The 55,873-nt window shown below is 72.0% G+C and carries 53 protein-coding genes, 3 pseudogenes and 1 CRISPR repeat array (1 of these 57 cut by a window edge); of the genes and pseudogenes, 19 read left to right on the top strand and 37 right to left on the bottom strand.

The genetic code is table 11. From position 1 onward, the window contains the following. Positions 1-59: the start of an aldo/keto reductase gene (locus tag ACFXG1_RS00280; protein WP_384711169.1), read on the bottom strand. 946 nt of this gene lie to the left of the window's left edge; 59 of the gene's 1,005 nt are visible here — the first part of the coding sequence; its start codon is at positions 57-59; its stop codon lies beyond the left edge, outside the window. 87 nt (positions 60-146) lie between these two features. Here ACFXG1_RS00280 and ACFXG1_RS00275 point away from each other — a divergent pair, with 87 nt between their 5' ends. Both ACFXG1_RS00275 and ACFXG1_RS00270 read left to right on the top strand, forming a co-directional pair. Further along, positions 147-1,034 (top strand): AraC family transcriptional regulator N-terminal domain-containing protein, encoded by an 888-nt coding sequence (locus ACFXG1_RS00275; RefSeq protein ID WP_384711172.1) that lies wholly within the window; start codon positions 147-149, stop codon positions 1,032-1,034. 97 nt (positions 1,035-1,131) lie between these two features. Beyond that, the gene (locus ACFXG1_RS00270; protein WP_384711176.1) at positions 1,132-1,278 is read left to right on the top strand and encodes a hypothetical protein; all 147 of its coding nucleotides are present in this window, start codon (positions 1,132-1,134) and stop codon (positions 1,276-1,278) included. 32 nt (positions 1,279-1,310) lie between these two features. On the opposite strand, the gene cas2e is transcribed toward ACFXG1_RS00270, so the two are convergent. From cas2e to cas3, 8 genes are all read right to left on the bottom strand, one after another. Next, the gene (gene cas2e / locus ACFXG1_RS00265; protein ID WP_384711179.1) at positions 1,311-1,589 is read right to left on the bottom strand and encodes a type I-E CRISPR-associated endoribonuclease Cas2e; all 279 of its coding nucleotides are present in this window, start codon (positions 1,587-1,589) and stop codon (positions 1,311-1,313) included. Next, positions 1,586-2,662, bottom strand: a complete 1,077-nt coding sequence (gene cas1e, locus ACFXG1_RS00260) for a type I-E CRISPR-associated endonuclease Cas1e (protein ID WP_384711182.1) — start codon at positions 2,660-2,662, stop codon at positions 1,586-1,588. Before cas1e ends, cas2e begins: the two co-directional genes overlap by 4 nt. Before the next feature lie 3 nt (positions 2,663-2,665). Beyond that, positions 2,666-3,499 carry a type I-E CRISPR-associated protein Cas6/Cse3/CasE gene (gene cas6e, locus ACFXG1_RS00255; RefSeq protein ID WP_384711200.1) on the bottom strand — a complete coding sequence of 278 codons (834 nt, stop codon included), beginning with the start codon at positions 3,497-3,499 and terminating at the stop codon, positions 2,666-2,668. A gap of 5 nt (positions 3,500-3,504) precedes the next feature. Further along, complete coding sequence (gene cas5e, locus ACFXG1_RS00250) at positions 3,505-4,434, bottom strand: type I-E CRISPR-associated protein Cas5/CasD (RefSeq protein WP_384739918.1); 930 nt, start codon at positions 4,432-4,434, stop codon at positions 3,505-3,507. Next, on the bottom strand, positions 4,431-5,585 hold the full coding sequence (gene cas7e, locus ACFXG1_RS00245; RefSeq protein WP_384711188.1) for a type I-E CRISPR-associated protein Cas7/Cse4/CasC: 1,155 nt from the start codon (positions 5,583-5,585) through the stop codon (positions 4,431-4,433). The genes cas5e and cas7e overlap by 4 nt, the downstream gene beginning before the upstream one ends. Positions 5,586-5,740: 155 nt before the next feature. Next, positions 5,741-6,343: a type I-E CRISPR-associated protein Cse2/CasB gene (casB, locus tag ACFXG1_RS00240; RefSeq protein WP_384711191.1), complete on the bottom strand. Its 603-nt coding sequence runs from the start codon at positions 6,341-6,343 to the stop codon at positions 5,741-5,743. Positions 6,344-6,494: 151 nt separating this feature from the next. Then, positions 6,495-8,213, bottom strand: coding sequence for a type I-E CRISPR-associated protein Cse1/CasA (gene casA / locus ACFXG1_RS00235; RefSeq protein ID WP_384711194.1), 1,719 nt, complete (start codon positions 8,211-8,213; stop codon positions 6,495-6,497). Between the two features lie 264 nt (positions 8,214-8,477). After that, complete coding sequence (gene cas3, locus ACFXG1_RS00230) at positions 8,478-11,492, bottom strand: CRISPR-associated helicase Cas3' (protein WP_384711197.1); 3,015 nt, start codon at positions 11,490-11,492, stop codon at positions 8,478-8,480. A 363-nt stretch (positions 11,493-11,855) separates the two neighbouring features. Next, a CRISPR array of direct repeats spans positions 11,856-13,468; the repeat unit is 27 nt; unit sequence TCGGCCCCGCGCCTGCGGGGGTGTTCC. 51 nt (positions 13,469-13,519) lie between these two features. On the opposite strand from cas3, the gene ACFXG1_RS00225 reads away from it, so the two are divergent. Next, complete coding sequence (locus tag ACFXG1_RS00225; protein WP_384714658.1) at positions 13,520-13,993, top strand: hypothetical protein; 474 nt, start codon at positions 13,520-13,522, stop codon at positions 13,991-13,993. Between the two features lie 54 nt (positions 13,994-14,047). Here ACFXG1_RS00225 and ACFXG1_RS00220 read toward each other — a convergent pair whose 3' ends face one another. The 6 genes and pseudogenes from ACFXG1_RS00220 to ACFXG1_RS00195 form a co-directional block, all read right to left on the bottom strand. Further along, positions 14,048-14,842 carry a TSUP family transporter gene (locus tag ACFXG1_RS00220; RefSeq protein WP_384714682.1) on the bottom strand — a complete coding sequence of 265 codons (795 nt, stop codon included), beginning with the start codon at positions 14,840-14,842 and terminating at the stop codon, positions 14,048-14,050. A 177-nt stretch (positions 14,843-15,019) separates the two neighbouring features. Continuing rightward, positions 15,020-16,138, bottom strand: a complete 1,119-nt coding sequence (locus ACFXG1_RS00215) for a MerR family transcriptional regulator (protein ID WP_384714661.1) — start codon at positions 16,136-16,138, stop codon at positions 15,020-15,022. Between the two features lie 197 nt (positions 16,139-16,335). After that, on the bottom strand, positions 16,336-17,202 hold the full coding sequence (locus tag ACFXG1_RS00210; RefSeq protein ID WP_384714664.1) for an ABC transporter permease: 867 nt from the start codon (positions 17,200-17,202) through the stop codon (positions 16,336-16,338). Beyond that, a complete protein-coding gene (locus ACFXG1_RS00205) occupies positions 17,199-18,185 on the bottom strand; it encodes an ATP-binding cassette domain-containing protein (protein ID WP_384714667.1) in 987 nt (328 codons plus the stop codon). Before ACFXG1_RS00205 ends, ACFXG1_RS00210 begins: the two co-directional genes overlap by 4 nt. Positions 18,186-18,525: 340 nt before the next feature. Continuing rightward, positions 18,526-18,759: pseudogene (locus tag ACFXG1_RS00200) on the bottom strand (NADPH-dependent FMN reductase); the annotation flags it as partial. A gap of 62 nt (positions 18,760-18,821) precedes the next feature. Further along, positions 18,822-19,256 carry a hypothetical protein gene (locus tag ACFXG1_RS00195; RefSeq protein ID WP_384714673.1) on the bottom strand — a complete coding sequence of 145 codons (435 nt, stop codon included), beginning with the start codon at positions 19,254-19,256 and terminating at the stop codon, positions 18,822-18,824. Between the two features lie 143 nt (positions 19,257-19,399). On the opposite strand from ACFXG1_RS00195, the gene ACFXG1_RS00190 reads away from it, so the two are divergent. Together ACFXG1_RS00190 and ACFXG1_RS00185 are read left to right on the top strand one after the other, a co-directional pair. After that, positions 19,400-20,338 (top strand): hypothetical protein, encoded by a 939-nt coding sequence (locus ACFXG1_RS00190; RefSeq protein ID WP_384714676.1) that lies wholly within the window; start codon positions 19,400-19,402, stop codon positions 20,336-20,338. Between the two features lie 165 nt (positions 20,339-20,503). Then, entirely contained in the window at positions 20,504-21,550 is a 1,047-nt protein-coding gene (locus ACFXG1_RS00185; protein WP_384739909.1) for an endonuclease/exonuclease/phosphatase family protein, read from the top strand. Positions 21,551-21,609: 59 nt separating this feature from the next. On the opposite strand, the gene ACFXG1_RS00180 is transcribed toward ACFXG1_RS00185, so the two are convergent. Continuing rightward, entirely contained in the window at positions 21,610-22,029 is a 420-nt protein-coding gene (locus ACFXG1_RS00180; RefSeq protein WP_384709481.1) for an RNA-binding S4 domain-containing protein, read from the bottom strand. Between the two features lie 125 nt (positions 22,030-22,154). After that, the gene (locus ACFXG1_RS00175) at positions 22,155-24,233 is read right to left on the bottom strand and encodes a PhoX family protein (protein WP_384709478.1); all 2,079 of its coding nucleotides are present in this window, start codon (positions 24,231-24,233) and stop codon (positions 22,155-22,157) included. A gap of 402 nt (positions 24,234-24,635) precedes the next feature. Here ACFXG1_RS00175 and ACFXG1_RS00170 point away from each other — a divergent pair, with 402 nt between their 5' ends. Continuing rightward, positions 24,636-26,408, top strand: coding sequence for a VWA domain-containing protein (locus ACFXG1_RS00170; protein ID WP_384739904.1), 1,773 nt, complete (start codon positions 24,636-24,638; stop codon positions 26,406-26,408). A 125-nt stretch (positions 26,409-26,533) separates the two neighbouring features. Here ACFXG1_RS00170 and ACFXG1_RS00165 read toward each other — a convergent pair whose 3' ends face one another. Beyond that, complete coding sequence (locus ACFXG1_RS00165; protein WP_384709470.1) at positions 26,534-27,808, bottom strand: sensor histidine kinase; 1,275 nt, start codon at positions 27,806-27,808, stop codon at positions 26,534-26,536. 32 nt (positions 27,809-27,840) lie between these two features. Beyond that, a complete protein-coding gene (locus tag ACFXG1_RS00160) occupies positions 27,841-28,494 on the bottom strand; it encodes a response regulator transcription factor (protein WP_384709467.1) in 654 nt (217 codons plus the stop codon). A gap of 183 nt (positions 28,495-28,677) precedes the next feature. On the opposite strand from ACFXG1_RS00160, the gene metG reads away from it, so the two are divergent. Further along, complete coding sequence (gene metG, locus ACFXG1_RS00155; RefSeq protein ID WP_384709464.1) at positions 28,678-30,297, top strand: methionine--tRNA ligase; 1,620 nt, start codon at positions 28,678-28,680, stop codon at positions 30,295-30,297. A 198-nt stretch (positions 30,298-30,495) separates the two neighbouring features. Here metG and ACFXG1_RS00150 read toward each other — a convergent pair whose 3' ends face one another. From ACFXG1_RS00150 to ACFXG1_RS00115, 8 genes are all read right to left on the bottom strand, one after another. Then, entirely contained in the window at positions 30,496-31,230 is a 735-nt protein-coding gene (locus tag ACFXG1_RS00150; RefSeq protein ID WP_384709461.1) for an FMN reductase, read from the bottom strand. 47 nt (positions 31,231-31,277) lie between these two features. After that, positions 31,278-32,357, bottom strand: a complete 1,080-nt coding sequence (locus tag ACFXG1_RS00145) for an LLM class flavin-dependent oxidoreductase (RefSeq protein ID WP_384709458.1) — start codon at positions 32,355-32,357, stop codon at positions 31,278-31,280. A 160-nt stretch (positions 32,358-32,517) separates the two neighbouring features. Continuing rightward, positions 32,518-36,372 carry an SAV_2336 N-terminal domain-related protein gene (locus tag ACFXG1_RS00140; protein ID WP_384739897.1) on the bottom strand — a complete coding sequence of 1,285 codons (3,855 nt, stop codon included), beginning with the start codon at positions 36,370-36,372 and terminating at the stop codon, positions 32,518-32,520. A 21-nt stretch (positions 36,373-36,393) separates the two neighbouring features. Continuing rightward, positions 36,394-37,461 carry an AAA family ATPase gene (locus ACFXG1_RS00135; RefSeq protein WP_384709455.1) on the bottom strand — a complete coding sequence of 356 codons (1,068 nt, stop codon included), beginning with the start codon at positions 37,459-37,461 and terminating at the stop codon, positions 36,394-36,396. Continuing rightward, positions 37,458-39,776 carry a trypsin-like peptidase domain-containing protein gene (locus tag ACFXG1_RS00130; RefSeq protein WP_384709452.1) on the bottom strand — a complete coding sequence of 773 codons (2,319 nt, stop codon included), beginning with the start codon at positions 39,774-39,776 and terminating at the stop codon, positions 37,458-37,460. The genes ACFXG1_RS00135 and ACFXG1_RS00130 overlap by 4 nt, the downstream gene beginning before the upstream one ends. A 57-nt stretch (positions 39,777-39,833) precedes the next feature. After that, the gene (locus ACFXG1_RS00125) at positions 39,834-40,355 is read right to left on the bottom strand and encodes a CU044_2847 family protein (protein WP_384709449.1); all 522 of its coding nucleotides are present in this window, start codon (positions 40,353-40,355) and stop codon (positions 39,834-39,836) included. A 77-nt stretch (positions 40,356-40,432) separates the two neighbouring features. After that, on the bottom strand, positions 40,433-41,230 hold the full coding sequence (locus ACFXG1_RS00120) for a hypothetical protein (RefSeq protein WP_384739891.1): 798 nt from the start codon (positions 41,228-41,230) through the stop codon (positions 40,433-40,435). A 103-nt stretch (positions 41,231-41,333) separates the two neighbouring features. Continuing rightward, positions 41,334-41,462, bottom strand: coding sequence for a hypothetical protein (locus tag ACFXG1_RS00115; protein WP_384739888.1), 129 nt, complete (start codon positions 41,460-41,462; stop codon positions 41,334-41,336). A 178-nt stretch (positions 41,463-41,640) separates the two neighbouring features. On the opposite strand from ACFXG1_RS00115, the gene ACFXG1_RS00110 reads away from it, so the two are divergent. After that, positions 41,641-42,243 carry a hypothetical protein gene (locus ACFXG1_RS00110; RefSeq protein WP_384739885.1) on the top strand — a complete coding sequence of 201 codons (603 nt, stop codon included), beginning with the start codon at positions 41,641-41,643 and terminating at the stop codon, positions 42,241-42,243. A 190-nt stretch (positions 42,244-42,433) separates the two neighbouring features. Further along, entirely contained in the window at positions 42,434-42,649 is a 216-nt protein-coding gene (locus ACFXG1_RS00105) for a hypothetical protein (RefSeq protein ID WP_384717352.1), read from the top strand. A 59-nt stretch (positions 42,650-42,708) separates the two neighbouring features. Here the strand turns inward: ACFXG1_RS00105 and ACFXG1_RS00100 are convergent, their stop codons facing one another. After that, positions 42,709-43,797, bottom strand: a complete 1,089-nt coding sequence (locus ACFXG1_RS00100) for a magnesium and cobalt transport protein CorA (protein ID WP_384717355.1) — start codon at positions 43,795-43,797, stop codon at positions 42,709-42,711. A 269-nt stretch (positions 43,798-44,066) separates the two neighbouring features. Here ACFXG1_RS00100 and ACFXG1_RS00095 point away from each other — a divergent pair, with 269 nt between their 5' ends. Further along, complete coding sequence (locus ACFXG1_RS00095; protein ID WP_384717358.1) at positions 44,067-44,591, top strand: hypothetical protein; 525 nt, start codon at positions 44,067-44,069, stop codon at positions 44,589-44,591. A gap of 19 nt (positions 44,592-44,610) precedes the next feature. Here the strand turns inward: ACFXG1_RS00095 and ACFXG1_RS00090 are convergent, their stop codons facing one another. Continuing rightward, positions 44,611-44,964, bottom strand: a complete 354-nt coding sequence (locus ACFXG1_RS00090; RefSeq protein ID WP_384717361.1) for a hypothetical protein — start codon at positions 44,962-44,964, stop codon at positions 44,611-44,613. A 53-nt stretch (positions 44,965-45,017) separates the two neighbouring features. Beyond that, the gene (locus ACFXG1_RS00085; RefSeq protein WP_384717363.1) at positions 45,018-45,647 is read right to left on the bottom strand and encodes a hypothetical protein; all 630 of its coding nucleotides are present in this window, start codon (positions 45,645-45,647) and stop codon (positions 45,018-45,020) included. A 164-nt stretch (positions 45,648-45,811) separates the two neighbouring features. Between ACFXG1_RS00085 and ACFXG1_RS00080 the strand changes: the two genes are divergently transcribed. The 4 genes from ACFXG1_RS00080 to ACFXG1_RS00065 are packed head-to-tail and all read left to right on the top strand — an operon-like array spanning position 45,812 to position 49,859. After that, positions 45,812-46,405, top strand: a complete 594-nt coding sequence (locus ACFXG1_RS00080; RefSeq protein ID WP_384717366.1) for a hypothetical protein — start codon at positions 45,812-45,814, stop codon at positions 46,403-46,405. Positions 46,406-46,411: 6 nt separating this feature from the next. After that, the gene (locus ACFXG1_RS00075) at positions 46,412-47,917 is read left to right on the top strand and encodes a peptidoglycan-binding protein (protein WP_384717369.1); all 1,506 of its coding nucleotides are present in this window, start codon (positions 46,412-46,414) and stop codon (positions 47,915-47,917) included. Beyond that, positions 47,914-48,648, top strand: a complete 735-nt coding sequence (locus ACFXG1_RS00070; RefSeq protein WP_384739879.1) for an ABC transporter ATP-binding protein — start codon at positions 47,914-47,916, stop codon at positions 48,646-48,648. The genes ACFXG1_RS00075 and ACFXG1_RS00070 overlap by 4 nt, the downstream gene beginning before the upstream one ends. Continuing rightward, positions 48,645-49,859, top strand: coding sequence for an ABC transporter permease (locus tag ACFXG1_RS00065; protein WP_384709709.1), 1,215 nt, complete (start codon positions 48,645-48,647; stop codon positions 49,857-49,859). The genes ACFXG1_RS00070 and ACFXG1_RS00065 overlap by 4 nt, the downstream gene beginning before the upstream one ends. 35 nt (positions 49,860-49,894) lie before the next feature. Here the strand turns inward: ACFXG1_RS00065 and ACFXG1_RS00060 are convergent, their stop codons facing one another. The 6 genes and pseudogenes from ACFXG1_RS00060 to ACFXG1_RS00035 form a co-directional block, all read right to left on the bottom strand. After that, positions 49,895-50,743: a DUF1932 domain-containing protein gene (locus ACFXG1_RS00060; RefSeq protein ID WP_384709712.1), complete on the bottom strand. Its 849-nt coding sequence runs from the start codon at positions 50,741-50,743 to the stop codon at positions 49,895-49,897. A gap of 71 nt (positions 50,744-50,814) precedes the next feature. Further along, positions 50,815-51,090 (bottom strand): annotated as a pseudogene (locus ACFXG1_RS00055) (NUDIX hydrolase); the annotation flags it as partial. A 58-nt stretch (positions 51,091-51,148) separates the two neighbouring features. Then, a pseudogene (locus ACFXG1_RS00050) lies at positions 51,149-51,350 on the bottom strand (flavoprotein); the annotation flags it as partial. A 20-nt stretch (positions 51,351-51,370) separates the two neighbouring features. Next, complete coding sequence (locus ACFXG1_RS00045; RefSeq protein WP_384709715.1) at positions 51,371-51,685, bottom strand: 4a-hydroxytetrahydrobiopterin dehydratase; 315 nt, start codon at positions 51,683-51,685, stop codon at positions 51,371-51,373. After that, a complete protein-coding gene (locus ACFXG1_RS00040) occupies positions 51,667-52,155 on the bottom strand; it encodes a gamma-glutamylcyclotransferase family protein (protein WP_384709718.1) in 489 nt (162 codons plus the stop codon). Before ACFXG1_RS00040 ends, ACFXG1_RS00045 begins: the two co-directional genes overlap by 19 nt. Positions 52,156-52,282: 127 nt before the next feature. After that, entirely contained in the window at positions 52,283-52,453 is a 171-nt protein-coding gene (locus tag ACFXG1_RS00035) for a hypothetical protein (RefSeq protein ID WP_384709721.1), read from the bottom strand. Between the two features lie 78 nt (positions 52,454-52,531). Here ACFXG1_RS00035 and ACFXG1_RS00030 point away from each other — a divergent pair, with 78 nt between their 5' ends. Beyond that, positions 52,532-53,353: a fumarylacetoacetate hydrolase family protein gene (locus ACFXG1_RS00030; RefSeq protein ID WP_384709773.1), complete on the top strand. Its 822-nt coding sequence runs from the start codon at positions 52,532-52,534 to the stop codon at positions 53,351-53,353. A 287-nt stretch (positions 53,354-53,640) separates the two neighbouring features. Here ACFXG1_RS00030 and ACFXG1_RS00025 read toward each other — a convergent pair whose 3' ends face one another. Next, positions 53,641-54,366 carry a GntR family transcriptional regulator gene (locus ACFXG1_RS00025; RefSeq protein ID WP_384739871.1) on the bottom strand — a complete coding sequence of 242 codons (726 nt, stop codon included), beginning with the start codon at positions 54,364-54,366 and terminating at the stop codon, positions 53,641-53,643. Between the two features lie 432 nt (positions 54,367-54,798). Between ACFXG1_RS00025 and ACFXG1_RS00020 the strand changes: the two genes are divergently transcribed. The 4 genes from ACFXG1_RS00020 to ACFXG1_RS00005 all read left to right on the top strand — a co-directional run. Beyond that, positions 54,799-54,978, top strand: a complete 180-nt coding sequence (locus ACFXG1_RS00020; RefSeq protein ID WP_384739868.1) for a hypothetical protein — start codon at positions 54,799-54,801, stop codon at positions 54,976-54,978. A gap of 184 nt (positions 54,979-55,162) precedes the next feature. Further along, positions 55,163-55,471 (top strand): hypothetical protein, encoded by a 309-nt coding sequence (locus ACFXG1_RS00015; RefSeq protein ID WP_384739866.1) that lies wholly within the window; start codon positions 55,163-55,165, stop codon positions 55,469-55,471. After that, the gene (locus ACFXG1_RS00010) at positions 55,468-55,629 is read left to right on the top strand and encodes a hypothetical protein (protein ID WP_384721579.1); all 162 of its coding nucleotides are present in this window, start codon (positions 55,468-55,470) and stop codon (positions 55,627-55,629) included. The genes ACFXG1_RS00015 and ACFXG1_RS00010 overlap by 4 nt, the downstream gene beginning before the upstream one ends. Beyond that, positions 55,626-55,873: hypothetical protein (locus tag ACFXG1_RS00005; RefSeq protein WP_384721582.1), on the top strand; the 248-nt coding region annotated here is incomplete at its 3' end. The genes ACFXG1_RS00010 and ACFXG1_RS00005, both read left to right, overlap by 4 nt.

Genomic DNA, 55,873 nt, shown 5'->3' with positions numbered 1-55,873 from the left:
CCGACTCGCAGGCCCTGCGTGCCGAGCTCGCGGTGCGGGAGGTTCGCGTTCTGTGTCATGCCGTGAACGTTAGGTCCGCGCCCGCCCGCGGTCATGGGGCGCGAGCCGCATAGAATTGCCTGATCCTCTCAGCAAGGGAGCACCGCATGCTGGATCGGCTTTCGGCGGCCGTCGCCCGCCACGGTGTCGGGCTGTGGTCCGAGACGGCGGTCCCTCGTCTCTCCCTGGTCACGCTCGACGAGCCGAGCGCCCCCGCCGACCTGCTGTACGACCCGATGGTCTGTTTCATAGCCGATGGCGCCAAACGAGCCGTCGCGGGTGAGCGGAGCTGGACGACCGGGCGCGGTGACATGTTCCTCAATACGCTCCGGGTGCCGGTCACCGCCTCGTGCGAGCAGGTTCCGTACCGCTCGGTGGTCATGCGGCTCGACGGCAGGGCGCTCACGGAGCTGCTTCTGGAGTTCGGCGAGTCGAGCCCCCGTCCGCTGCCCGGTGACGACGGGCAGTTCACCGCGGCGATGACTCCGGAACTCGTCGACGCGGTCACCCGGTGGGTGCGGCTGCTGGACGCCCCGGAGGACATCGGACCGCTGGCGACGCGTATCGAGAGTGAGATCCTGTACCGGCTGCTCGGCAGTCCGCTCGGTCCGGCCCTGCGCCAGTTCACGCTGGCGGACTCGGGAACGGCCCGGGTGCGCGCGGCGGCGGCGTGGATCTGCGAGCACTACACCGAGCCGCTGTGCGTCGCCGAGATCGCGGCCGTCGCGCATATGAGCACCGCTACCCTGCACCGCCGTTTCAAGGCCGCCACCGGTATGAGTCCGCTCCGCTTCCAGAAGCAGCTGCGGCTCCAGGAGGCCAGGCGGCGGCTGGCGGCGGGTGAGGCCACGGCGGCGTCGATCGCGGAGGCCGTCGGTTATGTGAGCGCGACCCAGTTCAGCCGGGAGTACCGGAGCGTCTACGGCCTGCCGCCGATGCGGGACGCGGCACGGCTGCGGGGCGGGACTCCTCGTGACCATGTCACCGGGCCGTGACGGCGGTGTCCTGGATCGGAGGATCCGGGATCCCCTCGGCCGGCAGACCCCTCCTAGTGAGTGAGCCGCAGCCACCACCGATGACCCGGGGGACTTCATGTCCGACATCCGCCGCAAGGCGTTCCTCGCCCTCGCCGCCCTCGTGTGCAATGTCCTACTGATGACCGTGTACGAGGGCGGGGCCAAGGGCGCCGACGCCGTGCGGCAGAGCGTCGGCGGGGCGGGGCAGAGCCTGGGGCGGTGAACCGGTGGAACCTGGCGGCGGGGGCGAGGTGGTCAGCGGCGGTTGCGGGCCGAGAGGATCAGGCCGTCCAGGTCCACCGGGCGCCAGCGGTCGCGGCCCGCGGTGCGGACCGCCCAGCCCTGTTCGTTGGGGGCGGGTTCGACCAGGACGGCCTGGCCGTCGCCGATACGGGTGGCGAGGAGTTCCCATAGGCGGTCCCGGACGCGGCGGCTCGGATTGCCGACGAAGACACCGGCGTCGACCTCGACCATCCAGCGGGTGAGATGGCCGCGGAGGCCCTCGGGGGCGGCGATCAGGACGATGACGGTCATCCGCTCTGCTCCGGCTCCGGCTCCGGCTCGGGGTCCGTGGGGTCGGGGCCGATGACCGCGATATGGCGTTCGCCCATATCGGCCGGGGTCAGGGTCGGGGCCGGGGCCGGGTTCGCGGACGGCTCGGGGGAGTCTTGTGGAGAGGCGGCGTCCGAAGCCCAGTTGACGCCCGCGGCGACCGATCCAAGGCGTTCGTCCCAGAGCTCGCTCGTTTCCGGGGTGTCGAAGTCCGTGCCGGGCGGGTTCAGCAGGCTCTTGACATCGGTCACGATCCGGCCGAGCAGCTTCGTCCCGGCGATCTGGTCGCGGAGGCCGACCCGGGCGTCCCGTTCCTCGGTGAGTCCCCGCGCCGTGAGGTCGAAGGCGAGGGGGATCGTGTACTCGGCCTTGTAGAGGTCGGCGACGTCCAGGACGAAGGAGATCGCGGAGCCGGTGTGGACGAAGCCGAGTCCGGGGCTCGCGCCGAGTCCGACGATCACGGCATGGCAGATGCCGTACAGGGCGGCGTTGGCGGCGGAGAGCAGCCGGTTGAGGTCGTCACCCGCGGCGAACGCGTCGCCCGCCTTGTAGACGCGGCCGTCCCAGCGGACCCCGGTACGGCGGGAGTGCTCCTGGTAGAGCTTGCGGATACGGGCGCCCTCGCGCCCCCGGAGCTGCTGCATCGTGGCGCGGGACACGTCTTCGCCGGGGAACCGCATGCCGTACATGGCGCGGGCGACACCGAGTCGTTCCTTGGGCCGCGTGACCAGCCATGCCTGCCGGTGGAGCAGGCCGGAGCCGCGGCTGGGGCCGAGGCCCGCCGCGTACATCCGTACGCCCTGTTCACCGACCCAGCAGACCGCGGTACCGGAGTCCGCGAGCAGCCGGATCGCGCCGTGGGTGACGCGGGTGCCGGGGCCAAGCAGCACGACGGCGATCATGGCGGCCGGGATCCGTACCGTCTCCCGCTTGTTGATCACGACGACGGCGTTCTCGTCGCGGTCGAGATGGCTGCGTTCCACATAGACGCTGGAGACCCGGTCGACGATGCGGTGCAGATCGTGGGGGTCGGCCTTCCACCAGATGTCGGCCACGGCTCAGCCCTCCCGGCCCGGAAGAGGCGCGAGCGTGAGGAGTCCGCAGCCGTACGCCTTCGACGGGCCGATCCCGTCGAGGAGGCGGGCGGTGAACAACGCGGGGTCGGTGACGCGGAGGCGGCCTTCGAAGGTGGCGCTCTGGAAGGTGACGCCGGGACCCTTGCCGTTCTTCTTGAAGGAGTGGCGGTGGCGGGCCGTGACACGTACCTCGCGGAGCGGGTCCGGCGTACGGGATTCCCTGCCCGATTCCGATTCCGATTCCGGTTGCGGCGGGTCCGCCGGGCCGGGCTGTTCGACACCAGGGGCGGGGGGATCGGTGCGGGAGACCGGGACGTCGAAGCCCCAGCGTTCCGTACGGCTCAGGAACCAGGCGAGCTGGGCGCCGACCGTGCGATGACCGAGGCGGAAGCCCCGTACCCGCTTGTTCTCCGTATGGGAGGCGATCCGCGCGGCCTGGGCGGGGGTGGGGCGCTGCGGGGACTGGGTGTTCTGGACCGGGCTCGCGGTGAGGCGGAAGGCGAACTCTCGGCCGGTCGCGATCTGGGCGAGAAGCGGGGCGTACTCGCGGATCGCCACGTGTTCCCCCTCGGCGCCGGGCCAGCCGGCCCGTTCCACGACATGGGTCCAGTCCGGCTTGGAGCGGGTGAGGACGTACAGGTAGGGCCGGTGCGGATTGTCCGCGTCCAGCCGCCACAGGACGCGTTCGCCGACGGGACCGGGAGTGCCGTCGGGGACACCGCCCAGGACGGCGCCGTGCATGGCCCGCGGATTGGACAGCAGCTTCCGGCTCTCGGCGCGGAGGGGATTGATACGGATACGGGAGAGATACGTCATCGCGGTCACCAGCCCAGCAGGGCGAAGGGGTCGTGTCCGGCCTCGCCGGAGGCATCGGGGTCGGAGTCGGGGTCGGAGTCGGGGTTCGGGAAGCCGGTCGGGACGCTCAGCCAGCCGTGGCGGACGCGTCGGCTGGTGAAGCGGCGGGCGTACGGGTCGAACGAGACGGGTGCGTCGTGGGCGATGTCGTCGCCGTCGGGATCCTCCAGGGTGACCGAGCAGTCGATACGGGCCGGATACAGCGGGCGGCCGAGCCCTCGTTCCCGGCCGAGCCGGGACGCGTACTGTTCGCCCGCCCGCCGCGTCACCAGCCACGGCTGCTCCGTCAGCGCCTCCTCCAGGCCCGTTTCCCGCAGACCGAGGGATACCGGCTGGGTGGGCGGGCAGGAGCGGCGGCCCAGCGCGAGCGGGAACGCGGGGGCCCGGAGGGCGAGATCGAGCGCGCTCAGCAGGGCGCGCGGCCCGGCGACCGCGGCAAGGAAGACCGCGTCCTGGAGGTAGTAGCGGGTCGTCACATGTGTGTGCTTCACGGGTGACGTCGGCTTCTGCGTCCCCTTGGCGGTCACACCGGACTGGGGCAGCGGGCGCCCCCGGTAGTCACCGACCGTGTGGTAGTCCCGGAGCAGGGTGCCCGGCTGGTCGACGCGGATGCCGAGCCGTAGCTCCGGCAGTTCGCCCAGCGGGTCCTCCCGGGCGACGCCCGCGGCGGCGGCAAGCAGGCCGACGACCCCCGACTTGGTGGGCTCCGGGCTGGTCTCGCGGCGGTTGAAGGCGCTGCGTACGCCCCAGGACTGGAGTGGACCGGCGAGCCGGATGAGGAGGACCGCGTCGTCGCCGGGCGGTGGGAATTCGCCGGGCGGGGGCGGGCCGGAACCGGGGTCGGCACCGGAGTCGGCAACGGGATCGGCAACGGAGTCGGCAGCCGGGGAAGTCATCGGGCGGCCTGCTGGAGGGTGTCGGTGAGGTGGGCCCGCAGACCGCCCAGGAGCTGTGGGAAGGCGACCGGCGCGCCGAACGTCGCCGTCAGCAGTTCGGCCGTGTCACCCGACTCGGCGAAGGTGTGGCAGACGCCGGTGAACGACGGTTCGTCGCCCCAGCAGCGCGTGGCCCTGCCGTGCTCATGGGCCAGGCCGCGCGCGGACGCCTCCGCGATGCCCGACGGAACGCTGACCGGCTCCTCGAAGGCGGAGACGAGATTGACCGGCTGATCGGACCGTACGGAGACGGCGACCAGGCTCGGCAGGGTGCGGTGCGCGAAGGAGTTGCCGTAACCGGTGGGCATGGAGCGGGCGAAGGAGGTCACGAACTCCCCGACGGCGGTGACCGCCGCCTCGTCGTCCGCGAGATTGTGCCGGAGCTGGTGCAGGCCGACGGAGGCGTAGCGGTAGAGCGTGGCGGAGTTGAAGCCGATGGTGCCGATCATCCCGGCGCCGGTCTCCTCGTCCGTCTGCTCGTCGTCGACCGCGGTGAAGTAGTCGAATTCCAGCTCGACCGCGTGGGTCGACAGGGCGTGGGCCACCTGCGTCGCGGCGTCGACGTTCAGGGCGGGGATATCGGCGACCATACGTCCGAAGAGGGCGACGTCCATCGGGTGCCCGGTGCTGAACTTCTCCTGGACGGGCATCACCTTGATCTCCTCGGCGAGCCCGTCGTCGTCCAGCGCCGCGAGCTCCGCGGCCCGGTCCCGTACCAGCTCCGCGACAGCCGCGAGCTGGCGGCGACCGTAGAAGAACAGATACGCGGTGTCCCCGTCCTTCTTCCCTGCGCTGATCTTCAACCGTGCCAGCAGCGCGTTCGCGAGCCGGGCCGCCGCCTCGTCGTCGAGGCCGGTGGTGCCGGCGGCGATCTGCTCGGTGAGGGCGGTGCCGATGCGCCGGGTACGGGTCGCCAGGTCCTGCTCCGGGATCCGTTCGGCGAAGTGGGTACGGGTGGACCGCTTCCATGCCTGCGACGAGACCCGGGAACGGCGTACCCCGCCGAAGTACGCCTCCTTGGGGTTGCCCTGGTCGTCACGGTTGAGGTTGGCGGGCGGCACCGTTTGCAGGATGTGGACGTCGATGTACGTACGGGGCGCGGGCAGCGCCATGGCGGCCTCCGGTCGGTTCTGTTGGGGCTGTCGGTCCTGACAGTTCTGTCGGTCGGGGGGCGTGGTGGTTGTCGGTGGGTCGGGCGGTGCGGTGGGTCGAGCGGTGCGGTGCGTCGGCCGTCGCTCCGCCGCGGGGGCGGTTTCCGGCCGGGGAGTTACGAGTCCTCCGGCGGGGCGCCGGCGTCCGCGCGGGCGCCCCAGGCGTGGTACGCGAGCCCCCAGCGGCGCCGGACCTGCTGTCTGGCTCCCGGGGTCGTCCAGCGCTGGATGTCCAGAAGCAGCTGGTCGTAGTCCACGGGCTGTTCCACGGAGCGGAGTTGTGTGACCAGCCCGCGCAGCCGGTAGACCAGGGCGGAGACGGAGGTGGTCTGGACGGCGGCCGCCACCCGCCGGTCGACGGCCTCCTTGCCGAACCGCTCGGTGCGGTGCAGGGCGCGCAGCGCCGTGCCCATGGGGATTCCGGGCTTGTGCATGGGCCTGCTCTGACTCTGCTGATGGAGTCCGTAGAGCGCGAGGGCCGCGTGCTCGGCCTCCAGCTCGGGGGTGACCCGGCCGTCGACGGGGCTGGTGTAGAAGGGCCAGAGTTCGGGGACCGTACCGGCCGGTCGTCCCAGACCCGCACGCAGGGCGGCCAGGTCTTCGCCCGGTGCGCGCGTCTTGGCGCCGCTCAGGGGGTCGGTCCGCCAGTCGCCACGGGCATCCACGCGCCGGGTCCAGTAGCGGCGTGCGGCGGGTTCTGGCTGTGCGGTGGTGGACACGGCGGTTCCCTTCGGTCGGCTCGGCGTGAGGCCCGATGCGTTGATGGTGTGATGACGAGACCGGGCGGCAGGGGCGGCAGGGGGCCACGGCGGCTCCAAGGTCGCAACGGGCCGCCGACGGCCCGGGCTCCGGGCTCCCGGGCCCCGGAGGTCAGTTCCCGCGGCCGGCGGCGCGGCGGGGGAGGATCGTGGCGAGGCGTCGGCGGAACGCGTGCTCGGCCGTGCTGAGCCGGTAGACGTGCTCCTTGCCGTCCTTGGTCACGGTGCGGCCCGTGAACAGTCCGGGCGCGGCCGTGGAGAAGATCTGCTCCGCCACTTTCCAGGTCGCCCGCTCGGCCTTCTCCTCCCACGCTTCGAGGCCGCGCTCAGAGGCGTCGAAGTCCTCGCCGACGGAACGGAGACCGGCGAGCAGCCGTCGTACGACGGGGTCGAGCGCGTGCAGCAGGGTGTCCCCCGGGCGCTGGCCCTTGTCCCACGGGATCGGTTCGGCGCCCGCGGCCCGGCGGAGATCCCCGGAGAGGTGGTTGACGGCGGCGGCCAGGCTCTCCGCCTGGTCCACGGCTACGAGCAGGGATTCGTAGACGATGCCTTCCGGGTCGAGCGCCGTGACGGGAAGGGGGATCTCGTCGAAGAAGACGTCCTCGATGACGGCGGACTGGTTGCCGTAGACGATGCCGGTGAGTTCGACCTGGAGGGGGTACGACTCCGGCATCCGGTCGCCGACCTCGCGCAGCTTGCCGAGCAGGATGCTGGTCTGGAAGCCGGAACGGGTGGCGGTCGCCTCTTGGTCCTTGCCGGTGTTCCAGACGGCGAGCAACGCTTCGAGGCCGCGCCAGGCCGCCCGGCCCGGCTGGTGGCGGCGGGGGCGCAGGGGGCTCGCCGGTCCGGCCTTGGCGGTCTTCCTCGCCCGGGGGCCGCCGGGACGCTCCTTGATCCACGCCGTATGCGGCTCGTCCTCGGGGATCGTGGTGAGCCGGTCTCCGGCGGCGACGACGACCCTGGTGACCCGCGGCCCGGCCGGGGTGTCCTCGGGGATCAGCCGGATCCGGCGCGACTGCCAGGTCCAGAGGTCGAGCAGGCCGCGGGCGGGCCGGGACTGCCAGGCGGACAGGGCGCAGGAGAGGGTCTTCTCGATCTCGCCCTCGGTGGCGCGGCGGCGCCACTGGGGCCGGTCCTCCGAGTGGGGTTTCTGGCCGAAGGGGATGCTCAGCAGCAGTGTCTCGTAGACGGTGCGTCCCATGGGCATCGTGACGCCCAACTGACCCAGTGGCCCGGTGGGGTTGCCGGTCGTTTTGCCCGCCTTGGCCAGCGGGTCGCCGACGACGCCGGTCTTGATGGCGGCGGTGTCCCAGCAGTGTGTGTGGAGCAGCCAGCGGGCGGCTTCCGCCGGGGTCAGCTCCAGGGGATCGCCCTCGGTACGGGACGAGAACAGCGGCACATTGTTCCCGGTGGCCGCAGTGGCCACGAGAAGCGCCGACCCCTTGGTCTCGCCCTTCGCCGTACGGAGCCCGGCGACCTGCGCGAAGGGCTGGACGGGGTCGAAGAGGTCGAAGAGGTGCCCGTACTCGTCGAAGTACGCTCCCAGCCCCTGCCGCTGCTTCTCGGTGAAGGCACCGGCCCGGAACATCTCGATCCACTCGGCCGCGTCCGCCGGCCGTCCGAGCGCGTCCACGACCAGGGGGAGCAGGAGCTGGCGGTAGATCGCGGGCTTCTGCGTGGGCAGCTCGACCACGAGGTCCTGGAACCGGTCCGCGTCGAGAAGTAACTCGCGTAAGCCGACCGACTGCACTTCTTTGGCCCGTACGGCATGGTCCGCGCCGTCGCCGACCGGGCGCGCGGGCTGCCAGGACTCATCCAGCAGATTGAACAACTCGGTTCCCCCACAAAGCTTTTATGTCTCAGCGGCGCGACATCAGCGTGGCACACCCTCCCCCTTTTCGGAGGGGGAATGAGAAGATGCCCGAGGCCCCCGTGAGGTGACAGGTGTACACACCGAGGGGATGCTCCGCTTTTCTGTCTCTACGACGGATCGGCCCCGCTGTCGGCGGGGAAAGCGGGTCGGTGAGGAGCTGTTCCCGCCGTCCCGCTCCCCCGGCTCCCCCCGCTCCCCAGCTCGCTCTCGTCCCGCTCACTCTCATCTCGCGGATCGTGGCGCGCTCTCCGCGCGCTCCACCACGAGCCCCAGTTCGTCGTCGTACCGCAGTCTGTATTCGCCGAGTGCGGCATCGCGCCGAGAGTCGAGCACGAGCGCCGCGGTGTACCGCAGCCGCGGGTGCCCGAGCCAGCCGGGCAGCGGGCCCAGTTCGCGTATCGCCTCCTCCGACAGCTTCCCGGCGGGGAGCCGCACCGTACCGCCGAGCACGTCGTCCAGCAGCTCGTCCGGGACGTCGCCGTTGACCGTCAGACTTCTGCCGTGCAAGGTGCGGTACGTCATACCGTCCTGGACCACGAGAACGACCTCAGCACTGAACTCGCCGTCGCGGACGACGGCGTCCAGATCGGTGTCGCGGCCACCGCCGGGCAGCGACGCGTAGTGCAGTCCGGCGAGGGTGGCGCCTTCCTTGTCGCCGCGGCGGGTCAGCAGAAAGAGGTCGGCGCTCTCGGCCCGTTCCCGCTGCTTGGTCTCCCACGTCTGCCGCGCGGCTTCGGCGTCCTCGCGCCATGTCGACGGCAGTACGTCATCGAGGTCCCCGTAGCCCGTGGCGACCAGCTCGGGCACCTGGCCGGGGACGCTCCACTCCCCCTTGCCGTCGGCGGCCCCGGAGAGCAGGGCGGCGGTGCGCAGTAGCAGATGGCGCCCGTAGATGGCCTCGGAGGCACCGAGGAAACACGGGGGGTCGTGGTGGAACGCGGCGGTGGGCGTCCCGTGGGACCCATGGCCGTTGAATCCGGTGATCACCACCCGGGGGCGGCGGAGCCCGGCAGGACGGGGCACACCCTCATGGCGGTGCAGCCGTCCGATCCGCTGGAGCAGGAGGTCGATCGGGGCGAGGTCCGTGACGAGCAGGTCGGCGTCGACGTCGAAGGACTGCTCGGCGATCTGCGTGGCCACGACGATCAGCCGGGACCGAGGTCGGGGGCGGCCCGGGTTCGGGCTCTGCTTCGGGGCGCCGAGTCGCCGCAGCGCGTCCTGGATCCGGTCGGCACGCGGCCCCACGGCGAGCCGTCCGTGCAGCAGCAGGACCTCGCCGTCGCCGAACTCGGCGCGCAGGGTGGCGTAAAGGGCCTGAGCCCGTTGGACGGTGTTACGGATGACGAGGGCGCATCCGTCGGTCGCGAGTTCCGTACGGAGCAGGGCGGCGACCGAGGCGTCGGCCTCCTCCCGCGCCCGCTCCGTCAGTTCCCGTGGTGAACGCGGGGCGGGCACCGTCTCCGGCAGGAACTCCAGGGCGACGGGCAGTGACGGCCGCCAGGACGCGCACGACGTCACATCGAAACGGTGGCCGGAGCCGTCCGGCGCCCGCCAGGCCGCGGTCACCGACGGATATCCGTCCGGCTCGGGAAGGCCGTCGGCCGTGTACTCCTCCCGGGCGGCGGCACCGGCCAGATACGCGTCGACCAGGTCGCGACGCTGTTGCGGCGGAAGCGTCGCGGAGAGCAGCACCACGGGTGTCCCGGCCTGGCCGAGCCAGCGCAGTCCCTCCTGGAGGAACTGCGACATATAGACGTCCGCGGCATGCACCTCGTCAAGCACCACGACCTTGCCCGCCAGGCCCGCCATCCGGAGCATCACATGTTTCGTACGAGTCGCCGCGAACAGCAACTGGTCGATCGTGCCGACCACGAAGGGGCAGAGCAGTCCGCGTTTGGCACCGAGGAACCATTCGGCGGGGCCGCGGGACACCGGCTGCGCGGACGCCCGGTGAAAGGCGGCGACCCCGGGTCCGTACAGGTCGTCGTCATCGCAGTCGCCGTACTCGTCGATCCCGCCGAACCGGGCTTCCGGGTCATACCCGCTGGCCCCGGCCCCGTGCCCGGTCGGGATCTCGCCGATCAGGTCACGCCACTCCTTGTTGAACATGCGCTTGCCATGCAGCAGCGCGACCTGCTCGGAAAGCTCCTCGCCAATACCGCCGACCCACGACCTGACCTGGCCGAACATCGGGTCGCTCGTGGACTGGGTCGGCATCCCCACGAAGACACCGTCCGCGCCGAACCTGGCGGCCAGGATCTCGGCCGCCATCAACGCGGCTTTGGTCTTGCCTTCACCCATCGGCGCCTCGACCACCAGGAGCCCGGGGGCCTCCATACGGCGCGCGGCGTCCATGACAAGCACCTGCGACGAACGAGGCCCGTGCCCGAACCGGTCACCGAACACCTCGGGACCCGGCTCGGCCAGCCGCCCCCACCCACCGCGCAGACGCAGCCCCTCCCAGGCAATGGCGGCCCGGCCCCGCGCCCCGTCGAGACTCACCTTCGCGAGTTCGTCCACGCCCTTGAAGTGCTTCTCGTCGCTGGCGATCCAGTCCGTCATGACGACGAGCCCGCTCAGATGCAACTGCGCTGCGCGGGAGGGGATTCGTACGGGCTCGACCGCCGCGACGCCCTCGAACCCGAGCTCAGCGGTGAAGCGCTCCACCAGGGCGAGCTGTACACGTCGCCACGGCGCTCCACCGGCGTTCTGCCCCCGGCTGCCCCGAGGCTCCAACGTGGCGCTCTCCTCGGGAAACGCGCCATGATGCCCGGCCACCAGGGGCCACACCCAGCCGACCTGCTCATCGCGCCACGCGGCACCCCGGAGAACCGTACGCAAGACATACGCACCGGCCCTGTCGTGGCGCCACTTCAGCTTCCGGTTGGCGAGGGTGGGCTCATGCCACACCAACCCGGCATCGCGTACAGCCTGTGCACCCTTGGCCCACAGACGCTGAAAGGCGGGGGTAGCCTTCCCGCAGTCATGGATCCCGCACAGCCACGCGAAGAACCGTCGGCCTCTGCCCGGACCACCGGCGATGTCATCCATCATGCGCTTGGTGGAGGGCGCCAGATAGCCGTCCCAGACGCACTCGGCGACGGCCGCGGTGTCGAGGAGATGCGACAGCAGCAGATTCGTCGTGCCGCCGGCCTTCTCCTCGGACTTGCCCCACAACACGCCGAGCGCCTCGTCGCCGACGCTGCCGGACCGGGGCTGTAAATGATCTCCAGCCATACCGTCTCACTCCTTTGTGGGCTGCCCCGGCAGCCTAAACGGCACCACTGACAACGCCGGTCCACTGTCCCTTTCTGACCGATCCCGTTCATTTCTGCCCGCAGGGGCGGGGACGGGCTCCCGAGGTCCGTGGTGTGCTGGACGGGGACGGGCGGGATCAGGAACGATGCTGAAGCTGTTCGATCTTTGCGCGACGAGGGGTAGTTGAGTGCTTCGTGCCTTTCTCCGGAGGCGGTTCGGCAGTCATGACGGCGGTGAGACCTGTCTCTGGTCCGGCGGGGTCGACCGCCGGCTGTCGTGGCCTCGCGTTCCAACTAAATGAAATGCACGTTGATCGCCGAAAAACCCCCAGGTCAACAAGTGTCGGCCCCGCGCCTGCGGGGGTGTTCCCCTCCAACGCGTGATGTGACATTCAGTAGTTGCGTCGGCCCCGCGCCTGCGGGGGTGTTCCGACGTCGATCTGGCCGATCTCGCCTGTCGTGGTGTCGGCCCCGCGCCTGCGGGGGTGTTCCGTAGTGGCGGCCGGGGAACGGAGGCGGGGCCGCGTCGGCCCCGCGCCTGCGGGGGTGTTCCTTTCCGCGCCGTGCCGGAGAGCGGGCACGCGGGGTCGGCCCCGCGCCTGCGGGGGTGTTCCGGTGCGGTAGCGAGTGGACATCGGGGCCTCCTGGTCGGCCCCGCGCCTGCGGGGGTGTTCCGCCTCCTGGTCCGTTTCGCCGGTGAGTGCGAGCGTCGGCCCCGCGCCTGCGGGGGTGTTCCGCGGGTTGACGACGCGGAGGGTTTCCTCCTTGAGTCGGCCCCGCGCCTGCGGGGGTGTTCCGGTGCAGGACCGCGACCCGGAGAAGCCCGAGGGGTCGGCCCCGCGCCTGCGGGGGTGTTCCCCCTGCGCCGGAGACTGCATGCGGGGGTGTACCGTCGGCCCCGCGCCTGCGGGGGTGTTCCTGAGCTTCGCGAGTTCCTTCGTCTTGATGAACCGTCGACCCCGCGCCTGCGGGGGTGTTCCGGCACTGGAGGTGGCTCTGGAGCTGGCGGCCCTGTCGGCCCCGCGCCTGCGGGGGTGTTCCCTCCTGATCGACGATCTGGCCCTGACGCGCGACGTCGGCCCCGCGCCTGCGGGGGTGTTCCCCTGGTTGACCCATGTTGGCTACTTCCGACGCTGTCGGCCCCGCGCCTGCGGGGGTGTTCCGTCCGCCAGCGTGATCCCCGGCCCCGTCACGCCATCGGCCCCGCGCCTGCGGGGGTGTTCCCCGGATTGCAGCCTTCTTACAGGTGTGTCCGCTATCGGCCCCGCGCCTGCGGGGGTGTTCCGCGGGAGGCCGTCCCCGGCCGTGCGCGGCAGTAATCGGCCCCGCGCCTGCGGGGGTGTTCCGCATCTCTGCCTCGACCACGGGCACGTCGTCCGATCGGCCCCGCGCCTGCGGGGGTGTTCCGAAGGGGGCCCCGTCGCCGTACGGTGCCGAGGAATCGGCCCCGCGCCTGCGGGGGTGTTCCTCGTCCCGTTGCGTGCTGCTCCGCTTCGCCCGTGTCGGCCCCGCGCCTGCGGGGGTGTTCCGGCACTCGCCGCAGAGGGGCTGATCCGGTCCACGTCGACCCCGCGCCTGCGGGGGTGTTCCCGAGCCCACGTTCGGGCAGGTGTCGCTGGACGCATCGGCCCCGCGCCTGCGGGGGTGTTCCGATGGGGACCGGGCTCGGACAGTTCAAGCTGGCATCGGCCCCGCGCCTGCGGGGGTGTTCCACCTGTGCCGGTGATGCGTGAGCTGGTGCAGATGTCGGCCCCGCGCCTGCGGGGGTGTTTCGGATGGTCTTTCTGGCCAGATAACCCGCGCGCTATCGGCCCCGCGCCTGCGGGGGTGTTCCTTGGAGGGGTGCGCCGCATATGCCGTGGGTGGTATCGGCCCCGCGCCTGCGGGGGTGTTCCGAAGGCCGTCGAGGAGCGGTGGCACACCCCGGAGTCGGCCCCGCGCATACGGGGTGGGGTGTGGGGGCGGAAATGGGGTGAAGGTGGAGAGGGTGGTCATTAGCCTCGGAGTGTGAGCGGTGACGAGCGGGTATTGGCCTACTCCCGGGTGCATGTCGTGGGGGCGGTGGTGTCGTTGGCCAGTCCGTCGTGGCAGCGGGATGTGTGGCTGGATCCGTCGGAGTTCGAGAACATCGATCAGATCTTTCACGTGCTCTTCGACGACTTCTGCGACGCCGACGATCCCGAGCGGTATCTCGGGCTCAGTCTGAGGACCGCGGAAGAGGTCGTCCTCATGCGTCGGCTGGGGGCGGCGCTCGGGGCCGCCGAGCGGGAGGTGGTGGTGGATACCGACGCGGAGTATTTGCGGTCTTCGGCGTGGCCCGAAGTTGTGACCATTGCCGGGCGGCTTGTTCAGGTCATGGTCGACAACGATCTGATGGTGCTGGTGAGGATGTGCGAGAAGGCTGATCCTCCGGCGTCGAAGGCGTGGGGTGCCTCGGTGCGTGGGGTGTTCGAGAAGGTGTTCCGGGCGCGGGGTGCTTAGCCGGGCGGCTGGTGGGCGGGATGGGCTCGTACTCGTGCGGATGCTCGGGGGCTGCTACCCGGCCGTGAGGAGGGACTGGGCGGCGTAGAGGGCGCCGAGGGTCGTGGCCAGGGTGCCGAGGAGGAGGCGGAGGGTTTTGTCGGGGGCGTGCGGCTGGAGGCGGGTGCCCAGGTAGCCGCCGATCAGGCCGCCTGTGCCGCAGGCGAGGCCGAGCCACCAGTCGGGGGCCACGTCGCCGGTGCTGAAGAGGGAGAGCAGGGCGTAGGACGCCGCGCCCACGACGGAGGTGGCGAAGGTGGTGGCGAGCGCGGCCGGGGCGACGCGGGCGACGGGGAGGCCGCGGCCCGCGAGGATCGGGCCGAGGAGGGAGCCGCCGCCGATGCCGTAGATGCCGCCGACCGTGCCGACCGCGAGGGCGAGGGCGGTGAGGGCGCGGGGGGACGGTTCGGCCGGGGGCGCGGCGGGGCGGGACGCGGGGCGGAGCGTACGGGCGCAGAGCCACAGGCCGAGCGGTAGCAGCAGGGCCGCTATCAGCAGGCGGAACACCGTCGGGCCCGGGACGACGAAGACCCGGAGCGTCGCGCCCGCCACGACACCGGGCAGGGTGCCGCGGACGAGGCGTCCGACGAGTTCGTCGCGGAGCGCGCCGGTGCGGTGGTGGCGCCACAGCGCGCCGGGGCCGGCGACGACGTTGTACAGCAGGTTCGTCGGGGTGACGGCGGGGTTGGGGACGTCCAGGACGCTGAGCTGGACCGGGAGGAGGAAGACGGCTCCGGAGACGCCGACCGGTGAGGTCACCAGGGCGATCACCAGGCCCACCGCGATGCCGCCGGGTATCGCCCAGTCCACGTCCACCGTCGCTCCCCCGCCGTCGGCCGCCCCGTGGAGATCGATTATTCGCCGGATCCGGTGGGGCCGGTGGGGGAAGTGGGGTGTCGTCACGGGATGTTCATCGCCGTGAGCGACCGGATGGGGAAGCCCCGAGCACGCTGGAGGGCGCGGGGGGGCGGTAGGCGCTCCGGTGCGTCAGTCGGCCGGGATCACGTCCGCGACCACGCACGAGACATTGTCCGGCGCGCCGCCTTCCAGGGCGTGGGCGATCAGGGCCGTGACCGCCGACTCCGGGTCCGGGGCCCGGGTCAGGGCCGTACGGATCGCGTCGTCCGGGACCACCGTCGAGAGGCCGTCGGAGGAGAGGAGGTAGCGGTCGCCGGCGCGGGCCTCGTGGAGGCGGGCGTCGGGCCGGGCGGTGGGGCCGTCGAGTGCCTTCAGGAGCAGGGCTCGGCGGGGGTGGGACGCGGCTTCCGGTTCCGTGAGGGTGCCGTCGTCGATCATCGACTGGACGAGGGTGTGGTCGTGGGTGATGCGGAAGAGCCGTCCTTCGCGCAGGAGATGGGCCCGGCTGTCGCCGATGTGGACAAGGGCCAAGTGGGAGCCCGCCAGGGCCATCGCGGTGAGGGTCGTACCGGAGTCCGCGTCGTCGAGCGCGTCCACCGCCGTTCCTGCCCGGCGGAAGGCGTCCTCCAGGGCGTTGAGCACTTCCCCGGCGCTGCCGTCCGCCGCCGTCTCCAGGCCGTGCAGGCCGTCCAGGCCGCGCAGGGCGCGGATCGCGGCGGTGCTCGCGTGGGCGCCCCCGGTGCCGTAGCCGTCGGCGACGGCGATCAGATGCGGGGTGGCGTACACCGCGTCCTTGTTGGCCGTACGGACCGGGCCCTGTTCGGTGGCCGCCGCGTGGCGGATGGTGAGGGGGGTGCGGGACCCCGCGGGCTCCGCGGGCTCGACGCCCGCCCTGCGGTCCAGTTCACCGGCGAGGAAGAGCGCCAGATCGCGGCGGGCCCCGGTCTCCGCCTCCACCCGCGCCCAGTGGGCCCGTACGGCTCGCGCGGCGGCGGCCGGGTCGGCGGCGTACAGCGTGCACACCTCGTGGATACGGGGCAGCGGCATCCCGATCCGGCGCAGCCAGGCCACCAGCCGGGCCGCTTCCACCTGGGCGGGGGTGTAGTAGCGGTAGCCGGTGTACGGGTCGACGCGGGCGGGCTGGAGCAGTCCCAGTTCGTCGTAGCGGCGGAGTGCCTTCGGGGAGAGCCGGGTCGCGCGGGCGAAAGCGCCGATCGTCAGTTCGTCCGGAGTTCCGGTCGCCGTCATGGGTGACTCCCCTCGTCGCGCCGGGTCGTCGGTCCGGCGCCGGCTCCGGTGTCCTTTCCGTCGATGGTGGGGGTTCCCCCGGGAGGAAGGTCAACCCGCCGATTTCCGGGGGCGGGCATGAGGAAGCGGTGGGGCGCCCTCGTCCCCCGCGCGAGGACGCCCCACCGCTTTGTTTCGGAATGGTCCGCGACCGCGGCCTACTTGCGGTTGTACAGCCGCATCGTGGCCGTTCCGAAGACCACGATCAGTCCCGCGGCCCACCCCAGCGACCACGCGATGTCCGCCGCGGGCCACTCGCCCGCCATCAGCTCGCGTACCGCCGTGGCCACATGGGTCACCGGACTGTTGTTGACGAACGCCTGGAGCCAGCCCGGCATCGTCTTCGGATCGACAAAGACATTGCTGAGGAAGGTCAGCGGGAAGATCACCATCATGCTGACGCCCATCACGGACTTCTCCGTGCGCAGCATCAGGCCGAACATCGTCCAGACCCACGAGAAGGCGAACGCGAAGACCATCAGCAGGACGACCCCGAGGATCACACCGACGAACCCGCCGTCCGGCCGGTAGCCGATGATCATGCCGACGGCCAGCATCACCGCGGAACCGAGGACGTAGCGGACCATGTCGCCGAGGAGATAGCCGACCATCGGGGCGGGCCGCCAGATCGGCAGCGTACGGAAGCGGTCGAAGACGCCCTTGGAGATGTCGGTGTTCACCGCGACGCCCGTGTACATCGTGATCATCACGATGCTCATGGTCAGGATGCCCGGCAGCAGGAACTGGATGTACTCCTGGGTGGAACCGGCCAGCGCCCCTCCGAAGAGGTACGTGTACATCAGCACCATCATGATCGGGAACGCCGTCACGTCGAACAGCTGCTCCGGCACATGTTTGATCTTGAGCATGGCCCGCCAGCCGAAGGTGACGGACGCGGATAGCGCGCTCGGTCGCGGTGGGCGTTCGCGGCCCACCAGCAGCGCCGCCAGGTCTTCCGCCTTGGGGGTGTCGAGGACCAGGTCGTCGAGGTCCTTGGTGTCGGTCTTCGCCGTCGCGGTGGTCACGCCGCCGCCCCCTTCGCGCTGGTGGAGTTCTTGTCGGTGAGGGCGAGGAAGACCTCGTCCAGGCTGGGCTGTCCCAGGGAGAAGTTGTCGACGGTGATCCCGGCCCGGGACAGCTCGGCCAGGGCGCGCCCGGCGAGCTCGGCGGCGTCGCCGTCCTCGTCGAGGGAGCCCACCCGGGCGGTCAGGGCGACCGGGTCGGATTCGAGCTGGACCTCGCCGCCGAGCGCGACGGCGAGCACCTTCTCGGCCTCGGGCCGCTGGTCGGCGTGGCGCAGTCGCAGATGGACGGTGCCCGAGCCGACGGACGCCTTCAGCTCGCCCTTGGTGCCCTCGGCGATCACCTTGCCGTGGTCGATGACGGCGATACGGGACGCCAGCTGATCGGCCTCGTCCAGATACTGCGTCGTCAGCAGAACCGTGGTGCCCTGGGCGACGACCGCGCGCACGATGTCCCAGACCTGGCTCCGGCTGCGCGGGTCGAGTCCGGTGGTGGGCTCGTCGAGGAAGAGCAGGTCGGGGGTGTTGAGGATGGACGCGGCGATATCGATACGGCGCCGCATACCGCCCGAGTAGTTCTTGATCTGGCGGTTCGCGGCCTCGGAGAGACCGAAGGCGGCCAGGAGCTGGTCGGCGCGTTCGCGCGCGGCGGGCTTGGAGTGGCCGAGCAGCCGGGCCAGCAGAAGGAGGTTCTCCGTACCGGTGAGGTCCTCGTCGACCGACGCGTACTGCCCGGTGAGGCTGACCCGGCTGCGGACCGTGTCGGCGTCCTTGACGACGTCCCTACCGAAGATCCGCGCCTCGCCGTCGTCGGGGCGAAGCAGGGTGGCCAGCATCTTGACCGTGGTGGTCTTGCCGGCGCCGTTGGGTCCGAGGACGCCGTAGACCGTGCCCGCGGGCACGGTGAGATCCACGCCGTCGACGGCACGGTTCTCACCGAAGACCTTCACCAGGCCCCGGGTCTCGATTGCCAGTTCTGTACTCATTCGTCAGTCCTTGTGGTCCTTGATGAATCGAAAATTTCTTCGGTCTTCGTGGAGGGTTCGACTCATCCGGTCGCGAAAACTCATCGCCTGCGGGTCGCTCATCCGTCCGACCCCCCGCTATCGCGCAGGGGCGAACCGGTTAAAAACGGTATCAAAGCAGGTAAAGATCAAGCGATGGATCGGTGTGCCGGTGGATCGGTCGAGCGTGCCGGAGTGTATGGGCGGGCACTGACAGTCGACAGTGATTTACGGGGGCGTGGACCCACCGGCCGCGCACACCCGGGGCACGGGGTTCGGGTGGTGCGAATGAGGCGGGATAGTTGTGTGGGGCGGGTGGGTCTCAGGAGACGTACGGTCGCGCCTCGCGCGCGTTCCGCAGCGCCGTCCCCCACCAGCCGAGCCGGTCCGGCATCAGGGCGGCGATGGAGCGGTCCCGGCCGGCCGGCGGCTCGTCGAGGAGATTGATCGCCACCCCGTTGCGCAGTGTCACGGTGTGCAGCTCCGTGAAGACGGAGCGCAGATGCTCCACGGCGCGCGGCAGCCCGCCGGACCCGTACCCGTAGCCGACGAACGCTCGGTGAACCAGCGCGCGCGGTCGCCGGATCGGAGCCGGCGACCGCGCGAGATGCGGGGCGGTCAGGGTTCCCGGGTGTGGAAGATGTAGAAGGACGACACTCCTACCGCAAAGCCCACGATCAGTCCGATACCGGTGGAATTCAGAACACTGTCGCCCGTCAGACTGTGCAGAAATCCAACGGCGGCACCGGCCAGGGCTCCGTACGAGATGGCGCGTACCTCCTGGATCATCGCGCCCTGGATCCGGCCGAGGCCGTAGACCAGCCCGGCGAAGACGATCCCCGCGACGACGCCGAAGAGGACGTCCCACCAGTTCACGGCCGTTCCGGTACGGCGCAGAAAGCCGGCGTAGAAGCCGAAGAACGCGCCCAGGAAGAGGGGAACCGCCCAGGTGAGGACCGGTTGCGCCCCTCGTACCCCGTGGTGTCCGTGACGCCCGTGACGCATGTGACCGCCGCGTTGGTGGCGGCCGGGCGTTGCTGCTGGTGCGGCCATGGTGGGCGCTCCTTCCCACGCGTGGCGCGCGGTACGTCGTACCGCGCGGTCCTCCTCCCAGGTCACACCAGCGACCCGGGCCCGGCAACTCGTACGGCCCGGGTCCGGTCGCGCCCGTGCCCCGGGGCGCTTTCCCTGGAAGGGTGCGGAGCCTCCTGTCGACCGTCCTGATCGCCCTCGTCGCCGTGCTGACCCCGCTGAGCGCGCTCGCCGTGTGGGCCGACCGGGAGATCGGCGACACCGACGGCTATGTCACCGCGATGGCCCCGCTGGCGACCGACCACGATGTGGGGGACGCGGTCGCGGACCGGATCGCGGACGCGGTGCTGGCCCGGCTCGGCGGAAGGGTCGACGACTCAGGTTCCGGTTCCGGTTCCGGGGGCGAGGGCGCGGGCACCGGCACGGGCTCCGGGGACGCGGGGGAGGCGGGGGACGCGGAGCTGTGGGCGCTGGTCCACGACGCCGTGCTGTCCTTCGCGACGACGGACGCCTACCGGACGGCGTGGAACTCGGTGAACCAGGCCGCGCACACCGCCGTCGAGAAGGCGCTGACCGGCTATGACGGCAGTACGGCGAGTATCGACCTGGCGCCGGTGACCGAGGAGTTGAAAGCCCGGCTGAGCAAGGACGGAGTCCCGTACGCGGAGCGGATCCCGGTGGACGACACCCGGGTCGTGGTGCTGGAGTCGGAGCGGCTCGGGGTGGCGCGCGAGCTGTTCGACGGCCTGCAGAGCGCCGGTGTGGCGCTGCCGCTGCTGACCCTGCTGCTGGCGGTGTCCGCCCTGGTGGCGACGCCGCGCCGGGTGCCCGAGCTGGCGGTGGCCCTGGCCGTGGGAGGGGCGCTGCTGCTGGCCGTCGTCGCCTTGGCGCGCCAGTTGGCGCTGGACGATTCGGCGATACGGCTCTACCGGCCGGCCGCCGGCGCCGCCTTCGACGCGCTGACCGCGTCGCTGCGGGTCACGGCGTGGTCCCTGGTGGGAGGTGGGGCGCTGGTGGTGACGACGGTTCTCCGAAGCCGGCGGAAGAGGCGCGAGCGGGCGGGTCGGGAAGCGGAGGAGAAGGCTACGGAAGCGCCGAGTTGACGCCGGGGGCGACCACGCGGGCACGATGTCGCGGAGACTGGAGTTCGGTACGGATGAGGGGGCGGCGCCGGAAGCGGCGCCGGGTGCCGTGTGTGCGTCCGTTCCTTCTCCAGTGATGACGAGAGCGACGCCGGTCAGCGGCTTCGCGTACGACCGGAGGCCGTAATGGACAGCGCCATCTCGACGGCGGCGGAGGACGCCGGGGACCGGGCGGACCCGCCCCTCGACGACCAGGAGCGGCCCAGGGGCGGTGGCTCGGGCCGCCGGGCCGCCGTCTGGTCCGCGGCGCTGCTGCTGGTGGTACCGACGGTGGTCGTCGCCTGCCGGGCCCTCGACACGGACGCCACGACCCCCATCCCGCAGCTCCTCGCCTTCCTGCCGTGGCTGCTGGTGCCCGCCGGGGCGGCCCTGCTGCTGATGGTGCTCGCCCGCTGGGTGCCGGGGATGGTCTGGGCCGTCGTCGTACTCGCCGTCACCGGCTGGTTCGTCCGGCCGTACGACACCGGGCTCGCCGACAGGCCCTCGGGGAAGGTCATAGCCAAGGTCGAGGTCCTCACGGCGAATGTGGAGTTCGGCAACGGGACGAAGGACCTGCTGGCCCTGATCGAACGGGAGCAGCCCGACCTGGTCTTTGTGACGGAGTGCGCCGAGGCGTGCTCGCGGGGGCTGGCGACCGAGATCCCGGCGGCCGACTATCCGTATCGGAACGTGGTCGAGGGCAAGCTCGCCTTCGGCTCGGCGATCCTCAGCAAGTACCCGCTGCGCAAGGGGCCCGGGATCGAGGCGACCCTGGCGATGCCGGGCTCCGTCGCCACGATCGCGGGCCATGAGGTCAATGTGCAGCTCGCGCACCCGATGCCGCCGGTCCCGAGCGGTCTCGACGACTGGCGGCGGGAGCTGAGCCGGATGCGGGAGTACGCGGCGGGCGCGAAGGACGTCCCGGGGATCTTCGCCGGCGACTTCAACGCCGGTCAGGACCATGCCGCCTTCCGCCGCATACTCGACGCGGGCCGGCTGCGGTCGGCCGCCGCGCTCGGGGGCGCTTCCCGCACCCCGTCGTGGCCGACGATGGTCAGCAGCCCGCTGGGCACACAGATCGACCATGTGCTGATCAGCAAGGAGTTCTCGGTGCGCAAGGCCCGCTTCGTGGAGCTGGCGGACACCGACCACCGGGCCCTGGTGACGCAGCTGGAACTCCACGAGGCGCGGTAGGCGGCGCGGGCGCCCGGCGCACCCGGTCGGTCAGGTGCCGGAGCCGGGGTCGAACCCCGTCAGGTGCCGGAGCCGGGGTGGCGTTGCGAAAGGCGCTCCATCTCGCGGCGGTCCCGCTTGGTGGGGCGCCCCGCGCCCCGGTCGCGGACGGCGACCGGCGCCGTGAATTCCTTCGGCGGGGGCGGCGGGCTGTTGTCCTCGTAGCACTGGACGGCGACGGGCGCGCCCACCCGCTTGCGGATGATCTTCGAGATGACGACCAGCCGCTCCCGGCCCTCGTGGAAGAGCCGGATCCGGTCACCGGGCTTGACGGTGTGGGCGGGCTTGACCCGATCGCCGTTGACCCGGACGTGACCGGCCTTGCAGGCCGCGGCGGCCTGGGAGCGGGTCTTGGTGAGACGGACGGACCAGATCCAGGCGTCGACGCGGACGGACTCGCCGGACGGCGGTGGTGTGGTGCTCGGGCCCTGGGATGCCATGCCCCGACCCTACGCCCGGGGGCGGGCCGGAGGCCGGTGAGTTTTCCACGCGGAAGCCCCACCGGCCCCGGCTCGTCCACCGGCCCCGGCGTGCCCGGGGTGCCCGGCATGCCCGGGGTTTCGGTTCAGACGCCGATGTCGCGGCCGTCCTTGCGCCAGACGGCGACGACCGCCGGGCGGACGATACGGCCGGGACCGTCCGGCCAGACGCTCGCGGGGCGCTCGACGGACGCGCCGTCGAGCTCGCCTGGGTGCTGGACCGCGACGAGTACCCGGCGTTCCTGGATCACCGGGCCGCAGGTCTCCGCGCCCTTCGGCACCGTGAGGAACTGCTTCAGCTCACCGCGCCGTTCGCCGTGCGTCGCGACGCCGTACAGACCGTCGTGGGAGCCCAGTTTGTTGCCGTCCGTGGAGATCCACAGATTGCCGTGCGGGTCGAAGGCGACATTGTCCGGGCAGGAGATCGGGCTGACCCGGTCCTTCGGGAAGCCCGCGAAGTAGGTGGCCGGGTCCTTGGGGTCGCCCGCCACCAGGAAGAGCCGCCAGGCGAAGCCGTCGCTCGCCGGGTCGTCCCAGTTCTCGGCCAGTTCGAGGATCTGGCCGTGCTTGTTGAGGTTGCGCGGGTTGGCCTCGTCCGCGCCAGGCATGCCCGCCTTGCCGCGGTCGGTGTTGTTGGTCAGGGCGAGGTACACCCGGCCGCTGCGCGGCGAGGGCTCGACGTCCTCGGGCCGGTCCATCTTGGTGGCGCCGACCTTGTCACCGGCGACGCGGGTGAAGACGTACACCTCCTCGGCGGTCATCCCCGGCACATGGGAGGTCTTGCCGGTGGCCAGGGGGATCCAGACGCCCGAGCCGTCGAACTCGCCGTCGTTCGGAAGCCGGCCCGAGCCGTCGACCTCGGCCGCCGGGCTGTCACCGGAGAGCTTGGCGACGTACAGCGTGCCCTCGTCGAGGAGGGTGCGGTTGTGCTCGCGGGCGGCCCGCGACGTACCGCGCATCATCCGCTTCGACGAGACGAACTTGTAGAAGTAGTCGAACCGCTCGTCGTCGCCCATGTAGACCACGGGACGGCCGTCGTCCGTCAGCCGCGGCGCCGCCGCCTCGTGCTTGAAGCGGCCGAGGGCGGTCCGCTTGCGGGGGGTGAAGTCGGGGTCGTACGGGTCCAGCTCCACGACCCAGCCGAAGCGGTGGGACTCGTTGGGCTCCTGCTTCACGTCGAACCGCTTGTCGAACCGCTCCCACTTTCGTTCGGAGGGTCCGGAACCGATGCCGTACCGCTTGTCGGTGGCGCTGGAGCCGTTGGCGAAATACTGGTTGAAGTTCTCCTCGCCGTGGAGCGTCGTCCCCCAGGGCGTCTCGCCGCCCGCGCAGTTGTTGAGCGTGCCCAGCACCCGCCGCCCGGTCCGGTCCGCCGACGTCCGCAGCAGCGCGCCGCCCGCCGCCGGGCCCGTGACCTCGAAGCGGCTCGTCGCGGTCAGCCGCCGGTTGAGGTGGTGCCGGGTCACCGGGGTCAGCCGCCCCGACCCGCGCTCCTCCTCGACCACGACCACCGAGAGGCCGTGCGCGGCCCAGGCGATCTCCACCTGCTCACGGGTGGGGTTCTCCGGGTCGTACCCCCGGAACATCAGCACCTCGTCCGTGTACTCGTGGTTGGCCACCAGCACCTGACGGCCCCGCTCGCCCGGCAGCGGCAGCAGGGACAGGAAGTCGTTGTTGTAGCCGAACTGGCCGGCCTGCGCCTTCGCGCTCTGCCGCGACGCGTCGAACTTCGGCGCGCCCCGGAGGATCGGGTCGCCCCAGCGGATCACGAGGCCCTGGGTGTAGCCGGAGGGGACGGTCACCTTGTCGTCCGTGTTGGGCGCGACGGGCGCGAAGCGCAGACCGCGCGCGCCGTCGCCCGGTTTCCCGCCGTGGCCGTGGCCGTGGCCCCGGTGTCCGGCCGGGGCGGCGACCGCCGCGGCGCCCCCGCCGCCCGGACCCGCCACGGTCGCGGCACCGGCCGCCGCGGCGACGGTCACCACGGCAGCGGCGCGCACCATGGAGCGGCGCGACAGGGCGCTCGCGATGATGTCACCGGCGTACTCGTTGTCGCTGGTGTTCGGCACCTCCTGGAAGCAGGCGTCACCGCAGCGGTAGCGGCAGGTCAGGGCCGAACGGCCACCGGCATGGGGTGCGGCACTCAACAGGGGCAGCAGCTTGCGCACTTAGTCCTCCTCCGGCGCACACCCGCGCCGACAGCGTGTCGGAATCTCTCCGGGCGTGACGTTATGGGGGAACACGTGCAAATCGGCGGACGTCGGGTGAACAGGGGATGAATCCGTGACGTGGGTGGGGGGTGGGTGTGTCGGGAAACGTGCCGGACGGGGTGGTGGAGGAGGGGTCGGAGAGGGTGGTGGAGGGGGTACGTCTCCGGTGCCTCTCGGCCATTCGGGCGGAGCACGCGAAGGGCGGCGCGGGCCGTACCGTACGGGGAAGACCGCCGGGACCGGGCGGTGTCGGAAGCGGCGGCTAACCTTACGTGTCCGCCCTGACCAGGACACGACTGGGACAGCCTGGCCCAAGCGTGGACAATCATCGCACTCAACTCATGCGAAAGGGCTCGCTACATGGGCATTCGGAGTTTGCTGCGCAAGGTGTTCGGCCGTGACCGCTCGGAGCCCAGCGGGTCGGCGGCCACGGTTCCGGCACAGTCCGGGCGGGGCGATCAGGCCACCTCGGAGGCGGCACCCGCGGAGACGACCGGGTCGGTGCCGGAGACGGCGTCGGTGACCGTTTCCGCGACCGCCGAGACGGAACGGGCGGCGGAGGCCCCGCCGGCCGCGTCGAAGCCGGAGACGGCGTCGGCGTCGGCGTCGGCGTCGGAACAGAAGGCGGAGCCCGAGGCTGTGCCGGAGACCGCGTCGGCGACGGCCACGGTGACGGCGACGGCTTCGAAGGCCGGGGACGCTTCGGGCGCCGACGCCGGCGCCGAGTCCCCGGAGGGGCGGGCCGAGGATCTGGTGTCGGCCGCGTTCGACAATCCGCGCCCGTCGACGGTCGCGGTACCCGCGCAGACCCGTACGGAGCCGGAGCCGGAGCCCGAGCCTGTGGCTCCGGTCGTGGAGCCGGCGCCTGTCGAGGCCGTTGAGGCCGTTGAGCCGGAGAAGCCGTCCGCCGGAGAGCCCGAGGCGTCGGTGGACGTCCCGGTCGAGGCCACCGCCGACGTGGTGGCGGTGGAGGAGAAGGCCGAATCCGACGACCGGGCCGCCGACGTGGAGCCCGTACCGGCTGAGGAACCTTCCGCGGCGCCGGTCACCGACGAGGCCCTCCCGTCCGAGGCCCCGGCGGTGGAGGAACCCGCGCCCGGAGAAGAGCCCGCGCCTGCGGAGGAACCCGCGCCCGCGAAGGCCGAGGCTGTCGAAGAGCCCGCGCCCGCGGAAGCCGAGGCTGTCGAGGAGCCTGCGGCCGTGGCGACCGAGGTCGCCGAAGAACCCGCGCCTGCGGAAGCCGAGACCGTCAAGGAACCCGCAGCCGTAGTGGAGCCCGAGATCGTCGCCGAGCCGGTCACGGAGCCGACCGTCGCGCACGAGGCCGTCGAGGAGCCCGCGCCCGCGAAGGCCGAGGCCGTCGAGGAACCTGCGGTCGTCGTGGCCGAGGTCGCCGAGGAGCCGACGGCCGTGGAGCCCAAGATCGTCGCCGAGCCGGTCGTGGAGCCCGAAGCCGCCGAGGAACCCGCACCTGCGGAAACTGCGGCCGTCGCGGCTGCCGAAGTCACCCCGCGTAACGTCGCCGTCGCGGCCGCCGTCGCGCGGGCCGGTCTTGAGGGGGTACAGGCCTCCGTCTATCTGGTACTGGACCGGTCGGGTTCCATGCGCGGGTACTTCAAGGACGGCAGTGCCCAGCGGCTCGGCGAGCAGACGCTGGCGCTGGCCGAGCGGCTCGGGCGGGCCCGGGTCGGGGTCGTGTTCTTCTCCACCGAGATCGACGGCGTCGGGGAGCTGACCGGCGAGTCGTACGAGAACCGCATCGACGAGCTGCACGGGTCCCTCGGGCGGATGGGCCGGACCAACTACCACCTCGCCGTGGAGGAGGTCCTCGCCCTGCACGCCAAGAGCGACACCCCCGCAGCCCCCGCCCTCGTCGTCTTCCAGACCGACGGCGCGCCCGAGTCGCGTACCGCCGCGACCGCCGCGCTCGTGGCCGCCGCCGACAAGCCGGTGTTCTGGCAGTTCGTGGCCTTCGGCGAGTACGAGGCCAAGGCGTTCGACTACCTGCGCAAGCTGACCGCGGAGGGCGGCGACGGGCCGGCGAACATCGGGTTCTTCCACGCGGGGCCGACGCCGAAGGAACTGCCGGAGGCGGAGCTGTACGACGGGCTGCTGTCGGCCTGGCGGCGCTGAGCCCGGGCTCCGGCTCGGGCCCACTCGTCGCGGGCAGCGCCGCCACCAGGACCACTCCTGGTGGCGGCGTCCCGCTGTGTTGGCCGACGCGGATTCCTCGCGCCCCTCGCGCCCCTCGCGCCCGCCTAAACCCCCGACCCGCTGACCAGGGGAAGGGTGATCGTGACCGTGAGGCCGCCCTCGGGGCCGGGGCGGGCGGTGGCCCGGCCGCCGTGGGCATCGGCTATGGAGCGGACGATGGAGAGGCCGAGGCCCGCGCCCGGGCCCATCCGGTCGCGGCCCTCGCCCCGCCGGAACGGTTCGAACAGCGCCGGCACGTCCGCCGCCGCGATCACCGGGCCCGTGTTCTCCACGGTCAGGACGCCCCCGGCGACGACCACGGTCACCGTCCCGCCCGGCACGTTGTACGCCACCGCGTTCGTCACCAGGTTGCGGACGAGCTGGGCCAGCAGCGGCCGGTTGCCCCGGACCACCGGAGGGCGCCGGACCGTACGGCCCCGGGCCCGTACCGTCCGGATCTCGGCCCGGATGTCGTGCCGGGCCGCCTCCTCCGTGACGACCTCCACCCAGTCGACGTCGTCGGCGTCCTCCAGGCCGCGCTCCCCGCGCGCCAGCATCAGCAGCCCCTCGATCAGCCGCTCACTGCGCCGGTTGCTCTCCAGCAGCACCTCCTTCGTCGCCGTCAGCTCCTCCGGCGACGCCGCCGCGTCGAGGCCCACCTGGATCGCGGTGCGCTGCGTCGCCAGGGGGGTCCGCAGTTCGTGGGAGGCGTTGGCGATGAAACGGCGCTGGCCGTCGAACGCCTTCTCCAGCCGTCCGAGCAGCGCGTCCAGCGTGTCGCCGAGCTCCTTCAGCTCGTCGTCGGGGCCGCTGTCGGGGCCGATGCGTTCATGGAGCGTACGGGCGGACAGCCGCCGCGCCTTCGCCGTCATCGCGTGCACAGGGCGCAGGACCCGCCCCGCCGTCCACCAGCCGACGGCCACCGCGCACAACGCCGTGACCAGCAGGGCGGCGACCGACCAGTAGAGCATCTGCTGCGACGCGACATCGCTGACGTTGTCCGTGAGCCGGTCCGCGAGAACCAGATCCAGCTCCATCGCGGGGGCCGCGTCCTGCCCCGTGCCGCCGCCGCTCTCCCGCGACTCCCGGTACTCCTTGAAGACGGCGGGCAGATACTTCGACCGCTCCGCGATCGCCGCCGCCTCCGTCTGCGTACCGGCGCTGGACAGCAGGTTCACCACGGTCAGCAGCACACCGCCGAGAACCAGGAAGACCGCGCCGAAGACCAGGGCGATCCGGGTACGGGCCGACAGCGCCTGGATCCGCCGGGCGATCCACCGCCACCAGCGGGGGCGGGAGCGGGCGGGCCGGATGTCGTCCCCGTTCACAGGACCGTTCATAGGACCGTCCACAGGGCCGTTCACGGGACCGTTCACAGGGCGTACCCCACACCCTGCACGTTACGGATCACCATCGGCTCCCCCAGCTTCGACCGCAGCTTGCTCATACACACCCGGACCGCGCCCGTGAACGGGTCCGTATGCGCGTCCCAGGCCCGTTCCAGCAGCTCCTCGGCGGAGACCAGCGCCCCGTCCGCCTCCAGCAGGATCTGGAGCACGGCGAACTCCTTCGGCGACAGGTCCAGCTCCCGCCCGTCGCGGTCGGCGGTCCTGCGGACCGTGTCCAGCCGGATGCCGTGCCGCTCCAGCCGGGGCGGGACCAGCCGGGCGCTGCGGCGGCGCAGCGCCCTGACCCGCGACACCAGCTCGGGGAAGTCGAAGGGCTTCCCCAGATAGTCGTCGGCGCCCAGGTCGAGACCCGCCACCCGGTCCTCGGCGGACGAGGACGCCGTCAGCATCAGGATGCGGGTACGCGCCCCGGAGGCGACCAGCTCGCGGGCGACCTGGTCCCCGTGGACCCGGGGGAGGTCGCGGTCGAGGACGACGACGTCGTAGTCGTGGAGGCCGAGATAGGCGAGGGCCGCGTCACCGCTGTAGACGGTGTCCACGGCGAAGCCCGCCCGCCGCAGCCCCGTGGCGACGAGTTCGGCCAGAACCTGCTCGTCCTCCGCGACGAGTATCCGCATGACACTGTCCCCATCCGTTCCTGTTTGCGGCAATGTCTCCCCCCAGGATGCGTGTTTTCTACGCCCGACCGTGTTTCGCCGATGTTTCGCACCCTCCGCGGCCGCCGGGTCACGCCCGGTCCCGGCCGGTCCCGGCCCTTTTACCGGGCGGAAGGGGCGCTCCGGGGTCGGTAGGATTCGGTCATGGCGGCCACTGGATCCGAGAAGCAGGGGGCGAAGGCGTACTACGTCTCGACCCCCATCTACTACGTCAACGACGCTCCTCACCTGGGCCACGCCTATACGACCGTCGCAGGCGACGTGCTCACCCGCTGGCACCGCCAGCGCGGCGAGAAGGTGTGGTACCTCACCGGCACGGACGAGCACGGTCAGAAGATCATGCGCACCGCCGAGGCGAACGGCGTCACCCCGCAGGAGTGGTGCGACAAGCTCGTCGAGGAGGCGTGGAAGCCCCTCTGGGAGCACCTGGAGATCGCGAACGACGACTTCATCCGGACGACGGAGAAGCGGCACACCGACCGGGTGCAGGAGTTCGTCCAGGACCTGTACGACAAGGGCGAGATCTACCAGGGCGGCTACGAGGGCCCGTACTGCGTGGGCTGTGAGGAGTACAAGCTCCCCGGCGATCTGATCGACGGCGAGGGCGAGTACGCGGGGCAGAAGCTCTGCCCCATCCACAAGAAGCCCGTCGAGCTGCTGAAGGAGGAGAACTACTTCTTCAAGCTGAGCGAGTACGGTCCCGAGCTGCTGGAGTTCTACGAGGCCAACCCGGGCTTCATCCAGCCGGAGTCCGCCCGCAACGAGGTCGTGAACTTCGTCAAGCAGGGCCTTCAGGACCTGTCGATCTCGCGGTCCACGTTCGACTGGGGCATCAAGGTCCCGTGGGACGAGAAGCACGTCATCTACGTCTGGATCGACGCGCTGCTGAACTACGCCACGGCGGTCGGCTACAACGAGAACCCCGAGAAGTTCGCGGCGACGTTCCCGGCGAACGTGCATCTCGTCGGCAAGGACATCCTGCGCTTCCACGCGATCATCTGGCCCGCGATGCTGATGGCGAACGGGCTGCCGGTACCGGGGCGGGTCGCCGCGAACGGCTGGCTGATGGTCGGCGGCGAGAAGATGTCGAAGTCCAACCTCACCGGCATCAAGCCGCAGGACCTGACCTCGCACTTCGGCGTGGACGCGTACCGCTGGTACTTCCTGCGCGCCATCGCCTTCGGCCAGGACGGCTCCTTCTCCTGGGAGGACTTCACCGCGCGCTACACGAGCGAGCTGGCCAACGACTACGGCAACCTGGCGTCCCGCGTCGCCGCGATGATCGGCAAGTACTTCGGCGGGGAGCTGCCGGAGGCCACCGCGCCGGGCGAGGCGGAGCAGGCCGTACGGGACGGTCTCGCGCGGGCCGTCGCCGACGCGGACCGGAAGATCGGCGAGGAGCTGGACTTCCAGGGCGGCATCCTGGCGATCTTCGACTTCGTCAAGCAGGTCAACGGCTACCTCACGGAGCAGGAGCCGTGGAAGGTCGCCAAGGACACCTCCGAAGCGGGGCAGGCCCGGCTCGCGACGATCCTCTACACGGCGGCGGAGTCGCTGCGCGGGGTCGCCGTCCTGCTGAACCCGGTGATGCCGCGGACGTCGCAGGCGCTGTGGGACTCCCTCGGCGCGGAGCCGACGCTCGGCGCGCTCGCGGACCAGCGGGTCGGCGAGGCGGGCGACTGGGGCCGGCTGCGGGTCGGCTCGACGGTGACGAAGGGGGCGGTCCTCTTCCCGCGCCTGGAGGAGCCGAGCGCCTCCCGCTGAGGGTGACGCGGGGGTTTCGGGGGGTGCCGTGGGTGGCCCTCGCGTGAACGGGCGCGGCCCGGTGAGTGGCCGGGCGAGCGGTTCCTCACGCAGCGCGCGGACCGCGCGCGGACTCCGTGCGCGGACTCCGCGCGACGGCTCCGCTTACGCGAAAGGGAGTCCGGGGCGCTCGGCCCCGGACTCCCTTCGCCTTCCCGGTCAGTTCAGCGGCAGCGCCGCCGGGGCGGCCGCCGGTCCGGCCCCCGAACCGTCCCCGCCGGGCTCCGCCGTCGCGGGCTCCCGGCGCGGCGCTCCCAGCGCGGCGGCCATGTCGAAGCCGCCGAGCCCCAGCCCGGGCGCCTCGTCGGCGGCGGCGTCCGCCACCGGCGCCGGACGCGCGGGGCGTCCTCCCGTCATCGCCCGGGCCAGCTGCCCGCCGGCCCGTTCGATCCGCTCGGGCAGGGTGTCGGTCAGCGGGTCACCGCTGCCGCCCCAGTCCTCGGACGCCGCGTAGACGCCCGTCGGTACGGGTTCGGCCCGCAGATACGCGAACAGCGGGCGCATCGCGTGTTCGAGGACCAGCGAGTGCCGGGCCGTGCCGCCGGTCGCGCCGATCAGGACCGGCTTGCCGGTGAGCGCGCCGGGCTCGATCAGATCGAAGAACGACTTGAACAGACCGCTGTACGAGGCCGAGAACACCGGGGTCACCACGATCAGCCCGTCCGCCGCCGTGACCGCTTCGACCGCCTCCGCGAGAGGGGCCGGGGGAAACCCGGTGACCAGGTTGTTCGCGATCGGTACGGCGAGTTCGCGCAGTTCGACGATCTCGACGTCGGCCGCCCGCCCGGCCCCGGCAAGGGACCGGTTGACCGACTCGGTGAGCCGGTCCGCGAGCAGCCGGGTCGACGACGGCACGCTCAGTCCGGCCGAGACGACAACCAGCCTCATGGTCATGATCCTTTCCTTTGAGCTTGTCGAACTGTCCGCCGGGAGCCCGGTGGTCAGTCCCGGTTCGGGGTGGCGACCGCCGGGTGGAGCGGCGCGGTCTCGGGAACGCCCTCGGGGCGCAGCCGGGCGAATTCCTTGCGCAGCACCGGGACGACCTCCTCGCCGAGGATGTCCAGCTGCTCCAGCACGGTCTTCAGGGGCAGTCCGGCGTGGTCCATCAGGAACAACTGCCGCTGGTAGTCCCCGACCGCGTCACGGAACGACAGGGTCCGCTCGATCACCTGCTGCGGCGATCCCACGGTCAGCGGCGTCTGCGCGCTGAAGTCCTCCAGCGACGGGCCGTGGCCGTACACCGGCGCGTTGTCGAAGTACGGACGGAACTCCCGGACCGCGTCCTGCGAGTTCTTCCGCATGAACACCTGTCCGCCGAGCCCCACGATGGCCTGCTCGGGCGTGCCGTGCCCGTAGTGCGCGTACCGCTTGCGGTACAGCTCGACCATCTGCTTGGTGTGGGACATGGGCCAGAAGATGTTGTTGTGGAAGAAGCCGTCGCCGTAGTACGCGGCCTGCTCCGCGATCTCCGGGGAGCGGATGGAGCCGTGCCAGACGAACGGCGGTACGCCGTCGAGCGGGCGCGGGGTCGAGGTGAACGACTGGAGCGGGCTGCGGAACTTGCCCTCCCAGTCGACCACGTCCTCCCTCCACAGCTTGTGGAGAAGCGCGTAGTTCTCGATCGCCAGCGGGATGCCCTGCCGGATGTCCTGTCCGAACCAGGGATAGACGGGGCCGGTGTTGCCGCGCCCCATCATCAGGTCCACCCGGCCCTCGGCCAGGTGCTGGAGATAGGCGTAGTCCTCGGCGATCTTCACCGGGTCGTTGGTGGTGATCAGGGTCGTCGAGGTGGACAGGATCAGCTTCTCGGTCCGGGCCGCGACATAGCCGAGCAGGGTCGTCGGCGACGACGGCACGAAGGGCGGGTTGTGGTGCTCGCCGGTGGCGAAGACGTCCAGGCCGACCTCCTCCACCTTCTGCGCGATGGCTACGGTCGCCTTGATCCGCTCGTGCTCGGTCGGCGTGCTGCCGTTGGTGGGGTCGGTCGTGACATCACCGACGGTGAAGATGCCGAACTGCATGTCGCTCGCCTCCCGGCTGGCTCTCCGGGCCGGAGCCCGGTTGCTCGAAACGTTTGGTTGAATGTTGAACTAACCGTACCAACGGGTACCCCCCTCCGTCTATTCCAGCCTGAACCCGAAGCGGCCCCGATCGCCCGCCGAGCCTCCGGAACCGTATCGCTCAGAAGTCGCTGACCAGGGCTTTCGCCACCGACAGCAGTCCGCGCACGGTCGGTGCCGGCAGCCTGGAAAGATCCCAGAAGCGGTACGGCGCCTGCGGCTCGTACGGCACCACCGCGACCTGCTCCGGCGATATCCGGGCCCCCTCGGCGACCCGCGCGGGATCCGTGGCGCCGGCCCCCGACCCCAGCGGCTCCATCACCACCAGCACCACCCGGTCCGCCAGCGCCTCCCGGCCCGTCCGCCGCAGCCAGGTCAGGGTGTGGTCCGCGTCCACCCGCGCGCCCCGGTGGCAGAACAGCACCAGCCGGTCCGTGTGGTTCAGCACCACCACGGAGCTCTTGTCCAGCTCACCGGTCCAGTCCGTCAGGACGAAGGAGTAGTACGGGGCGGTCAGCGCCAGCACCCGCATGTACTCCTGGGCATGGCTCGGATTCACCCGGAACGTCCTGGCGTGGTGGTGCGCGACCACCTCCAGACCGGACGGCAGTACCGTCGTACGGTCCCTGACCTCGTCGTACGACGCCCCGTCCGGCAGCCCCGCGAACTCCTTCCACGACGCCGGATTCCGCCCGTCCACCAGGCACTGCTCCAGCACCCCGCCCTCCGGGGAGCCGTCGAGCGCCAGCACCGGCTCGCCGCGTACGGCGGTGATCAGCGACCCGAGCGCGGCCGTGAACGCGGCCCGGCCGTCGTACAGCCGCCCGCCCGTCAAGGTCAGCCGCACACTGTACGGAACCGGGGTCCGCAGGGACTCCAGCAGCGCCCGGTCCTCCGCTCTGCGCGGCCCCCCGCGCCCCTGGAACCGGCCCAGCCGGATCAGCTCGTGCCGGGGTTCGGCCCGCGGCGGGACCGGCCGGGGCCGCTCGACGCCCGTGCCGCCGCGGACGGCGGCCGGCCGGGTCGGGCCCGTCCCGCCCACGTCCCGCACCTGGTGCATGGCGAGATAGCGGGAGAGCAGATCGGCCAGCTCACCCGCCGTCGGCCGGTTCGCCGGGTCCGGGTCGAGACAGCGCAGCACGGTCGAGCGCAGCAGATCCCAGGTGCCGCCCTGCCACCGCTGCATGCCCTCCGGCATCTCCGGGACGGCCGCGCCCACCCGGGTACTGATCGTCTGGAGCAGCTCGCCCAGGGCGAGCATCGTGTCGGCGGGCGCCGGCACCGGTCCCGCACCCGCGTACTCGCCGTCGATCGCGCAGTCCGACAGATCGCCCAGCACGATCGAGCGGCGCAGCACGAACACGCTGTCCGCCGACAGCACCGCCGGGACCAGGCCGTTCACATGGCAGACGTCGACGGCGCTGGCGAGCTGCCAGGCCGCGAAGAGGCCCGGCAGCGTGTCGAAGGGGGCCCGGCCGTCGTACGCCGCCGCGTCCACCAGGTCGCTGATCCGGGGCGGCTGGGCCGCCGGGTCGTCGTCCTCGGCGATCGGGGTCATCGCCAGCCAGGGCGTGCTGCCCTCGGTGCCGCGGTCCAGCAGGACGGGGGCGTACCGGCCGTCGAGCCGGGTCAGGGCCTCCGCCTCGGTGTCGATCAGCCGGGCGGTGGCGGCGGGCAGATCGGGGCGGGGCACCCGCAGGACCGCCTTGCGGCCGGTCCCGGTCTCGCCCCGGTAGACGATCGTCCGCCGCCCCCGGCGCCGGCCCGAGAGCCGGTACGGGCCGAGCTGCTCGGGATCGTCCGGGCGCAGGGGGCGCCAGCCGCCGGGCGCGTACGGACCCTCCTGGTCCGTCCCCGGGTCCCGGCCGCGGGACGGGGGCGCGAGGTGCCGCGCCGACGGGTCGACCGGCACTCCGAACCGGCTCAGCAGCCGCCGCTCCACATGGGTGAAGGGCCGTCGGCTCGCGGGCAGGTCCGCGATGCCCGACGGATGCGCCAGCCAGGCGGGGAAGTCCGGGGAGCGGCCCGCGAGCCGTTCCAGCTGCCGTCCGATCCGGCGGCCCGTCCGCAACAGCTCGGACTGCGGTACCGCGTCCAGCAGCGCCGTCTTCGACTCCTCCGTGAAGTCGAAGATCCGGTGCTTGGCGGGGAGCGGCTCACCGGCCGGGACGGGCGCGGGATGCGGCCGGATCAGCCCGCCCAGGAACACCTCCGCCAGATGCGCCGTCTCCGCCCGCCACGGCACCGCCTCCTGCACCAGCCGCATCACCGGTACCGACAGCGGGGCGACGGCCGCCAGATGCGCGGCGAGACGGTACGCCTCCGGGGTCGCCGCGTCCCGGAAGTGCTGGGCGCTGCCGAGGGAGACGGCCGAGGCGACCGGGGCGCGTCTGCTGGGCCGGGCCAGCAGCGGCAGATCGACCGTGGTGCCCGGCGACACCAGCAGCCGGGACCAGGTGGCGAGGGAGTGCGGGGTGGATTCCAGGACCGGTACGGGCACCCCGTCGAAGTCGGCGAGGTCGAGCGGCAGGATCGGGTCGGCGATCTCCCACGACGTGTTGGCGCCGCCGGACGCCCGGGTCGTCACCCGCCAGCGGTCCGCGTGGATCCCGGACGCCTCCCACATCTCCGGCGGCAGGGTGTGGACGACCGCGACCGGGCCGCGGGCCGACCAGGAACGCAGCAGCTCGTGCATGGCGCCGGTACGCCACGCCGTCCCCATGCCGTCGCTGACGACCAGGACCAGGGTGCGGCCCGAGGGGTCGTTGACGCCGGTCAGCGGCAGCTCGGAGCTGTCCTCGCGGAACGGGCGGGCGCGGAGCCGGGGCCCGCCGCGGGCCCGGGTGTCGAGGCCGTGGACCCGTAACGACGCGAAAGCGCCGAGCCGTACCAGCAGTCCCCGCAGTTCGGCGCCGAGCCGGTGCCACAGCAGCATCGACAGACCGTCGTCGACGAGGAGCGCGAGCCGCAGCCAGCGCTCCCGCACGGGCCGCTGGACGACGTCGGGGACCCGGGTCTCGGCGAACATCGCGACCGTCGCCTCGACATCGATCTCCATCCGGTCCCGGCTGGACCTGCGGTGGCGCAGCGGACGGAGCGCGCGGCCCAGTTCGAGCTGGTCGGTGAGGGCCTTGCTCTCCGGCACCAGCACCGGCAGGGCGGACCTCGGCCTCTTGTCGGGCGGCCGCAGCTCCGGATCGGACGGGGCGCGCGGTACGGGCCGCTGCCGGGCCGACGCGTAGAGCGCGGGCGGCGTGAACCCGGGCGGCAGCCGGTCCTCGTTCTCGGCGGCCGGGTCCTTGATGTCCCCGAGCCCGGGCCGCTCGGGCGCGGCGGGCGCGGGCGGCGGCGGTTCGGTCCGGGTGGCCATCGGCGCGCTGTCGGCGCCGGTGGGCAGCAGGCGGGCCAGCCACAGCACGTCCAGCGTCTGCTCGGCGTCGAGCTTCTGCCCGGCGCCGCGCAGGACGGCGAGCAACTCCCCGATCCGCGCGCCGGGCTCGGGGCCGGGGCCGGGGACGGGGACGGGGACGGGGGCGTCCAGCCCGGGTACGGGTGCGGGTGCGGGCGGTGGTGGCTCATCGGTGCGAGGGGAGACCAACGGCGCGTCGGGATCAGGGGGTTCCGGAGGGTCCGGGGGCTCCGGGGGCTCCGGCGGCTCGTCGTCGAGGAGGGCCTTCAGAAGGTCGTCCCAGTCGTCGCCGGACGCCCGACGCCATTCGCGTTCGGAGACGTGCCACTCCCCGGCCTCGCCGTCCCCCTGCCATTCGTCGCGTTCCTCCAACTGTCCGGGGTCGTAGACGATTCCGGTGTAACCCACCCCCCCGTACATCACGACACCGTCCGCCGGGAACGGGCGGTCCGGGCCGTCCGCGGCATCGTCCGATTCGACGTGTTCCGAGGGCTCGCCCGCCCCCTCCGGGCCGTACGGGTCCCGCTCGCCGCCCTCCCCGTCTCCCGGGCCGTCCGGCCACGTCATCGCCGCCCCCCGCCCCGCCGCCTACATCGATCCGGTCAGCTGGTGGAGCACCGCGTCCAACAGACCGTCCGCGTCCAGGTCTACCCCGTTCACCCGCAGGAATACCGCATTCAGCAGTTGGTCGGTGGCCAGCTCCCCCGGCGCGCGGCGGCGCAGGAACGTCTCGATCAGATCATCCGCGTCCCGGAGCTCCGATTCACCGAGGTGGGCGGCGACGATGGCCCTCAGCCGTTCCTCGCCCGGTACCGGGAGGTTCAGCCGGACGCAGCGGCGCAGGAACGCGGGCGGGAAGTCGCGTTCACCGTTGCTGGTGATGACGACGACCGGGAACTCCCGGCACTGGACGACGCCCCGGCGCACCCGTACGGGTTCGGCCCGGTCGGCGGTCTCCACGTCGATGTACGACAGCTCCTCCGGCAGCCGGGTCAGCTCCGGGATGTCGAAGACGCCCTCCTCGAAGACGGTCAGCAGATCATTGGGAAGATCGACGTCCCCTTTATCCATTTCGTCCACGAGCAGCGCACGGGGTTTGGGCGACGGCACGAGGGCCGTCCCGAGCGGGCCGAGCCGGATGAAGGTTCCGATGGACGGCTCGGCCTCGCCCCGGTCCCGCTGGAGGGTCGTCTCGCGCAGCCGTCCGATGGCGTCGTACTGGTAGAGCGCGTCCCGGACCGTGGAGCGGCTGTTGACCGGCCACCGCAGCAGTTCGCCGAGTTGCAGCTCGTACGCGATCGCCCGCGCCAGGGACGACTTGCCGGTCCCGGCCGGTCCTGTGACCAGCAGGGGGCGGCGCAGATGGAGCGCCGCGTTCACCACGTCCGCGTGGCGCGGCTCGATCAGATAGGGGAGGTTCGACCGGGATTTCGCCCCGGCCTTCGGGTCAGGGCGGCCGTCGCGGTCGACCGGGGTGAAACGGCGCCACGGCGGGGCCTTCGGGAAGCGGACGGGCCGGGAGGTGCCGTCACCCCGGAACAGCCGCCAGTCCCCGCCGGGGGAAGCCCCGGGCTCCGGCTCGGGCACTTCCGAAGGTCCCGGCTCGGGCACTTCCGAAGGTCCCGGCTCGGGCATTTCCGGAGGTCGTGTGCTCATGCGCTCTCCACGGGCTCGGACAGATGAAGTCTCGGTACGGTCCGGTCCGCGTCGGCCCAGGCCAGTACCGGTCGCCCCGGGTACTCCCGGGGCTGCTGCATGGTCTTGGCCCGGTAGGACCGGACCCCGTCGGGCAGTTCCCGGGTGGCGACCCCGTCCATCTCGCCCACCGCGTGGGAGGCGTCGCCGCGTTCCCGGTCCCACACCACCACCGGTACGCCGATGGCCAGACAGCCCTGCACGATCGTGTCCCGCAGCTCGGCGGGTACGTCCACCAGGACCCGGACCGCGTCGAGCTGGGCCATCAGCGTGGCGTAGATCCCCCGGATCCCCTGATGGATATCGGAGATGACGACCGTCTCCCCCGACTTGAGCTGCTGCCAACGGCGGCGCTCGGAGATGACGACTTTCGTCCCCGAGTCGAGCTGCTGCCAGCGGCGGCGCCATTCGGGCTGAAAGCGCTCGTGCCGCCGCAGGAGTTCGGGGCAGTGGACGACGAGCGGGAACTCCACGCCGAGCACACCGGGCACGATCTCCCCGGGGCTCATGCCGTCCCATTCGTCGATGGGCAGATTCAGCCCCGACGGATCGACCAGCACCTCCACCAGCGGGCGTTGCTCGGCGACGGCCGCCGGGTCGAGGGATTCGAGGACCCGCAGCAGCTCGCGGGCCGCCTCGGAGGCGAGATACGTGGTCGTGGACGTGGTCGACACCTGGCGCGGGCCGTTGCCCTCGTCGCACCAGATCCGCAGCTGGTGCAGATCGCGCCCTTCCTCGTCCCGGCCCTGCGGGGTCACCTGGACGAGGACCCGGACCCGGCCCGTACGGGCGCGCAGTATCCGCTGCCACTCCTTGGCGTCACCGCGCCGCTCGTTCAGGGCCGACCGGGGGATGCCGAGCCGGGACGCCACACCGTCCGACCACATCCGGAACTGGGCGCACTGCGGCGGCGCGCACAGGACGGCCAGATACTCCACGACCCGCAGCAGCGCCGGGACCCGGGCCCCCTCCTCGTCCGCACGGCTGTCGCCGTGGAGGGTCTCCAGATGGTCGATCAGCTCGTCGAGTGTCGGTGTCCAGCCCGCCGAGCCGCCGTCCCGACCGTCGCCCCGTCCTCCGCCCCGGTTGTCCGGATCTTCACCGGGGCCGGCCGCGCACCCGTCCGCGCCGACCCCGGCCCCGGACTCTCCGGGGTCCGCCCCGGGCCGCCGGCCGCCCCTGATCGGTGCCGCCATGGGCAGTGCGGCACGGGCCGCCTCCGCGAAGCGGGCCCGTACGGACCGGTCGGTGTCGTGCAGCAACTTGTGCAGCCTGCGGTGCTCGGCCGGCGACAGCAGCCTCGGTACGGGGGAGAGCGCCCCCGCCGCCAGGATGTCGTCCGTCAACGTCGAGTCCAGCCCCCGGGACGACTCGGTGAACAGGGCGAGCGCCCTCGGCTCCCGCAGCAGCACCTGGGCGAACTCCTCGGCCGACGGCGCGGAGATCTCGCTCGCCCCCTGCCGGCCCATCTCCCGCGCCATCCGCCGGCCGTAGTCGAGCCGACTGCTGGTCGACGGCATCAGGTTGCGCAGCGCCTCGGTGAGCAGCACATGGGCGGGGTCGTCCTTCTCGACCCGGGGCGGCTTCTCCGGGGGCAACGCGCCCACCGCCCGCAGTTCGGTCTCGATCCGCTGCCAGGGCACCCCCCAGCTGCGCCGGATCAGGTGCTGGTAGCTCGCGGCCAACGGGCGTCCTTCGGCATCCGTGGGCGGCATGAAGTGGGCGACGACGATCCCGACGACGGCCTCGTCGTCCATCGACCACATCGGGCCGCCGCTGTAGCCGCTGTCGACGGGCATCCCGGTGGGGGTGCCGTCGATATAACCGATGTACGGGCGGACGTCGCCGACGGTCGCGTCCGCGAAGGTGCCCGCGTTGCCGCTGCCGTGCCAGACCCGGACCTGTTGTCGGACCTCCATGTCCGTACGTTCCACGATCCGCTGCCCGGTCGCCGCCCGCCCGCCGTCCGCGGTCGGCGCGGGGAACCGCAGCACGGCCAGGTCGCCCCGCCATTCCCGGGCGCCCGGCCGGACCGGCCCTTCGCCCTTAGCGGGCCGGGGCGGGATCCAGTGCGCGATCCGGGCGGAGCACTCCACCCGGCCCCCGGCGCCGGTGAGGACGACGGGAATCTCGTACGCCCCCGGCAGTCGGGTGTCGAACATCTGTCGGCCCAAGGCGTCATTGACGACATGGGCGCAGGTCAGAACCGTGTCGGGGGCGAGGAGCAGCCCGGCGCCCGCCGATTTGCCGTCGATGGTGCTCCGTACGCTCACCACGCATGTGAGCGGCTCCTTCGTCGCTTCCGACGCCCCCGGGAGGAACCAGCCCATATGTCACTCCATTCCGGTTACCGCGCCGTTCGCCGACGGGCCCGGCAGCGCGCCGTTCCCGGCGCCGGGGCCCAGGGGCTGCCAGTTGGCGGTGACGGTGAGATGGGCCAGGGCCGTACCGCCGACGATGCCCAGCTTGAGGTCTTCCCCGATCTGGACGCCGAAACTGACACTGATGTCCGTCGGCGGCACCGGGGCCTCCGACACCGCGTGGTGGACCTCCTCCAGCAGGGCGCCCAGCGGGCGGAGCGCGCCGCGCAGGGCACCCGCGGTGAAGGAGGCGACCGTGGGGCGGGAGCCGGGGCCCCGGTGGCCGCGGGCGACCGGCACGGCCGGGCCCATGCCCGCCGGGAGGTCGTCGTCGGGTTCGGCGTAGATACCGGCGGCGGAACCGCCGCCCGTGGTGCCGGTCCCCTTCCCGGGCTCCTCCCCGGGGCCCGGCGGTTCGGCGGTCGCGGGACCGGGGCCGAGCAGGAAGCGGACGGGCGTACCGTCCTCGAATGTCAACTCCGCGGAATCAGCCACGTACACATTGTGCCGATCGGTGCGACTCCGTACGCCCCCATTGAGTCAACTCTTTGTTCCGGATGCGGAGATGGCCGTCATGTTCCGGAGCCGGCCGCCCCGGGGAAGAGGGCGCGGAAGACGTCCGCCGAATCCGTGCCCGAGCGCCCGAAGGGCGCGTCGAAGTCCCAGACCAGGAAGAGCAGGAAGGCGATGAGCGCGCTGAAGAAGCCCGCGAGCAGCAACTCCTGGTAGCTGCGCCCGATATTCATGGTGAAGATCAGCCCCACCGTCACCAGGGCGCCGGCGATCAGACCGAACCAGACGACGCCCGGCAGGGTCGCTCCGGCGCTCTGGACGCGGGAGTTGCGGGCTTCGTCGGCGATCGCGATCCGGTCGAGCATGGGCTGGTAGGCATGGGCCTGGAGTTCACCGCGAGGGACGTGGGGAGCGACGTCCGAGCGGATCTCGGCCAGGAGTTCGTCACCGCGGCCGTCGACCTTGTCGCCGTCGACCATCCGGGGCCATTCGCGGTGGACGACGTGGGAGACGTAGGCGTCGACGTCGTTGGAGAGCCGGGCGCGGTAGTCGGCGGGGAAGACCTCGGCGCGCTGGACCAGTTCGTGGAGCGCCTGGGCCTCGCGGCGGGCGTCGTCCTGGGCGGCGCTCCTGGCCTCCCAGACGCCCGCGATGGCGAGACCGAGGACGATCGCGTAGACGACGCCGACCATCATGGTCATGTATTCGAGGACGTCCGGGGTCTCCACGGCGCCCGCGTCCGGGTCCTCGCCCCGGGCGGCCTTGAGGTTCCGTCTGCGCTGGTTGAGCAGGGTGACGGCGACGACGACCGCGATGGCCGAGGCCATGGCGATTCCGAGGACCAGCCATTCGGACATGGGTCTGTGTCTCCAGTTCCAGAGTTCCGGGGTTCCGGGCGGGGCGGTTTCCGGGCGAGGCGCGGCGGCTGCCGGGCGGGCGAGGGGCGTACGTACGGCCGGGTCAGCGGCCCCGGCGCGGCTTGAGCAGCGCGGCGGCGAGGACCGCCGGGGTGGTGGTGACCAGAACCAGGACCACGAGGGGCATGCCCTCGTGGTCGCGCCCGGCGGGGGGCGGCCGGTAGGCGGGCATCTCCTGCGCGGCGCGGACCGGCCGCAGAGGCGTCCCGCTGGGCGCGGGGGCCGGGCCGGGCCGGGGCGCGGGGGTCCGCCGGACGACGGGCGGCGCGGGCGGCGGAGCGGCGATCCGCTCCGGGGCCGGCGCCGGGGGCCGCTCAGGGGTCGGGCTCGGCGGAGGTGCCGGGGTCGGTGTGGGGGTGGGGGTGGGGGACGGCGTCGGGCTCGGCGACGGGCTCGGCGTGGGGGTGGGGGTGGGGGTGGGCGACGGAGTGGGAGTCGGGGTCGGGGTGGGTGTCGGAGTCGGCGTGGGGGTGGGCGTGGGGGTCGGGGTCGGGGTCGGGGTCGGGGTGGGCTTCGGGCAGTCGGTGAGCACATCGACCCGGATCCCCACGGACACCTGGACCGGGAAGGGCCCGGAGGCGGCGGCACCGGCGCAGACACAGACGACGCCCGGGATGTCGACCCTGACCTTCGTCCCGGTGGAGAACTCGGCTCCGGATAACGCCGAGGCCCCCGAGGCCCCCAAAGAAACTGAGGGCGCCGAGGACGCCCTGATCTCCGAGTACGAGGGGCGTGCTCCGGGGGATGTCGTACGGTCCCGTTCGCCCCGGGCGCGGATCGGCTCATCGGCTGCCGGGGTCGCGGCCGGCTCGGCCACGGCTCCGGATCCGTACTCGCTCCCCCGGCTCCCGCCCGCGTCCCCGCTCGCGGCGATGGCCGTACCGCCCGCCTGCGTACCGAGAAGAACCGCCGCGATCGCCAATCCGCTCCACTGCTCCCAACGGGCCACATAAGCACGTTAGGGGCGCAGGACAGGACACAGGTAGCACTATCAGCTCGACTGATGAATCAGACATTTGTCGGACTGTTCACCCACAGGCGTAACACCGCTGGTCGGGGCGGCGACTCGCCGCCGCCCCTGTCTGCATGCCGGACGGAGCACTCCGGGATGCGGGCACCGGTGGTGCGTGAGACCTTCGCCGGGTGAGGGAATCACTGATCGACGCGGTACGGTCCGGCGCCGGGTACACGGTCGCCGGACTCACCTTCGTCGCACTGCTGCTGATGGCCGTCTCCGCGCTCCGGCTCTCCAGCTCCGGGCGGACCGAACCGTCCGACGAGGCCGGGTCGCTCCGGCTCGCGCTCTACGGCGCCGTACTCGCCGTGGTGTCGCTCGGCCTCTTCGTCACGGTGATATAGCCACTTGTCGGACCCGGACCCGGGCGCCAGGCGCCCGGACCGGCCGGGACCGGTCCGGCTCAGAGCCAGCCGTTGCGGCGGAAGCTGCGGTGGAGCACCACGCAGATGGCGGCCATCAGCCCGACGACGAGCGGATAGCCGTACCGCCACTTCAGCTCCGGCATGTGCTCGAAGTTCATACCGTACATCCCGCACACCATCGTCGGTACGGCGATGATCGCGGCCCAGGCGGTGATCTTGCGCATATCGGAGTTCTGGACGACGGTCACCTGGGCGAGATGGGCCTGCAGGATGGAGTCCAGCAGGCTCTCGTATCCGGCGAGCTGCTCGTTGAGCCGGGCCAGATGGTCCACCACGTCACGGAAGTAGGGCTGTATGTCCGGCCCGACGGGCGGTTCGGGCCGGGTGGCGAGCCCGATCATGGGCCGCTCCAGCGGCCCGGCCGCGCGCCGCAGTTCGAGCAGTTCTCGTTTGAGCTGGTAGATCCGGCCGGAGTCGCCGCGCTGCGCCCGCTCGCTGAAGACGACGTTCTCGACGGCGTCGACGTCGTCCTGGATGGCGTCGGCGACCGCGAGGTACTCGTCCACGACGTAGTCGGCGATGGCGTGCAGTACGGCGGCCGGGCCCTTGGCGAGCCGGTCGGGTTCGGCTTCGAGCGCCTCCCGCAGCGGGCCGAGCGACCCGTGGCTGCCGTGCCGGACGGTGATCACGAAGTCGGGTCCGGTGAAGACCATCAGTTCACCGGTGTCCACGATCTCGCTCGTCGGCGTGACCTCGTCGTGGGGGACGTAGACACAGGTCTTGAGGGCCGTGAACAGGGTGTCCCCGTACCGCTCGACCTTGGGTCGCTGATGGGCCTGTACGGCGTCCTCGACGGCGAGCGGATGCAGCCCGAACACCTCGGCGTAGCGGGCGAACTCGATCTCGGTGGGCTCGTGGAGGCCGATCCAGACGAAGCCGCGCCCCTTCTTGCGGACGCGGCGCAGCGCGTCGGCCGCGCCGCCGTCGGAGGGCCTGCGCCGTCCGTCCTCGTACACGACGCAGTTGACGACCGTGCTGCCGAGCGGGGAGCGCCGCGGGTGGGAGAGGTCGACCTTGCGGCGTACGGCACTGCGTACGACACGGCGCAGTCGGCGGATGACGGGCACTTCGGGCTCCTTCGAGGGCCGGGACGGGACCGGCAGGGTACGGCGCGGGGAGGCTGGTTGTCCGGGCGCGGCTCCGGTAAGGGCCGCGTCACGGGGTTTCAGTGCCCCGGACCCGCCCGGATATGCCGGGCCGACCCGGAGGGGGACCGTCCGCGTGCCGCGCACCCGGAGTGCCGTATTCGCCCTCCCCACCTTCGGTGGAGCTGGCTAGACTCCGCGCCTGACCGAGCACACCGCAGACGTCGCCGACGAGCCCCGGGGGGCAGCTCGTGCCGTGGACCGTACCGGACCGGATCAAGCTGACCATGCTCCACCAACTGGAGATGAGGGAGGAGGTCGGCGGCGTCGTCAGGATCCGCAAGCGGGAGACGACGTGCGTGGTGCGCAGGCCCGAGCGGGGCGAGGCCAGGATGGCACTGGAGTGCGGCCACTGCGGCCGGGAGGGCGTGTTCGTCGTCCAGGACCGCGCGACGACGAAGCGGCTGCGGCGGCGCGGGGTGGTGGGGTCCCTGATCACCTCCGCCGTTCTGGTGGCGGTGGTGGTGGTCCTGGCGGTGCTCGGATTCGGCGGGGACGACGTCCTGTTCCAGGTACTGCTGATCCCCGGCGCCCTGATCCTGCTGCCGTTCGCGGGGATGCTGGCCGTCGACCCCAGCGGCAATATCGGGGTCGAGGCGCCGGAGTTCGTCTCCTTCGCGAGCGACACCCGCCGTCAGGGGCTGTCCTATGTCACCCGGGGCGAGCAGCGGCGTCTCGGCGTGAGCTGTAGCGGGCACGCGGCGGCCGCGCCCTGACGGGTCCGGCAGCCGGAACTCAGCGGTCGTTGAGGACCAGGGGCTCCGAGACGGCGGTGCCCCCGGCCGCGTACGCGACCTCGTAGTGGACCCGCGTCGCCGACGCGGAGATCCGCGCGTTGCCGATCGGGACCACGACGGCGCCGCCGACCCACGACCCGTGGACGCGTAGCGGCTCCTTGTGGAGGGCGTCCCAGGTGCGCCAGTGGACCGTGACGACGTCATTGGCGGCCATACCGGGGTACGGGGGGATCCGTACCGTGAGCCGGAACGTCTCCTCGTAGTCGTAGCAGCCGTCCGGGGCCTCGGGCACGAAGGGCGCCGGGAGCGGTGAGTGCCCGGGCGGCCGGGGCTGCGCGTCGTCGGGATCCACGGGGGTTTCCTGCCCCCGGGACCACCCGTCCCAACCCCCCTACCGAGCGGCCCTCAGGGCCGCAGAGGGCTGTCCGGGCGCCACTCCAGCGGGCCGCCCGTCGCCTTGGGATGCCCGTCGGGAATGGTGCGGCACGGCGATTCGACGTCGACCAGGAGCCCGTTGCGGTACGGCACCCACTGGATCGCCACCCGGTAGCCGGTGTCGGGGTGCTTGTACCGGGCGCCCATCCCGCCCCGCGAGTTCGTCTTCTCGTCGTACGCGTACTCCTCCTTCCACCGGTCGTCCCGCAGCCGCCGCCCGGCCTGGTCGATCGCCGTCCGCGCGGCGGCCCGGTCGACCCCGTCCAGCTCCCACACGTGCCGCACCCCCACCGCCGAGCGGTCCGTCTTCTCGACCCTGATCTCCGCCCGCACCAGACAGCGGCTGGAGCGGAGGGTGTTGAAGACGGGCGCTCGGTCGGGGCGGGCGCCGAGGTCGGTGTGGATCCGCCGGGACTCGTCCCGTACCCGGTCGGCGGCCGTGTCGGGATCGGCCGTCGGATAGGGGATCCCCCGCCACAGCCGGTCGCCCGGCGGGCCCGCGACGACGAAGACGACCGCCGCCGTCACGAGGACCAGGGCGGAGAAGCAGGACAGGAACAGGAACCGGATGTGCCGACGCCGTTCGTAGCCGGTGCGCATGGCACGAAGGTAAGGGCGGTCTCGTGGCGCGCGCCTGAGTAGCGGTACTCAGCCCGTACGCCCGTACTCGCTCCAATGGTTCTTGACGGCAACTTCATCGGTCCTTCAAAGGTGCGGCTCTACCGTCCTCGCATCCCGTGAAACCTCGTCGAGGAGTGGTCGTGATGAACGGACGTCGTGGTCGAAGCGCCGGACGGACGGTGGCCGGAGCCGCCGCCGTCGCGCTGTCGGTCCTGCTGACGGGCTGCGGCGGGGACGGGGGCGACGGATCGAAGGACGAGGTCGCCGCCGTCGACGAGAAGAAGGCGGCCGAGAACCAGAAGAAGAAGATCGAGTCCGAGCTGTCGGTCTATATCGACGCACAGCGGAAGTACGTGGGCTGTATGCGGGAGAACGGCGTCGACGTCTCGGACCCGGACGCCAAGGGGAGGGTGACGTACGGAGGTGCCAACAAGGAGCTGAAGAGCGATCCGGAGTTCATCAAGGCGGGCGAGGTGTGCGCGAAGTTCAACACGATCGTCCCGGACTCTCTGGAACGGGAGATGAACCCCAAGCCGACGGAGAAGGAGATCGGGAACCGCAAGCGGTACTCCATCTGCATGCAGGAGAACGGCGCCCCCGACTTCCCCGACGCCCGTGACGACGGCTCCTACGAGGAGGTCCCGTGGGACTCGGCCGCCGCTGGCGCCCGGCGGGCGGGCCGGAAGTGCGAGCCCATCCTCGGCCCGGTGCCCAAGAACGTCACGCCGAAGGGCTGACCCGGAGTGGAAGCGGACGAGAACACGGTGCCCGAGGTCCTGACACCGGCGGACACGTCGACTCATGAGCCGTACGAGCCGCACGAGGCCGCCGAACCGATTCCGGACATACGGCGCCGGGGGCGCGGCACCCGCCCCCGCCGGGGCCGGCGGGCGGCCCTGTTGACCGGTGCCGGTGTCGTCCTCGTCGGCGCGGTGAGCGCGGTCGCCGCGCTCGGGCTCGGCGGCGACGGCACGGACGACGGCCCCGGCGCGCCGGACCGGGCCGGCGGGACCGTCCCGGTCACCCGCACCACCCTGGTCGACAAGGCCGAGCTGGACGGGCGCCTGGGGCACGGCCCCGAGGTGCCGTTCGCGATCAGGGCCCGGGGGACGGTGACCTGGCTGCCCGCCGAGGGGACGACCCTGCGGCGGGGCGGTGAGGTGCTGCGCGTGGACGACCGGCCGGTGACGCTGCTGTACGGCGCCCTGCCGATGTACCGGGACCTGGGTCTCGGCGAGACCGCCGACGCGCGGAACGGAGGAGGTATCGGTGGCGGAACGAGCAGCGGGGGTGGCACGGGTGACGGATCCGGGGTGGGGGCTACGGCCACCGGCGGCACGGTCAGCGGCGGTACCGGTACCGGGATCGGCACCGGCAAGGGCTCGGGGGGCGGTGGCTCTTCCGGCGCGGGCGGCGGCGGCCAGGCCGGTGGTCCCGGGGGCGTACCGGCGACGGAGCGCGCCCCCGCGCCCCTGCGCGGCCAGGACGTCCAGCAGTTCGAACGCAACCTCGCCGCCCTCGGCTACGGCGGTTTCACCGTCGACGACACCTTCACCGCGCTGACGGAGGCGGCCGTCGAGCGCTGGCAGAAGGACCTCGGTGTCCCGCGCACCGGCCGGGTCGCCGCCGGGGACGTCGTCTACGCCCCGGGACCGGTCCGGATCGCGGGCGTCGACGCCCGGCCCGGCGCGGAGGCCGGGGGCGAGGCGGTGACGTACACCAGTACGTCCCGGATGGTCACCGTCGACGCGAAGGCGTCCGAGCTGACGTGGGCGAGCCGGGGCCGGACCGTGGACGTCGACCTCCCCGACGGCCGTACGGTCTCCGGCCGGGTCGCGAGCGTCGGTACGGAGGCGACGGCCGCGCCTCCCGGCGGGGACGGCGGGGACGGCGGCGAGGGCGGGGGCGGGCCCGGTGATCCGACGGTCTCCGTGACCGTCGCCCTCGCCGACCCCGACGCCGTGGGCCGGGTCGACAGCGGCCCCGTCACGGTCCGCTACACCTCCCGCGAGCGGAAGGACGTCCTCGCCGTACCGGTCGCGGCGCTGATCGCCCTCGCCGAAGGCGGCCACGGTCTGGAGCTCGCCGACGACACCGACGACGACGGCGACGCCGACGACGGCGACCGCGCCCCGAACGACGGCTCGGGCCGCTTCACGGCCGTCACCACAGGTCTCTTCGCCGACGGACGGGTCGAGGTCCGGGGCGACGGCGTACACGAGGGCACGAAGGTGAGGATCCCCAAATGACGGCATCCGTGGTCGAACTCCGCGATGTGTCCAAGACGTACCCGGGCCGGGTCACCGCCGTGGACGGGGTGAACCTGTCCGTCGGGTACGGCGAACTCGTGGCCGTGGTCGGCCAGTCCGGCTCCGGCAAGTCGACGCTGCTCCATCTCATGGGGACCCTCGACCGGCCGTCGACGGGCCGTATCACCGTCGACGGATACGACGTGGCCGCCCTGTCCGACCGTGAACTGTCCGCCCTGCGGGCGCAGCGCGTCGGCTTCGTCTTCCAGCAGTTCCATCTCGCGGTCGGCGTCCCCGTGCTGGACGCGGTCGCGGACGGCCTGCTGTACGCGGGGGTCCCGCGCCGCGAGCGCCGCCGCCGGGCGGCATCGGCGCTCGGCCGGGTGGGGCTCGACCACCGTACGGACCATCTGCCGCACCAGCTCTCGGGCGGTGAGCGCCAGCGGGTGGCGGTGGCCCGCGCGGTCGTCGGCGAACCGGCGCTCCTCCTCGCCGACGAGCCGACCGGCAACCTCGACTCGGCGTCGGGGGCGGCGGTCCTGGCGCTGTTGCGGCGACTGCACGGCGCGGGGACGACGGTGGTCGTCATCACCCATGACCGGGGGCTGGCGGCGGAGCTGGACCGGCGGGTGGAGCTGCGGGACGGCCGGGTCGTCACGGACACAGGGGTCTGCGGTGGCGGGTGGGAACCGGGCGTGACCGGCCGTGCGGTGTCCGGGAGCCCGGTGTGAAGGGAGCCCGGCGGCCCGCCCTTCGCCCGGCCCGTCTGAGCCTCCCCGACCTGGTCCGGCTCGGCGGCACCGGGCTCCGTACCCGCCCCCTCCGGGTCTTCCTCTCCGCGCTCGGTATCGCCATCGGCGTCGCCGCGATGACGGCCGTGATCGGTATCTCCAGCTCCAGCCGGGCCGAGGTCGACCAGCTCCTCGACCGGCTCGGCACCAATATGCTGAAGATCGCGCCCGGGGAGACCACGACCGGCGAGCAGTCGAAGCTGCCGCGCGAGACGGTCTCCATGGTCCGGCGGATCGGCCCGGTCCAGCAGGTCGCGTCGGTCGGCGCGGTCGACGGCGCGGCGGTCTACCGCAATGAGCACATCCCCTCGGGACGTACCGGCAGCGTCGGGGTGGCAGCCGCCGGGCCCGGGCTCCTCCCGACGATCGGCGCGGATGTCCGTATCGGCCGGTGGCTGGGCGCGGGCGCCGCGACGGAGCGGTATCCGGCGGTGGTCCTGGGCGCGAAGGCGGCCCAGCGCCTCGACGCGTACACCCCCGGCATCCGGCTGCGGCTCGGCGGCGAGTGGTTCGCCCTCGTCGGGGTGCTGCACCCGGTACCGCTCGCGCCCGAGATCGACAACACGGCGCTCGTGGGCCGGGCGGCGGCGCGCACGTATCTCGGCTTCGACGGCCATCCGTCGACGGTGTACGTCCGGGCCCGCGACGACCGGGTGAAGCCGGTGTGGAACGTCCTCCCGGCGACCGCGAACCCCGGCGCCCCGGGCGCGGTCCTGGTCTCCCGCCCCTCCGACGCGCTGGCCGCCCGCGAGGCCACCGAGTCCGCCCTCACGGGCCTGCTGCTGGGCCTGGGCGGGGTGGCGCTCCTGGTCGGCGGTGTGGGCGTCGGCAACACCATGGTGATCTCGGTCCTCGAACGCCGCCCGGAAATCGGCCTCCGCCGCGCCCTGGGCGCCACGAGCGGCCAGATCAGGGGCCAGTTCGTCGCCGAGTCCCTGCTCCTGTCGGTGCTCGGCGGCCTCGGCGGCACCCTCCTCGGCACCCTGATCACGGCCGGCTACGCCACGGCCCGCGGCTGGCCCACGGAGGTCCCCCCATGGGCGTCGGCGGTCGCCGTCACCACCACCCTCCTGATCGGCGCCCTGGCGGGCCTCTACCCCGCCATCCGCGCCGGCCGCCTCCCCCCGACCGAGGCCCTCACCTCGTCCTGAAACCCCCGACGGCGGGGCCCGAAGCGTGGCCCGGGCTACGGGTTGTCGTGAAGTTGTTGGTCGTGGAGGTGGTCGAGGAGTTGGCCGAGTGGTGGGGTCTGGTCTTTGAACCGTGCCCAGTGTGTGTAGATGTGTGCGGCGGCTTCGGCCAGTTCGGGCGGGAGGTCGGCGGCTCGGAGGGTGTCCGCGACTTCTTCCATCTCCGGTCCCCATCGCCAGGCGCGGGCGGCGACGCTGGGCAGGTAGGAGGGGTCGTCGAGGATGTCCTTGTTCATCTGCTCGGCCTCGGCCTGGAGCAGGTCGGCGACGCCGTGGTCGGTGGCGAGCGCGTAGGCGACTCCGGCGAGTACACGGGAGATCTTCTGGTAGCCGGTGATGGCGAGTTTCAGGGCGGAGGCGGATCCGATGTCGCCTTCCGTGGCCCGTACCAACACCTGCGTACCGGCGAAGACGCTCTCGACCGCCTTGCGGGCGTGGGGGTCGCCCGCCAGGTAGAACCGGACGGGGCGGGTGCCGTTCGGGGGAGCGCCGCTGAGCATGCCGTCGAGCACGGTGCACGCGGAGGGCATCCGGTCGGCGACGGCCCGCACGCGCTGGGGGCTGATCGCGTTGGCCTCGACGTACACACCGTCGTACCCGTGCCCGGCGACGACCTCCGCGACGTCCTCGGCGGCCTGCGGCGGGCATACGGACAGCACGATGTCGCTCTCGGCCAGGGCAGCACCGAGCGACGCACCCCCGGTGAGACCTGCGGCATCCGCCCGCCGCCGCGTCGCCGCGCTCCGCCCATCGGGCACCCACAGCACACGATGCCCGGCGGCCGCTGCCTGCCGGGCGACGGCGGCGCCCATGGCGCCGGGGTGAAGAACGGTCAAGGTCGTCATACCAACCCTCCGGGCGGAAGTTCGGGCGCGGGCCTTTGTATCCCCCGGCCCGGGTCTCGGGTGGGGGCGCGTTACCGATTCTGGCTTTCTGGTCGGAGGTGGTGGAGCAGGAGGAGGGCGGCGATGGTGTTGGCGGATCGGATGCGGCCGTCGGTGACGAGTTCGGGTACGCGGGCGAGGGGCACCCATTCGCGGCGGGCGGATTCGAAGGCGTCGCGGGGTACGCCGACTCGTCGGGCCTGGTCGGTCCAGTAGACGCGGTGGTGGGACGTGGAGATGCCGGGCATCGGATCGACGGCCAGCAGCAGCCGCATGGGTCCCGGCCGCCAGCCGGTCTCCTCCTCGAACTCGCGGGCGGCGGCGTGCGCCGGATCCTCGCCGTCGGCGGTGCCGCCGGAGGGGAGTTTGGGAGTTTGTACCGGGACCGCACGGGGTGGCCGGTCAGGTCGGTGAGTTCACCGAGGCGTTCCTGCCACCAGCCGGCTGCCGAGGGGGTCAGGATCAGGCATACGTCCCAGCCCGCGTCCCGGGCGGCGCGGACGCCGTGGTCGATGTACTGGGTGGGACCGGCGGCGCAGGCGATGAGGTAGAGCACGGGGCGCGTCATCGGCGTGGTCCGTTGGGTGGTCATTGGTCGGCGGGGCGGGCTCCGTGGTCGGTGGCGAGGCCGGTGAGGCGGGTGGCCATGGTGGTGTCGAGGGCCGTGATGGCGCCTCCGGCGTCGTGGGTGTTGAGGGCGAAGCCGATGGTCCCGTAGAGGATGGTGACTTCCGCATGGTGGTTCGCCTCGTCCTCGGCGGCTGCCACGGCCGTGTAGAGGGCGGGGACGGCGCTTCGGCCGATGGCGAACGACGCGGCCAGTTTGCCGTTCTCAACGGTCCACCCGGGCAGTCGGCTCAGGGCTTGGCCGAGTTCGGCGTCGGTCAGGGGGACGGCGGCCATGGAGTGCTCCTCGGGTCGGGTTGCGGGTGGCTTAGGCGTACTTCGGGGGCGGAGGCCGTGGAAGGGGTAACAGAGTTTTTCGAGAGCGTCGGCGCGATGCGTCGGCACCGGGTGGCGTACTCCAGGAGGTGGCGGCCCTCGAAGAGGTCCTTGTCCCAGTTGGCCGGGAGGACGTCGTCGCCGGGCCAGATGTACGCCCATGCACGCTGACCGGATGCGAGGGCCACGGGCCGCAGGTCGTACCGCTCGTCCTCGAAGGCGTTGAGGATGGCCCACTCCCGACGGCTGAGGTCGGTCAGCAACAGGCCGGGGGCCGTCGAGCCGGGTGCCGGGACCAAGCCGGGGTACACCCTCTTCGCGAGGGCTGCGGCCCGCCATCCGGGTGCGTCTACGGGGACACCGGAGGGTATTCGTCCGAGCAGGGCCTCCAGGACGGCGTCGAACCGCAGGGTGCCGTAGCAGAACAGCACATCGGGATCGTGCTCGATTCGTGCCCGGCGATCGAGACGTGCCGGAGTTACGGCGTGGGGGGATGGCGTTGTGGCATGTGTCCTCCTGTTATCGGCCAACGATTCGTTCCCTCCCGCTCGTGGGTGGTCAGGGGTAGGGGATGACGTAGACGCGTGCGAAGTGGGTTCCGATGCGGGCATCGTGGAGGTGTTCGGCGATGGCCCGGTTGCCTTCGACACCCATGACGGCGTGGATGTGGGCGAATCCGTTGCGGATCTCTCCGGTGCCGGTCATTTCGGCGGGCAGGTCGGTGGTCATGGGTTGGCGGGGCGGGCTCCGTGCCCTCCTGCGATCCTGTCGTCCGGCGGTGTGACGGTGGCGATCGACGGGATGGTCATGGTGGAGCAACGACGGTACATCAGGTTCGAGTACGGGAACCGGGTGCGGTTCGGCCGGATCGCCCAGGTGGTGGACGATCACGCCCCGGTGGAGCTTCTCACCGGCGACCCGATGCGTACGGACGCCGTGGGCACGGGTGAACTGATCCCCATGGAGGCGGTGCGGATGCTGGCCCCGGTGATCCCGGGGAAGATCGTGGCGGTGGGCAGGAATTACGCGGACCACATCGCGGAAATGGGCATGGGCGCGCCGCCGGTGCCGCGGTTGTTCTTCAAGCCCCCGTCCGCCGTCATCGGTCCGGACGCTGACATCCGGTACCCGCGCCAGTCGCGCCGGGTGGAGTACGAGGCCGAACTCGCCGTCGTCATGGGCCGAACCGCCCGGGGCGTGAGGGCGGCGGACGCCCAGGAGTACGTCTTCGGCTACACCTGCGCCAACGACGTCACCGCCCGCGACATCCAGGAGACCGACGGCCAGCCGTCCTGGGCCAAGGCGTTCGACACCTTCTGTCCTCTGGGTCCCTGGGTCGTCACCGGTATCGACCCGGGGAATCTCGGCATCAGCTCCATGGTCAACGGCGAGTACCGCCAGCGGTCGCATACGAGTCACCTGCTGACCCCGGTCCCCGATCTCATCGAGTACATCACCGCCGCGATCACCCTCGACCCCGGCGACGTCATCCTCACCGGCACGCCCGCCGGAGTGGGCCCCCTGCAACCCGGCGACGGGGTCTCCGTCGCCGTCGACCAGATCGGCACGCTCAGGAACACCGTCGTCTCAGGCGCGGATCAGCTCGGCGAACTGCCGCCCGGCCGGTAGCTCCGGCCGGCCCGCGACCGCCGCGAAGTCGGCGGCGTAGCGCATGACCATGCCGGTGCGGTGCCCGACGGGCAGGGATGTGATCGCATCGCCCGCGATCCGGTACGCCTCTTCCTCTTCCCCGGCACGGGCGAGGGCGACTGAGCCGGCCGAACATGTCCTCCGCCTCGGGCCCGGCGACCGGTTGTGGTGGCCGGGCCCGGGGTGGGGGTGTGGTTGCGCCGTGCGGGTCCAGGTCGGCCCACCCGTGGCCTGGGGGTCCTTCGGCGCTGTTGAGGGGTGGTCGGTTACTGGTCGTGGAGGGTGGTGGTCCAGCGTAGGACGGTGGAGCCGCCGGTGACTTTGACGGCGACTTCGACGACGCGGCCGTCGGCGAGGTGGACGGTGCGGACGACCTGGGTGACGACGACGTCGCCGGCGGTCAGTCCGAGTGCTTTCTTCTCGGTGGTGGTGGGGTGTCTGGACGTGACCTCTTCGAGGACGTGGTCCTGTTCGACTCCGAGTCGTTCGGCGGCGAGTTCGCGTGAGCCTCCGGTGGAGACCGGTTCGGCGAGTTCGGGTGCGGCGGCGATGACGTAGGCGGGGTAGTAGCTGCTGCTGATGTGGACGGGTGCGCCGTCGCGGCTGACGATGCGGCGGCGGACGTGGACCGGGGTTCCCGGGGTGACGTCGAGGCGTGGTGCGACCAGTTCGTCCGCGCCGATGGTGCCGGTCTCCAGGATGCGGGAGGTTTCCCCGCCGCCGAGTGCGGCGCCGGTGTGCCGGTGGAGGCGGACCCGGGCCGGGATGTTGTTGCTGATCGGTCCGGCGACGACGGTTCCGATGCCGGGTTTGGGAAGGGTGAGCCCTTCCATCTTGAGGAGGCGGTAGGCGCGGTTCGCCGTCGTGTTGGCGACGTTGAACTGTTCGCACACCTCCCGCAGTGACGGCAGCGCGTCGCCCGGTGCGAGGGCTCCGTCCTGGATCTGCCGACGGTAGTGATCCGCGATGGCCACGTATCCCACCTGGGCCATTCCTCTCTCCTTTCCGTTGCGTGCCGCACCGGCCATGTCCCGGTGTGGCACTACACGTTAGAGGCTATTCGATGTAGATAGGTAGCGCTACTAGTAGCGATGATGATAGCTACTGGTATGCACCGGCGGGAGAGTCTTCATGGAGCCGGCGCCGGTTCGCCCGTTCCGACCAGCAGCCCACTCCTGGTCGGGACGGGTCCCGAGCACGCAGAAGCCCCCACGGCCTGGCGGGGCCCGGGGGCGTGGACGACTGATTTGGAGTCGACGGCATGCACCCTACCGATCAAAGACGCCGGGGAAACCCGGCCGTGTGCACACCGATTGAACCCGTACTCGTGACGAGCACCTGGCCGCCGTGCGTCTGCGGCGGCCCGATCTGCCCGGACCGAACTCCCGACTCCCACCCGGCAAACGAACACACCCAAGGGGGCGATGGTGACCAATAACCCCACTCCCGAGCCCGGTTCGCCGCCGGAGTACTGCGTGTACTGCGAGCGGCTCGTGGAGCGGTCGGAGGAGAACCTGTTGATGCTCGGGTTCTCCGCGTCCGGGGCGCGTCCGTCGTTGTACGCGCATCCGGAGTGTCCGCAGCCGCGCAGGGTCCGGCGCTGACCAGGCTCCCGTGTGCGGTGGCCCCACGCCCCGTGCACGGGTGACCGGTCCCGGCCCCGTAAACCACCCCCGGCGCGGGGCCGGGACCACCCAACCCACAGAAACCAAGACGCCCCGAGGAACCGCTCGCAACGGGTCCGTCGGGGCTCGACCAACCAGCAATCACCTGGAGCTGATTCGTCGTATGAACGACTTTATCGCCGACCTCGTCACCCGGTTACGGACTTTCCTCAAACTGCCGCGCCGCCGAACCACCGTGATCGTCGTCATCCACCCCCCGCCCCGAGTCGATCCGTGGACCCGGCCGTGGACCAGCCCTTCCCAGGCGGAGGCGCGGGAGATCCTGCGGCAGCGGGCCACCGCCACCACCACCGGGACCACCGCACCACCCGGAGCGCGCAGGCTGATCATCGCCCGCAACGGGCTCCGGTTCGAACAGCCCGTCGCGGTACGGGCGTCCCGGCCCGGACCGGCGTGGACGTGGATCCGGTGACCCGCGACGGGCTCCTCGCCCCCACACCCCAACCCTCCACCGCCGAGTGCACCGTCTGCGGACGGGACACCACCGCCCCGGTCGAAGTCCACCCCGGACAGCTCACGTGCCCCGAGCACATCCTCGACGCCCTCACCCGCCAAGGAGCCCCGGCGTGATCCTCGCCCAGGTCTTTCCCCGCTCGACCACCGACGTCACCACCTGCGAAGCCTGCTGGCGCGCACCGGTGACCACCGCACGCATCACCCCCACCACCCGCGACCTCCTCTGCACCCCCTGCGCACACGACCACACCCCACCCCGCACCACCCTCTTCCCACCCCTCGGCATCTACCGCCTCACCCACCGCACACTCGACATGGGCAAACACGGAAAGCCCCGACCCCAGCTCCCTCCGGACCC

It is taken from the genome of Streptomyces sp. NPDC059248 (assembly GCF_042753905.1).
Lineage (GTDB): Bacteria > Actinomycetota > Actinomycetes > Streptomycetales > Streptomycetaceae > Streptomyces.
This window is presented reverse-complemented; position numbering and strand designations above follow the sequence as displayed.

Excerpts from the sequence above, each read along its gene's own strand:
- cas2e (WP_384711179.1), bottom strand. The coding sequence starts at position 1,589 with ATGACCGTCATCGTCCTGATCGCCGCCCCCGAGGGCCTCCGCGGCCAT.
- ACFXG1_RS00025 (WP_384739871.1), bottom strand. The coding sequence starts at position 54,366 with ATGGCCCAGGTGGGATACGTGGCCATCGCGGATCACTACCGTCGGCAG.
- ACFXG1_RS00135 (WP_384709455.1), bottom strand. The coding sequence starts at position 37,461 with ATGAGCACACGACCTCCGGAAATGCCCGAGCCGGGACCTTCGGAAGTG.
- ACFXG1_RS00170 (WP_384739904.1), top strand. The coding sequence starts at position 24,636 with ATGGGCATTCGGAGTTTGCTGCGCAAGGTGTTCGGCCGTGACCGCTCG.
- ACFXG1_RS00060 (WP_384709712.1), bottom strand. The coding sequence starts at position 50,743 with ATGACGACCTTGACCGTTCTTCACCCCGGCGCCATGGGCGCCGCCGTC.
- cas6e (WP_384711200.1), bottom strand. The coding sequence starts at position 3,499 with ATGACGTATCTCTCCCGTATCCGTATCAATCCCCTCCGCGCCGAGAGC.
- cas3 (WP_384711197.1), bottom strand. The coding sequence starts at position 11,492 with ATGGCTGGAGATCATTTACAGCCCCGGTCCGGCAGCGTCGGCGACGAG.
- ACFXG1_RS00275 (WP_384711172.1), top strand. The coding sequence starts at position 147 with ATGCTGGATCGGCTTTCGGCGGCCGTCGCCCGCCACGGTGTCGGGCTG.
- ACFXG1_RS00070 (WP_384739879.1), top strand. The coding sequence starts at position 47,914 with ATGACGGCATCCGTGGTCGAACTCCGCGATGTGTCCAAGACGTACCCG.
- ACFXG1_RS00080 (WP_384717366.1), top strand. The coding sequence starts at position 45,812 with ATGAACGGACGTCGTGGTCGAAGCGCCGGACGGACGGTGGCCGGAGCC.
- ACFXG1_RS00215 (WP_384714661.1), bottom strand. The coding sequence starts at position 16,138 with ATGACGGCGACCGGAACTCCGGACGAACTGACGATCGGCGCTTTCGCC.
- ACFXG1_RS00150 (WP_384709461.1), bottom strand. The coding sequence starts at position 31,230 with ATGACCATGAGGCTGGTTGTCGTCTCGGCCGGACTGAGCGTGCCGTCG.
- ACFXG1_RS00140 (WP_384739897.1), bottom strand. The coding sequence starts at position 36,372 with ATGACGTGGCCGGACGGCCCGGGAGACGGGGAGGGCGGCGAGCGGGAC.
- cas5e (WP_384739918.1), bottom strand. The coding sequence starts at position 4,434 with ATGACTTCCCCGGCTGCCGACTCCGTTGCCGATCCCGTTGCCGACTCC.
- ACFXG1_RS00115 (WP_384739888.1), bottom strand. The coding sequence starts at position 41,462 with ATGCCCGCCTACCGGCCGCCCCCCGCCGGGCGCGACCACGAGGGCATG.
- ACFXG1_RS00015 (WP_384739866.1), top strand. The coding sequence starts at position 55,163 with ATGAACGACTTTATCGCCGACCTCGTCACCCGGTTACGGACTTTCCTC.
- ACFXG1_RS00185 (WP_384739909.1), top strand. The coding sequence starts at position 20,504 with ATGGACAGCGCCATCTCGACGGCGGCGGAGGACGCCGGGGACCGGGCG.
- cas7e (WP_384711188.1), bottom strand. The coding sequence starts at position 5,585 with ATGGCGCTGCCCGCGCCCCGTACGTACATCGACGTCCACATCCTGCAA.
- ACFXG1_RS00165 (WP_384709470.1), bottom strand. The coding sequence starts at position 27,808 with ATGAACGGTCCTGTGAACGGGGACGACATCCGGCCCGCCCGCTCCCGC.
- ACFXG1_RS00020 (WP_384739868.1), top strand. The coding sequence starts at position 54,799 with ATGGTGACCAATAACCCCACTCCCGAGCCCGGTTCGCCGCCGGAGTAC.
- ACFXG1_RS00120 (WP_384739891.1), bottom strand. The coding sequence starts at position 41,230 with ATGTCCGAATGGCTGGTCCTCGGAATCGCCATGGCCTCGGCCATCGCG.
- ACFXG1_RS00180 (WP_384709481.1), bottom strand. The coding sequence starts at position 22,029 with ATGGCATCCCAGGGCCCGAGCACCACACCACCGCCGTCCGGCGAGTCC.
- ACFXG1_RS00035 (WP_384709721.1), bottom strand. The coding sequence starts at position 52,453 with ATGACCACCGACCTGCCCGCCGAAATGACCGGCACCGGAGAGATCCGC.
- ACFXG1_RS00085 (WP_384717363.1), bottom strand. The coding sequence starts at position 45,647 with ATGCGCACCGGCTACGAACGGCGTCGGCACATCCGGTTCCTGTTCCTG.
- ACFXG1_RS00270 (WP_384711176.1), top strand. The coding sequence starts at position 1,132 with ATGTCCGACATCCGCCGCAAGGCGTTCCTCGCCCTCGCCGCCCTCGTG.
- ACFXG1_RS00030 (WP_384709773.1), top strand. The coding sequence starts at position 52,532 with ATGGTGGAGCAACGACGGTACATCAGGTTCGAGTACGGGAACCGGGTG.
- ACFXG1_RS00195 (WP_384714673.1), bottom strand. The coding sequence starts at position 19,256 with ATGGCCGCACCAGCAGCAACGCCCGGCCGCCACCAACGCGGCGGTCAC.
- ACFXG1_RS00160 (WP_384709467.1), bottom strand. The coding sequence starts at position 28,494 with ATGCGGATACTCGTCGCGGAGGACGAGCAGGTTCTGGCCGAACTCGTC.
- ACFXG1_RS00045 (WP_384709715.1), bottom strand. The coding sequence starts at position 51,685 with ATGGCCGCCGTCCCCCTGACCGACGCCGAACTCGGCCAAGCCCTGAGC.
- ACFXG1_RS00145 (WP_384709458.1), bottom strand. The coding sequence starts at position 32,357 with ATGCAGTTCGGCATCTTCACCGTCGGTGATGTCACGACCGACCCCACC.
- ACFXG1_RS00205 (WP_384714667.1), bottom strand. The coding sequence starts at position 18,185 with ATGAGTACAGAACTGGCAATCGAGACCCGGGGCCTGGTGAAGGTCTTC.
- metG (WP_384709464.1), top strand. The coding sequence starts at position 28,678 with ATGGCGGCCACTGGATCCGAGAAGCAGGGGGCGAAGGCGTACTACGTC.